This window comes from Mycobacterium sp. 852002-51961_SCH5331710 (assembly GCF_001665535.1).
Taxonomy (GTDB): domain Bacteria; phylum Actinomycetota; class Actinomycetes; order Mycobacteriales; family Mycobacteriaceae; genus Mycobacterium.
In genome coordinates, this window is record NZ_LZSQ01000128.1 from 1 (window position 1) to 57508 (window position 57508).

The 57508-nt window shown below is 67.1% G+C and carries 55 protein-coding genes (1 of these 55 cut by a window edge); 22 read left to right on the plus strand and 33 right to left on the minus strand.

Annotated elements, in window-relative coordinates; all coding sequences use genetic code 11:
- Nucleotides 1-5: 5 nt before the first annotated feature.
- The 6 genes from A5752_RS25165 to thiO are packed head-to-tail and all read right to left on the minus strand — an operon-like array spanning nt 6 to nt 5602.
- Nucleotides 6-1295: a M28 family peptidase gene (locus A5752_RS25165; RefSeq protein ID WP_082964062.1), complete on the minus strand. Its 1290-nt coding sequence runs from the start codon at nt 1293-1295 to the stop codon at nt 6-8.
- The gene (locus A5752_RS25170; RefSeq protein ID WP_067091764.1) at nt 1292-2827 is read right to left on the minus strand and encodes a M28 family metallopeptidase; all 1536 of its coding nucleotides are present in this window, start codon (nt 2825-2827) and stop codon (nt 1292-1294) included. The genes A5752_RS25165 and A5752_RS25170 overlap by 4 nt, the downstream gene beginning before the upstream one ends.
- Nucleotides 2828-2855: 28 nt before the next feature.
- Nucleotides 2856-3629, minus strand: a complete 774-nt coding sequence (locus tag A5752_RS25175; protein WP_067091766.1) for an SGNH/GDSL hydrolase family protein — start codon at nt 3627-3629, stop codon at nt 2856-2858.
- Entirely contained in the window at nt 3626-4384 is a 759-nt protein-coding gene (locus A5752_RS25180; RefSeq protein WP_067091768.1) for a thiazole synthase, read from the minus strand. The genes A5752_RS25175 and A5752_RS25180 overlap by 4 nt, the downstream gene beginning before the upstream one ends.
- Complete coding sequence (thiS, locus tag A5752_RS25185; RefSeq protein WP_067091770.1) at nt 4377-4574, minus strand: sulfur carrier protein ThiS; 198 nt, start codon at nt 4572-4574, stop codon at nt 4377-4379. The genes A5752_RS25180 and thiS overlap by 8 nt, the downstream gene beginning before the upstream one ends.
- Nucleotides 4571-5602: a glycine oxidase ThiO gene (gene thiO / locus A5752_RS25190; protein WP_197500731.1), complete on the minus strand. Its 1032-nt coding sequence runs from the start codon at nt 5600-5602 to the stop codon at nt 4571-4573. The genes thiS and thiO overlap by 4 nt, the downstream gene beginning before the upstream one ends.
- Nucleotides 5603-5735: 133 nt before the next feature.
- Here thiO and thiE point away from each other — a divergent pair, with 133 nt between their 5' ends.
- A complete protein-coding gene (gene thiE, locus A5752_RS25195) occupies nt 5736-6407 on the plus strand; it encodes a thiamine phosphate synthase (protein ID WP_067091772.1) in 672 nt (223 codons plus the stop codon).
- Here thiE and A5752_RS25200 read toward each other — a convergent pair.
- Nucleotides 6391-6891, minus strand: coding sequence for an NUDIX hydrolase (locus A5752_RS25200; RefSeq protein WP_067091774.1), 501 nt, complete (start codon nt 6889-6891; stop codon nt 6391-6393). The genes thiE and A5752_RS25200 overlap by 17 nt on opposite strands.
- Nucleotides 6892-7002: 111 nt before the next feature.
- Here A5752_RS25200 and glnX point away from each other — a divergent pair, with 111 nt between their 5' ends.
- The 3 genes from glnX to A5752_RS25215 all read left to right on the plus strand — a co-directional run bounded on the left by glnX (nt 7003) and on the right by A5752_RS25215 (nt 11611).
- Nucleotides 7003-8322, plus strand: a complete 1320-nt coding sequence (gene glnX, locus A5752_RS25205) for a protein kinase G-activating protein GlnX (RefSeq protein WP_067091776.1) — start codon at nt 7003-7005, stop codon at nt 8320-8322.
- 62 nt (nt 8323-8384) lie between these two features.
- Entirely contained in the window at nt 8385-9347 is a 963-nt protein-coding gene (locus A5752_RS25210; protein WP_067091778.1) for a glutamate ABC transporter substrate-binding protein, read from the plus strand.
- A complete protein-coding gene (locus A5752_RS25215) occupies nt 9347-11611 on the plus strand; it encodes a serine/threonine-protein kinase PknG (protein ID WP_067091780.1) in 2265 nt (754 codons plus the stop codon). The genes A5752_RS25210 and A5752_RS25215 overlap by 1 nt, the downstream gene beginning before the upstream one ends.
- A gap of 3 nt (nt 11612-11614) precedes the next feature.
- On the opposite strand, the gene A5752_RS25220 is transcribed toward A5752_RS25215, so the two are convergent.
- On the minus strand, nt 11615-11980 hold the full coding sequence (locus tag A5752_RS25220) for a group I truncated hemoglobin (RefSeq protein ID WP_067091782.1): 366 nt from the start codon (nt 11978-11980) through the stop codon (nt 11615-11617).
- Nucleotides 11981-12342: 362 nt separating this feature from the next.
- On the opposite strand from A5752_RS25220, the gene A5752_RS25225 reads away from it, so the two are divergent.
- Nucleotides 12343-12789: an STAS domain-containing protein gene (locus tag A5752_RS25225; protein ID WP_067091784.1), complete on the plus strand. Its 447-nt coding sequence runs from the start codon at nt 12343-12345 to the stop codon at nt 12787-12789.
- Here A5752_RS25225 and A5752_RS25230 read toward each other — a convergent pair.
- The 5 genes from A5752_RS25230 to galE form a co-directional block, all read right to left on the minus strand.
- The gene (locus tag A5752_RS25230) at nt 12724-13866 is read right to left on the minus strand and encodes an acetate kinase (protein WP_067091787.1); all 1143 of its coding nucleotides are present in this window, start codon (nt 13864-13866) and stop codon (nt 12724-12726) included. The two genes, A5752_RS25225 and A5752_RS25230, sit on opposite strands and share 66 nt — an antisense overlap.
- Nucleotides 13866-15974 carry a phosphate acetyltransferase gene (gene pta / locus A5752_RS25235; protein WP_067091951.1) on the minus strand — a complete coding sequence of 703 codons (2109 nt, stop codon included), beginning with the start codon at nt 15972-15974 and terminating at the stop codon, nt 13866-13868. The genes A5752_RS25230 and pta overlap by 1 nt, the downstream gene beginning before the upstream one ends.
- 145 nt (nt 15975-16119) lie before the next feature.
- Nucleotides 16120-17475: a hypothetical protein gene (locus tag A5752_RS25240; RefSeq protein WP_067091788.1), complete on the minus strand. Its 1356-nt coding sequence runs from the start codon at nt 17473-17475 to the stop codon at nt 16120-16122.
- An 81-nt stretch (nt 17476-17556) separates the two neighbouring features.
- A complete protein-coding gene (locus A5752_RS25245; RefSeq protein ID WP_156614164.1) occupies nt 17557-19560 on the minus strand; it encodes a hypothetical protein in 2004 nt (667 codons plus the stop codon).
- Nucleotides 19561-19780: 220 nt separating this feature from the next.
- Nucleotides 19781-20737, minus strand: coding sequence for a UDP-glucose 4-epimerase GalE (gene galE / locus A5752_RS25250; RefSeq protein WP_067091953.1), 957 nt, complete (start codon nt 20735-20737; stop codon nt 19781-19783).
- A gap of 179 nt (nt 20738-20916) precedes the next feature.
- Between galE and A5752_RS25255 the strand changes: the two genes are divergently transcribed.
- The 7 genes from A5752_RS25255 (at nt 20917) to A5752_RS25285 (ending at nt 30772) form a co-directional block, all read left to right on the plus strand.
- Nucleotides 20917-21735 (plus strand): FkbM family methyltransferase, encoded by an 819-nt coding sequence (locus A5752_RS25255; RefSeq protein WP_067091792.1) that lies wholly within the window; start codon nt 20917-20919, stop codon nt 21733-21735.
- Between the two features lie 71 nt (nt 21736-21806).
- Nucleotides 21807-23375 (plus strand): lipopolysaccharide biosynthesis protein, encoded by a 1569-nt coding sequence (locus A5752_RS25260; protein ID WP_082964064.1) that lies wholly within the window; start codon nt 21807-21809, stop codon nt 23373-23375.
- 60 nt (nt 23376-23435) lie between these two features.
- Nucleotides 23436-24062 carry a YveK family protein gene (locus tag A5752_RS25265; RefSeq protein ID WP_067091794.1) on the plus strand — a complete coding sequence of 209 codons (627 nt, stop codon included), beginning with the start codon at nt 23436-23438 and terminating at the stop codon, nt 24060-24062.
- Nucleotides 24062-26089 (plus strand): O-antigen ligase family protein, encoded by a 2028-nt coding sequence (locus A5752_RS25270; RefSeq protein WP_067091956.1) that lies wholly within the window; start codon nt 24062-24064, stop codon nt 26087-26089. Before A5752_RS25265 ends, A5752_RS25270 begins: the two co-directional genes overlap by 1 nt.
- Nucleotides 26090-26158: 69 nt before the next feature.
- The gene (locus tag A5752_RS25275; RefSeq protein WP_231983512.1) at nt 26159-27118 is read left to right on the plus strand and encodes a hypothetical protein; all 960 of its coding nucleotides are present in this window, start codon (nt 26159-26161) and stop codon (nt 27116-27118) included.
- Between the two features lie 227 nt (nt 27119-27345).
- Nucleotides 27346-28434 carry a glycosyltransferase gene (locus tag A5752_RS25280; RefSeq protein WP_231983518.1) on the plus strand — a complete coding sequence of 363 codons (1089 nt, stop codon included), beginning with the start codon at nt 27346-27348 and terminating at the stop codon, nt 28432-28434.
- The gene (locus tag A5752_RS25285; RefSeq protein WP_286159399.1) at nt 28427-30772 is read left to right on the plus strand and encodes a glycosyltransferase; all 2346 of its coding nucleotides are present in this window, start codon (nt 28427-28429) and stop codon (nt 30770-30772) included. The genes A5752_RS25280 and A5752_RS25285 overlap by 8 nt, the downstream gene beginning before the upstream one ends.
- A 9-nt stretch (nt 30773-30781) precedes the next feature.
- Here the strand turns inward: A5752_RS25285 and A5752_RS25290 are convergent, their stop codons facing one another.
- The 3 genes from A5752_RS25290 to fgd all read right to left on the minus strand — a co-directional run bounded on the left by A5752_RS25290 (nt 30782) and on the right by fgd (nt 34190).
- Nucleotides 30782-32047, minus strand: a complete 1266-nt coding sequence (locus A5752_RS25290) for a glycosyltransferase (protein WP_067091799.1) — start codon at nt 32045-32047, stop codon at nt 30782-30784.
- 138 nt (nt 32048-32185) lie between these two features.
- On the minus strand, nt 32186-33157 hold the full coding sequence (locus A5752_RS25295) for an endonuclease/exonuclease/phosphatase family protein (RefSeq protein WP_067091801.1): 972 nt from the start codon (nt 33155-33157) through the stop codon (nt 32186-32188).
- 22 nt (nt 33158-33179) lie between these two features.
- A complete protein-coding gene (gene fgd, locus A5752_RS25300) occupies nt 33180-34190 on the minus strand; it encodes a glucose-6-phosphate dehydrogenase (coenzyme-F420) (RefSeq protein WP_067091803.1) in 1011 nt (336 codons plus the stop codon).
- 35 nt (nt 34191-34225) lie between these two features.
- On the opposite strand from fgd, the gene A5752_RS25305 reads away from it, so the two are divergent.
- A complete protein-coding gene (locus A5752_RS25305; RefSeq protein WP_067091805.1) occupies nt 34226-34960 on the plus strand; it encodes an MBL fold metallo-hydrolase in 735 nt (244 codons plus the stop codon).
- On the opposite strand, the gene A5752_RS25310 is transcribed toward A5752_RS25305, so the two are convergent.
- From A5752_RS25310 to A5752_RS25330, 5 genes are read right to left on the minus strand one after another with little or no spacing between them, the layout of a single operon-like run.
- On the minus strand, nt 34957-35280 hold the full coding sequence (locus A5752_RS25310) for a hypothetical protein (protein ID WP_231983513.1): 324 nt from the start codon (nt 35278-35280) through the stop codon (nt 34957-34959). The genes A5752_RS25305 and A5752_RS25310 overlap by 4 nt on opposite strands.
- A gap of 27 nt (nt 35281-35307) precedes the next feature.
- The gene (locus A5752_RS25315; RefSeq protein ID WP_067091810.1) at nt 35308-36660 is read right to left on the minus strand and encodes an NtaA/DmoA family FMN-dependent monooxygenase; all 1353 of its coding nucleotides are present in this window, start codon (nt 36658-36660) and stop codon (nt 35308-35310) included.
- Nucleotides 36657-37769, minus strand: coding sequence for an LLM class flavin-dependent oxidoreductase (locus A5752_RS25320; RefSeq protein ID WP_067091812.1), 1113 nt, complete (start codon nt 37767-37769; stop codon nt 36657-36659). Before A5752_RS25320 ends, A5752_RS25315 begins: the two co-directional genes overlap by 4 nt.
- Nucleotides 37766-38845 (minus strand): LLM class flavin-dependent oxidoreductase, encoded by a 1080-nt coding sequence (locus A5752_RS25325; protein ID WP_067091814.1) that lies wholly within the window; start codon nt 38843-38845, stop codon nt 37766-37768. Before A5752_RS25325 ends, A5752_RS25320 begins: the two co-directional genes overlap by 4 nt.
- Nucleotides 38842-39330 (minus strand): GNAT family N-acetyltransferase, encoded by a 489-nt coding sequence (locus A5752_RS25330; protein WP_067091960.1) that lies wholly within the window; start codon nt 39328-39330, stop codon nt 38842-38844. Before A5752_RS25330 ends, A5752_RS25325 begins: the two co-directional genes overlap by 4 nt.
- 116 nt (nt 39331-39446) lie before the next feature.
- Between A5752_RS25330 and A5752_RS25335 the strand changes: the two genes are divergently transcribed.
- Nucleotides 39447-40298: an SDR family oxidoreductase gene (locus A5752_RS25335; RefSeq protein ID WP_067091816.1), complete on the plus strand. Its 852-nt coding sequence runs from the start codon at nt 39447-39449 to the stop codon at nt 40296-40298.
- A 3-nt stretch (nt 40299-40301) separates the two neighbouring features.
- Here the strand turns inward: A5752_RS25335 and A5752_RS25340 are convergent, their stop codons facing one another.
- From A5752_RS25340 to purT, 5 genes are read right to left on the minus strand one after another with little or no spacing between them, the layout of a single operon-like run.
- Nucleotides 40302-40718, minus strand: a complete 417-nt coding sequence (locus A5752_RS25340) for a hypothetical protein (protein ID WP_067091818.1) — start codon at nt 40716-40718, stop codon at nt 40302-40304.
- Nucleotides 40719-41945, minus strand: a complete 1227-nt coding sequence (locus A5752_RS25345; RefSeq protein ID WP_067091820.1) for an O-succinylhomoserine sulfhydrylase — start codon at nt 41943-41945, stop codon at nt 40719-40721.
- A complete protein-coding gene (locus tag A5752_RS25350; protein WP_067091822.1) occupies nt 41942-42355 on the minus strand; it encodes a rhodanese-like domain-containing protein in 414 nt (137 codons plus the stop codon). Before A5752_RS25350 ends, A5752_RS25345 begins: the two co-directional genes overlap by 4 nt.
- A gap of 20 nt (nt 42356-42375) precedes the next feature.
- Entirely contained in the window at nt 42376-42831 is a 456-nt protein-coding gene (locus A5752_RS25355; protein WP_067091824.1) for an Rv0361 family membrane protein, read from the minus strand.
- On the minus strand, nt 42825-44078 hold the full coding sequence (gene purT / locus A5752_RS25360) for a formate-dependent phosphoribosylglycinamide formyltransferase (RefSeq protein WP_067091827.1): 1254 nt from the start codon (nt 44076-44078) through the stop codon (nt 42825-42827). Before purT ends, A5752_RS25355 begins: the two co-directional genes overlap by 7 nt.
- Nucleotides 44079-44201: 123 nt before the next feature.
- Between purT and A5752_RS25365 the strand changes: the two genes are divergently transcribed.
- Nucleotides 44202-45803 carry a Na+/H+ antiporter gene (locus A5752_RS25365; RefSeq protein ID WP_067091829.1) on the plus strand — a complete coding sequence of 534 codons (1602 nt, stop codon included), beginning with the start codon at nt 44202-44204 and terminating at the stop codon, nt 45801-45803.
- Here A5752_RS25365 and A5752_RS25370 read toward each other — a convergent pair.
- Complete coding sequence (locus A5752_RS25370; RefSeq protein ID WP_067091962.1) at nt 45790-46221, minus strand: MarR family winged helix-turn-helix transcriptional regulator; 432 nt, start codon at nt 46219-46221, stop codon at nt 45790-45792. The two genes, A5752_RS25365 and A5752_RS25370, sit on opposite strands and share 14 nt — an antisense overlap.
- A 123-nt stretch (nt 46222-46344) precedes the next feature.
- Here A5752_RS25370 and A5752_RS25375 point away from each other — a divergent pair, with 123 nt between their 5' ends.
- From A5752_RS25375 to A5752_RS25385, 3 genes are read left to right on the plus strand one after another with little or no spacing between them, the layout of a single operon-like run.
- Nucleotides 46345-48336 carry an MMPL family transporter gene (locus A5752_RS25375; protein ID WP_067091831.1) on the plus strand — a complete coding sequence of 664 codons (1992 nt, stop codon included), beginning with the start codon at nt 46345-46347 and terminating at the stop codon, nt 48334-48336.
- Between the two features lie 16 nt (nt 48337-48352).
- Nucleotides 48353-49561 (plus strand): cytochrome P450, encoded by a 1209-nt coding sequence (locus A5752_RS25380; RefSeq protein ID WP_067091833.1) that lies wholly within the window; start codon nt 48353-48355, stop codon nt 49559-49561.
- A 6-nt stretch (nt 49562-49567) separates the two neighbouring features.
- The gene (locus tag A5752_RS25385) at nt 49568-49759 is read left to right on the plus strand and encodes a ferredoxin (protein WP_067091834.1); all 192 of its coding nucleotides are present in this window, start codon (nt 49568-49570) and stop codon (nt 49757-49759) included.
- Here the strand turns inward: A5752_RS25385 and A5752_RS25390 are convergent.
- The 3 genes from A5752_RS25390 to A5752_RS25400 form a co-directional block, all read right to left on the minus strand.
- Nucleotides 49756-50352, minus strand: coding sequence for a hypothetical protein (locus A5752_RS25390; protein ID WP_231983515.1), 597 nt, complete (start codon nt 50350-50352; stop codon nt 49756-49758). The genes A5752_RS25385 and A5752_RS25390 overlap by 4 nt on opposite strands.
- 82 nt (nt 50353-50434) lie before the next feature.
- Nucleotides 50435-51082, minus strand: coding sequence for a PaaI family thioesterase (locus A5752_RS25395; protein WP_067091836.1), 648 nt, complete (start codon nt 51080-51082; stop codon nt 50435-50437).
- Complete coding sequence (locus A5752_RS25400) at nt 51079-52377, minus strand: adenylosuccinate synthase (RefSeq protein ID WP_067091838.1); 1299 nt, start codon at nt 52375-52377, stop codon at nt 51079-51081. Before A5752_RS25400 ends, A5752_RS25395 begins: the two co-directional genes overlap by 4 nt.
- Before the next feature lie 92 nt (nt 52378-52469).
- Between A5752_RS25400 and A5752_RS25405 the strand changes: the two genes are divergently transcribed.
- From A5752_RS25405 to A5752_RS25415, 3 genes are all read left to right on the plus strand, one after another.
- On the plus strand, nt 52470-53072 hold the full coding sequence (locus A5752_RS25405) for a peptidase M50 (protein WP_067091840.1): 603 nt from the start codon (nt 52470-52472) through the stop codon (nt 53070-53072).
- 19 nt (nt 53073-53091) lie between these two features.
- Entirely contained in the window at nt 53092-53874 is a 783-nt protein-coding gene (locus A5752_RS25410; RefSeq protein ID WP_067091842.1) for a site-2 protease family protein, read from the plus strand.
- Between the two features lie 62 nt (nt 53875-53936).
- Nucleotides 53937-54827, plus strand: coding sequence for a cation diffusion facilitator family transporter (locus A5752_RS25415; RefSeq protein ID WP_067091843.1), 891 nt, complete (start codon nt 53937-53939; stop codon nt 54825-54827).
- Here A5752_RS25415 and A5752_RS25420 read toward each other — a convergent pair whose 3' ends face one another.
- Nucleotides 54828-55244: a DUF3151 domain-containing protein gene (locus A5752_RS25420; protein WP_067091845.1), complete on the minus strand. Its 417-nt coding sequence runs from the start codon at nt 55242-55244 to the stop codon at nt 54828-54830.
- Nucleotides 55245-55360: 116 nt separating this feature from the next.
- Here A5752_RS25420 and A5752_RS25425 point away from each other — a divergent pair, with 116 nt between their 5' ends.
- Nucleotides 55361-56200 carry an Rv0361 family membrane protein gene (locus A5752_RS25425; protein ID WP_067091847.1) on the plus strand — a complete coding sequence of 280 codons (840 nt, stop codon included), beginning with the start codon at nt 55361-55363 and terminating at the stop codon, nt 56198-56200.
- On the opposite strand, the gene fbaA is transcribed toward A5752_RS25425, so the two are convergent.
- Nucleotides 56201-57241 carry a class II fructose-bisphosphate aldolase gene (gene fbaA / locus A5752_RS25430; protein ID WP_067091849.1) on the minus strand — a complete coding sequence of 347 codons (1041 nt, stop codon included), beginning with the start codon at nt 57239-57241 and terminating at the stop codon, nt 56201-56203. It lies immediately after the preceding gene.
- Nucleotides 57242-57290: 49 nt separating this feature from the next.
- Nucleotides 57291-57508, minus strand: partial view of an alcohol dehydrogenase catalytic domain-containing protein gene (locus tag A5752_RS25435; RefSeq protein WP_067091851.1) — the final stretch only. 796 nt of this gene lie beyond the right edge of the window; the window shows 218 of its 1014 coding nt (coding positions 797-1014); the start codon falls outside the window, past its right edge — the gene reads right to left on this strand; the stop codon is at nt 57291-57293.

The window sequence follows — 57508 nt, forward strand, 5'->3', positions numbered from 1 at the left end:
TGTTTTCAATAGTCTCCGGGTTGCGGCTTGGGCGCCGTCCCCCCCCGCGCCGCGCGCCCGCCGACCGGCACCCCCGCGGTGAGAAACGGGTAGTAGTCGGTGAATTCGCTCAGCGGCATATCCGCCGGCCGGACCCCCGCCAGGTTGAGGAAGCCGGCCAGCGTCCGCTCGACACCGGCCGACCCCTCGGGAACCGACTGCGCGGGGATCGCGGGGTTGGGTTGGGCCGACTGGTCGCCGTCGTAGGTGAAGTAGCCTGCGTTGGGCGAGCCGAGCATGTCGAAGCCCAGATACAGTGCGATGTCGCGGAGTTCGTCCGGGGACAGTCCCTGGACGTACTTCGTCGGCCCGGCCAGCCCATTCTCCTCCGACGCCCAGAACGCGAAGCGCACGGCGTTGGCGATCGGCGGCCCGGATCCGAGCGCCGCCGCGGTCTCGAGCAACGCCGCGATGCCGGTTCCGTCGTCGTTGATCCCCGGGCTCACCGCCGAGCTGTCGAGATGCGCGCCCGCCACCACGACATTGCGGGCATCGCCGGTCTTGGTCTGCGCCACGACGTTTCGGGTCTTCTTCATCACCGGTTTGCGGTCGAGTACCAGTCGCACCGGTGCCATGGTGCGCCGCAACGCGGCGTCGGCCTCGCGACCGATGACCCCGACCGGGACCGTCAGGTCCTGGTAGTAGCCGGGGGTGAACAGGCCGGCGGGGCTGCCGCTGCTGCCCGGCGAGCTGACGACGAGGAGGCCTACAGCACCCTCAGACACCGCCGCGTTCTGTTTGGCGACGACCGAACAGCCGGTGTCGTCGACGATCGCGATCGCACCGCGTACCGACGTTCCGTCGTAGTCGGCGGCGCGGCAGCCCGCGGCCCGCGTCGGCCGCAGCGTGACGGCGTTGAGCCCGCCGGGCGGCGTGGTGATCAGCAGGGACGCCTGGTCGACAGGATATTCGCGCCCGCTGACCCGCATCGACGGGTTGCCGCCCTGGCTGCGGTCCAGCAGTTCGAACTCGGGGGTCTCGACGTCGAAGCCCTTGTCGCGCAGGAACTGTGCGACGTAATCGACTGTCGCGTCGTAACCGGGCGTGCCGTCGGCACGGTTACCACCGTTGGTGTCGGCGATCTCCTGCAGCTTGTGCAGGTGGGTGTACATGCCGTCCGCGGTGACCTTGTCGGCCACCTCCTGCGGCGACGGCGGCGCTGGCTCCGGCGACGAGCAGGACGTCAGGGCCGCGACGACTCCGACCACGACTCCCGCCACACCGACAAAGCGGAAAGATGCCGCCCCCGTTCTCATGAGGCGAGCGGGTGCCGGACACGGAGGTCACGCGTGGGAATTCCGTTCGGGCCGCCCTGGTCTTGGGCGTAGATGCCGACGGCGTAGGCCACCCCGGCGCCGTGGATGCCGAGGGCGGTGCGGTCGATGTGCTCGAGGTTGTCCGACGCCTTGTGGTAGTTGGGGTCGAACGCCTGATCCGCTTCGCCGCCCCACAATTTGGCTTGTTCGGGTGTCATCTTCTCCTCGGCGCCCGAGAAGGTGCCACCGGAGGGGATGCCGGCGAGGGTGAACCCGTCATAGTCGGAGCGGCCGTCGAAGCTGGTGTCCTCCGCCGGTTTCCCCGCTGCGTCGAGGTAGTCCACCAGCGTGCGTTCCAGACCCGCCGACCCCTCGGGCACTCGGCTGATCGCGCCTTCCTCGTCGGGCGGGATCGACTGGTTGCCGTCGTAGGTGAAGTAGCCCGGGTTGGGTGACCCCACCATGTCGAAGTTCAGGTAGAGCGAGATGTCCTTGAGGGCATCGACATCCAGCGACTCCAGATAGTTGTTCGATCCGAACAACCCGACCTCCTCAGCGCCCCAGAACCCGAACCGTACCGCGTTCTGGACGTCGGGGGAACTGCCCAGTTGCAACGCGGACTCCAGAACCGCGGCCACGCCGGATCCGTTGTCGTTGATACCCGGCCCCTCGGGGACGCTGTCCAGATGGGCTCCGGCCATCACGACGTTGTGGGTGTCGCCCGTCTTGGTCTGGGCGATGACGTTGCGCGTGCGTTCCTCGCGCACACCCGCGTTGAGCTTCAGCGATACGTCGCCCGGCTCGGCCCGGAGCCGATCACCCTCGGCCTTGGTGATGCTGACGACCGGGATGGTCACGTCGGTCTCTTCGCCGAGGGTGCCGCCCATCTCGTCGTTGTTCTCGTTGTTGGCGACGATCAGCGCCAACGCGCCGCGTTCGGCGGCCGCCTTCTCCTTCTCCGAGAACTGGCACTTGCCACGGTCGACGAGAACCACCGCACCCTTGACCGGCAGACCGTCGTAGTCCGAGGCCGTGCAGCCCGGCGAGTCTTCGACGCGGGCGAGCACCAGCGGGCCCGACACGCCGCCCGGCGGCGTGCCGATGGTGAAGTTCAGCGGTTTGGCCTTGACCCCGTTGCCGCCGACGGTCAGTGCGGGTTCGTCGGCGAACGGCAGCCGCACTTCGAACTCGGGTGTCTCGACATCGAACCCCTTGTCCCGCAATGCATTCGCAACGTAGTCGACGCTGGCGTCGTAACCCGGTGTGCCGAGCGCGCGGTTGCCGTCGTTGTCGTCGGCGATCTGCTGCAGCCGGACCAGATGCTGGTAGATGGCGTCGGCGGACGTGCGCTGCGCGAGACCTCTGGCGAAGTCCACGGCGGCCGGTGACACCCCCGCCTGCGTCGTGGGCGGTTGCACTGTCGGCTGCGGTTCACTGTCCCTGCCGCAGCCCCCGAGCACGACGACGGCAGCCGAGATCAGGGCGATCGTTTTCGAGGTTCTGGAGGTTTTCGAAACCTTTGATTGGCTCATTGCCCACTACGTTAGCGTCGCCGCACGGCTAGCCCGTCAGCCGCGCGACGATGAGGTCGGCTACGGCCCGCATACCCGCGGCGTTGGGGTGCAGGGGCGCGGGCTTGCCCGGCCTCAGGAAGTCGGTCAGTCCGAAGCGCGTCGTCCACGGTTCGGCGGACCACGCGTGGTGTGCGCGGCTGTGCTCGGCAGCCCGTACCAGCCCGCAACCGGTCGCGGCGGCCGCCTCCGCGGTCAGCCGCTCCAAGGTGTCGGCGATACGGCGTCCGGTTGCGACCTCGGTGTCGGGCAACGGTGGTGCGGGCACACCGGGCGGCGGCAGCAGCGTGAGGTAGTCGACGAACAGCACGGTCGCGTGCGGTGCGCGGGACCGCACGGTTCGGCCGACCTCGACGAGCGACGCGCCGACCTCGGCCAGCGCGTCGTCGCGCGCCCGCGGGTCGAGCTGAGCGCGCAGCACACCGCCCAGCAGCGGCAGGTGGCGCACGATGCGCGGCAGGCCCGCGGCGAACAACATCGGCACATAGCCGACGTCGTTGCCGCCGATGGTCACGGTCACCAGCTCCTCGGAGCCGTCCAGGGCCGAAATCTGCGGCGGCGTGCCGTGTTGCGGTTCGTGCAGCACGTTGGCGGTGGTGGCCCCGGAGTACGTCGCGTCGACGAGGTCGAAGCCCAGCGTCGCAGCGACGAGATGCGCATAGTTGCGCGCCGAGCGGCCGGCGGCCCACGGCGCGCCGTCGGCGCGGGGACCGATTCCCGGTCCCGCCGCCATCGAACTTCCCAGCGCTACATAACGACTCATCGAGTAGGGCTGGACGCCTGCGCCCAGAACCGCTTCGGGATTCGGCCGGCCTGGCGCGCCAGGTGGCCCGCGGTGACGGCGGCCGCCATCGCCGCGGCCATGGTCGGCGGGTCGGCGGCCCGTGTCACGGCGCTGGCCAGAAGAACGGCGTCACAACCCAATTCCATTGCCAGCGAAGCGTCGCTCGCGGTGCCGATACCCGCGTCGAGCACCACGGGAACCGAGGCGGCCTCGACGATCATCTCGATGTTGTGCGGATTGGCGATGCCCAGACCCGTTCCGATCGGCGAGCCCAAGGGCATCACCGCCGCGCACCCCACGTCCTCGAGCCGGCGGGCGAGCACAGGATCGTCGTTGGTGTAGGGCAACACGGTGAAACCGTCGTCGACCAATTGCTCGGCCGCCCTGACCAGTTCGACGGCGTCGGGCAGCAGCGTGCGTTCGTCGGCGATGACCTCCAGCTTCACCCAGTCGGTGTTGAGCGCCTCGCGGGCGAGCTGCGCGGTGAGCACCGCCTCGGCCGCGCCGCGGCAGCCCGCGGTGTTCGGCAGCGGCGTGATGCCCAATCGGTTGAGCAGTTCGAGCACGCCCGTACCGCCGTCGGCGTCGACGCGCCGCATCGCCACGGTCGTCAGCTCGGTGCCCGAGGCGACGAGCGCTTCCTCCAGCACCGCGAGGTTCGCCGCCCCGCCGGTGCCGAGGATGAGCCGGGATCCGAATTCGCGACCGGCGATGGTCAGCTTCGTATCAGCCACCCTGCACCGCCGTCACCACCTCGACGCGGGCGCCGTCGGACAACGCGGTGTCCCACTCCGACTTCGGCAGCACCGACCAGTCCACCGCGACCGCGATGCCCTTCTCCGGAAAGCCGAGACGCTCGAGCAGGGCCGAGACCGTCGTCGCCGCATCCACTTCCACCGCTTCGTCGTTGACGAGAACCTTCACCTGCTTGCTCCAACCGTTACCTCGAGTTCGGCCGCGATCCGTTCGGCCGTCCAGGGCGCGAGGAGAAACCCGTTGCGCCCATGGCCCGCCGCGACCAGTGTGCGCTCGTCGAGGCGTTCGACGAGCGGTAATCCGTCCGGGGTCATCGGTCGCAAGCCCGCGGCGCATTCGGCGAGTTCGTACTCGCCCAGCGCGGGCATCACCGCGCAGGCGTCGTCGAGCAGTTCCCGGACCCCGGTCACCGCGGGTGCGGTGTCGCGGCCGTGCTCGTACTGCGTGGCACCGACGACGACGCCGTCGGCCCGCGGCACGAGGTAGACCTGCCGCCCGTGCACCCGCGCCCGAATGACCCGTTGGGGCACCGGCATGCAGCCGCGACGCCAGCGCAACCGCAGCACCTCACCCTTGACCGGCCGGATCGGCAAATCCGGCCACAGCTTCGGCGCGTCGATGCCGTTGGCGATCACGACGGCGTCCGCCTGCACCGCGGCGAGGTCGGCAACCGGCGGCGCCCACTGCACCCCGAGCCGCTCACACAGTGCGGCCAGCGCCTGCACCACCAGCCGATTGTCAACGGCCAGTTCGGTTTCGGCGCGGAAGCCATGCCGAATGCCCTGGGCGAGCAGCGGTTCGATATCGCGCGCGGACGTCGTCGCCGTCACCGGATGCCCCTGGGCGGCAAGCCACTCCCCGACCGTCTTGAGGTCCGCGGCATCGGCACGGTCGACGGCGACCACCAACGACTCGCGTGCGGTGACAACGTCGTCGGGCAGCCCGTCGAGGAATCCGCCGTGCCACAGGTGCAGTGACTCCAGCCCGAGCTGCAGGAGCTTCTCCTCGCCGGGCCAGCCCTCACTGTGGGGGGCGAGCATGCCGCCGGCGACCCACGACGCGCCGCGGTCGTCGGTGCGGTGCACGCGGACGTCCCAGCCGGCGGTCAGCGCACGCCGCGCGACGGCCAACCCGATGACGCCGCCGCCGATCACGGCCAGGCTTGCTTTGGTCAACTTCCCTCCCTTCGCCGGCATGACCCGGATCAGGTGCGACGGTAAGGGCAGGTGCGCATGCCCACTCTCAGTCCCCGCTCCCGGGACTCCCGCGTTCGTCCACCCACCCTACCCGCCGGGCATCCTGCGAACGACGAGTCGCTAGCGTCGCGGTGTGCACGAACCTCGGGAACGGCTGGCCGGCGCGTCGCTGTACCTGTGCACCGACGCCCGCCGCGAGCGGGGCGACCTCGCGGAGTTCGCCGACGCGGCGCTGGCCGGCGGCGTCGACCTCATCCAGTTGCGGGACAAGGGCTCGCCCGGCGAACAGCGGTTCGGTCCATTGGAGGCGCGTCAGGAGCTCGAGGCGCTCGAGGTGCTCGCCGATGCGGCCCGGCGACACGGGGCGCTGCTGGCCGTGAACGACCGCGCCGATATCGCACTGGCCGCCGGCGCCGACGTGCTCCACCTCGGCCAGGACGACCTTCCGCTGAGGGTGGCGCGCGGCATCGTCGGTGATCGACCGGTGATCGGCCGGTCCACCCACGATGCCGATCAGGTCGCCGCGGCGGTCGACGAGGCCGTCGACTACTTCTGCGTCGGCCCCTGTTGGCCCACGCCCACCAAACCCGGCCGCCCGGCACCGGGCCTCGACCTGGTCCGCCACGCCGCCCAGCTCGGCACGGACAAGCCGTGGTTCGCGATCGGCGGGATCGACGCCGACCGGCTACCTCACGTCGCGGCCGCCGGCGCGCGCCGCATCGTCGTGGTCCGCGCGATCACCGCCGCCGAGGATCCGCAGGCGGCAGCAGCAGCGCTGAAGGCGGCGCTCAGAGCTGCCGGTTGACCAGCAGGGGAATCGAGGCGATCTCGTCGCGCAACTGCTCCCAGCTGGCGGCGAACCCGGGATGCAGGGGCAGCGCCGCGACCTCGTCGACGGCCACCCAGCGCAGCTCGGCGCTCTCGCGATTCGGGACGGTGTTCAGCATCGCGGGGGCATCGGCGATGACCGTGCTGTAGGTCCAGCTGACCCCGTCGCCCGCGACGAGCTTGGTCTGGACCACTTTGCGCACCGTCAGCTGCTCGGCGGGCAGCCCCGCCTCCTCGTGGGCCTCGCGGATTGCGGCCTGCTCGGCCGACTCGTGGCTGTCGCGGGCGCCGCCGGGCAGCCCCCAGGTGTCGCCCTGGTGGCTCCACGCCGCCCGGTGCTGGAGCAGCACGACCGCGGTCCCGTTGTGGCCGGGGGCCCGCAGCAGCAGTCCGGCCGCGCCGTATCTGCCCCAGTAGGCCTGGCCTTGGGAAACCACCCATCCGTCACCGTCGCCATGCACGCCTCAACAATAGGGCCGCCCGGCCTGCCGGAAACTCTTAGACTTCTTTCATACAGTGGGAGCGGTCGTAACGACGAGCCGGAAAGCGATGCTGATGAGGTCCGCGCGCACGTGACTGTGGAGTTGGCGCACCCGTCGACGGAGCCGCTCGCGTCGCGGGCCCCGTCGACACCGGCACACCAGCGCTGGTGGTTTCTGTGGACGACGCCCGGGCGGATCCTGACCATCGGAATCGTGTTGTCGGCGCTCGTCATCGCGAGCGCCTTCGCCACGTCGACCACGATCAACGACCGACAGCAGGCGCTCATGACGGTGCTCAACCACACCGAGCCGCTGTCGTTCGCGGCCGGGCAGCTCTACACGACGTTGTCCGTGGCGGACGCCGCCGCGGCCACGGCGTTCATCGCGGGCGCGGAACCGCGCGACGTCCGGCAGCGCTACGAGCAGGCGATCACGGACGCCTCGGTCGCCGTGACGCGGGCGTCGAGCGGACTCACCGACGAGGATCTGGTGCAGCTGCTCGGGCGGATCAACGCCGAGTTGTCGGTGTACACGGGACTGGTCGAGACCGCCCGCACCAACAACCGCTCGGGCAACCCGGTCGGGTCTTCCTACCTGTCTGAGGCGTCGGCGCTGATGCAGACGCAGATCCTGCCGGGGGCGCAACGGCTCTACGAGGAGACTTCGGCGCGGGTGGACGCCGAGACCAGCGCGTCGACCCGGATTCCCGGACCGGTCATCCTGGTGGTGCTGGCGACGCTGCTGTTCGGGGTGTTCGCCAACCGGTGGCTGGCCCGGCGCACGCGCAGGCGGATCAACGTCGGGTTCGTCGCGGGCGGCCTTGCGGTGCTGACCATGTTGATCTGGGTGGGCACCGCGTTGGTCATCTCGACGTCGGACAGCCGCAGCGCCAAGGACACCGCGGCCGAATCGCTGAAAACCGTGACCAACCTGGCCATCACCGCGCAGCAGGCCCGCGCCGACGAGACGCTGTCGCTGATCCGCCGCGGCGACGAGACCGTGCGCAAGCAGTCGTACTACCAGCGCATCGACATGATGCAACAACAGCTTTCGGACTACCTGGCGCGTGATGACGCCATCGACAAGACCGACCTCGGCGAGGCCGAACAGTTGTTGAAGCGCTGGCGCGCCGCCGACGACCGGATCAACGCCTACATCAGCGTGGGCAATTACCAGGCCGCCACGCAGGTCGCGCTGGGGACCGGGGAGGACGACTCGACGCCGGCGTTCAACAAGCTCGACGAGGCGCTGAGCCAGGGCATCGAAGAGAGCCGCGGTCAACTGCGCAACGACATCGTCAACGCGCATCGGGTGCTGTCGGGCGCGACCGTCGGCGCCGCGGTGCTCAGTGTCGTCGCCGCGATCGCGGTGGCGCTGGGGTTGTGGCCGAGGTTGAGTGAGTACCGGTGATGAGCGCTTGCGCGAAGAACAGAGAGCCTCTGATGAGCGCTTGCGCGAAGAACAGACGGCAGATGAGGAAGCTTCTCGTCACCCTCGCTCTCACCGCGCTCGTGCTTACCGGGTGCGGGCAGGCGGCGTCGGTGACCTCGACGCCCAACGTCACTCTCCCCCCGCCCACCCCTGCCGGTATGGAGGAGGTGCCGCCGCAGCCGGTGCGGCCCCCCGACGACGACACCGAGGACTGCAACCGCACGGCGAGCCTGCGACCGTTCGGCAACCGGGCCCAGGCAGAGGAGGCCGTCGCGAACATCCGCGCGCGCGGGCGCCTGATCGTCGGCCTGGACATCGGCAGCAACCTGTTCTCGTTCCGGGACCCGATCACCGGACAGATCACCGGATTCGATGTCGACATCGCCGGTGAGATCGCCCGCGACATCTTCGGAACGCCGTCGCAGGTGGAGTACCGCATCCTGTCGTCGGCCGACCGCATCGCGGCACTGCAGAACAATCAGGTCGATGTCGTCGTCAAGACGATGACCATCACCTGTGAACGCAAGAAGATGATCGGGTTCTCGACCGCGTATCTGACCGCCAACCAACGCATCCTCGCGCCGCGCGATTCAACGATCCGGCAGGCGTCGGATCTGTCCGGCCGCCGCGTGTGCGTCGCGAAGGGCACGACGTCGCTGGAGCGGATCCGCCAAATCACACCGCCACCGATCATCGTGGGCGTGGTGGCGTGGGCGGACTGCCTGGTGGCGTTGCAGCAGCGTCAGGTCGACGCGGTCAGTACCGACGACTCGATTCTGGCCGGCCTGGTGTCGCAGGATCCGTATCTGCACATCGTCGGCCCGAGCCTGAACGAGGAGCCCTACGGCATCGGGGTCAACCGGCAGAACACCGGCCTGGTGCGGTTCGTCAATGGCACGCTCGAACGGATCCGCCGCGACGGGACCTGGAACACGTTGTACCGCAAGTGGCTCACTGTGCTCGGCCCGGCGCCCGCACCTCCGGTCGCGAGGTATTCCGACTGATGTCTGAGACCACGCTGGACGATTACGACGACGAGGGCCCCGGCACCCAGCCCGCGAGCTTCGACGACATGGGCATGGACTCGGGCTCGACCGTCCGCCCGATGGCCACCGAGGCGGTCTTCCGTCCGCACTTCGACGACGATGACGACGGTTCGGTGGGCACCGGGGACACCGAGCCCCAGGAGCACGCCACCACCACGACGACGAGGGCGCTGTCGCGCACCCGACGCCTCGGCGGCGGCCTGGTCGAGATCCCACGGGTGCGAGCCAAAGATCCGCTCGAAGCGCTGATGACGAATCCCGTTGTCGCGGAGAAGAAGCGGTTCTGCTGGAACTGCGGACGTCCGGTTGGCCGATCGAGCAGCGACAAGCCGGCCCAGTCCGAAGGCTGGTGTCCGCACTGCGGCAGCCCGTATTCGTTCCTGCCCCAACTGAATCCGGGCGACATGGTCGCCGACCAGTACGAGATCAAGGGCTGCATCGCGCACGGCGGGCTCGGCTGGGTTTATCTGGCCTTCGACCACAACGTCAACGAACGACCGGTCGTCCTCAAGGGATTGGTGCATTCCGGCGACGCCGAAGCACAGAAGATCGCGATGGCCGAGCGGCAGTTCCTCGCCGAGGTCACCCATCCCGGGATCGTGAAGATCTACAACTTCGTCGAGCACGCCGACCAACACGGCAACCCGGTCGGCTACATCGTGATGGAGTACGTCGGGGGTACCTCGCTCAAACAGGCCAAGGGCGAGAAGCTGCCGGTGGCCCAGGCCATCGGGTACATGCTCGAAATCCTGCCCGCCCTCGGCTATCTGCACTCGATCGGGTTGACCTACAACGACCTCAAGCCCGAGAACATCATGATCACCGAGGAGCAGCTCAAGCTCATCGACCTCGGCGCGGTGTCGACCATCAACTCGTTCGGGTACCTCTACGGCACTCCCGGATATCAGGCGCCCGAGATCGTGCGCACCGGGCCGACGGTGGCCACCGACATCTACACCGTCGGCCGCACGCTTGCGGCGTTGACGCTCAAACTGCGCACACGCAAGGGCCGGTACGTCGACGGATTGCCCGAAGACGATCCGGTGCTGGCCGAGTACGACTCGTTCGCCCGGGCGTTGCGTCGGGCGATCGATCCGGATCCGCGGCGGCGGTTCGGCAGCGCCGACGAGATGTCGGGACAGCTGCTCGGCGTGTTGCGCGAGGTGGTGGCCAAGGACACCGGTTCGCCCAAACCCGGTCTGTCGACCGTCTTTTCACCGACCCGGTCCACATTCGGCATCGATCTGCTGGTCGCACACACCGACGTCTATCTGGACGGGCAGGTGCACTCCGAGCGCCTGACCGCGCAGGAGATCGTCAGGGCGCTGCCCGTCCCGCTGGTGGACCCGACCGACGTCGGCGCGACGGTGTTGTCTGCCAGCGTGGTGAGCCAGCCCGTGCAGACGCTCGACCAGTTGCGTGCGGCCAGGCACGGCGCGTTGGACTCCGAGGGCATCGACCTGTCGGACTCGGTCGAACTTCCGTTGATGGAGGTGCGCGCGCTGCTGGACCTCGGCGACGTCGCCAAGGCCACCCGCAAACTCGACGACCTCGCCGAGCGGGTGGGCTGGCCGTGGCGGCTGGTCTGGTTCAAGGCCGTCGCCGAGCTGTTGACTGCCGACTATGACTCCGCGACAAAGCATTTCACCGAGGTGCTGGACACCCTGCCGGGCGAACTGGCGCCGAAGCTGGCCCTGGCGGCCACCGCCGAGCTGGCCGGAACCCAGGACGCGGGCAAGTTCTACAACACCGTGTGGTCCACCGACAACGGTGTGATCTCCGCGGGGTTCGGGCTGGCGCGCGCGCAGTCGGCCGCCGGTGAACGCAACGAAGCGGTGAAGACGCTCGACAAGGTGCCTGCGATGTCGCGTCATTTCACCACGGCGAGGTTGACCAGCGCCGTCACGCTGCTGTCCGGCCGCTCGTCGAGCGAGATCACCGAACAGCAGATCCGGGACGCCGCGCGGCGCGTCGAGGCGCTGCCCGATACCGAGCCGCGGGTGTTGCAGATCCGCGCGCTGGTGCTGGGAACCGCGATGGACTGGCTGGCCGACAACACCGCGAGCACCAACCACATCCTCGGCTTCCCATTCACCGAGCACGGGTTGCAGCTGGGCGTGGAGGCCTCGCTGCGCGCCCTAGCGCGGGTGGCGCCGACGCAGGCCCACCGTTACGCGCTCGTCGACCTCGCCAACAGCGTCCGCCCGACGAGCACGTTCTGACGGTCAGGCGACGCTCGCGCTCGCGATCTCGTCGCTCAGCGGGGCGATGGCGGCGAGAATCTCGCCTACCGTGCCCGAGGGCACCCCGGCCGCGGCGAGGCTGTCCGCCAGGTGGCCGGCGACGAGGTTGAAGTGATGCATGGTGATCCCGCGGCCCTGATGAACCTGGCGCATCGGGGCGCCCGTGTAGGGGTCGGGCCCTCCCAGGGCGGCGGCGAAGAACTCGACCTGCCGACCCTTGAGCCGCGACATGTTCGTGCCCGTGAAGAATCCGGCCAGCTCGTCGTCGGCCAGCACGCGGCCGTAGAAGTCCTCGACGACCACTTCGAGTGCTTCACGACCGCCGATCTGTTCGTAGATGCTCGGCATGGGTGTCCCTTCGTCACACGGATAAGCACACTCAAGACGACGGGCATTGCATCCTGATTTCGGCCGGTTGCCGGCCGGGCAAATTCCTCCTCACAGCCGCCACCCGGGGGGCGTATGAACCTACGAAATCAGTCGCGGTGTCAGCAAACTACCTAGCTCGGCAGGGGCTTTTTACAGGATCTGCCCATGTCGTAAGACTCAATGGTCAAGGCGCGGATTTCGTAGTAATCTGCATCACAGGTTGAGGTCACAGCCAACTGCAGAGGTCATCGGGGAAGCATTCCCGAGTGCGGCTGAGGTTTGGTTAGGCGCCGCTGACGGCATCCGCGGTTTCAATTGCATCTCGACAACAGGAGTGCACCGTGTCCGCTGTAGGAACCTGTCGGGTCTTCCGACCCGACCCCCGGTCCTTCGATCAGTGTGAACACCACCACCGCGCCAGCTTCACCGCGTCCCACCGGCATGGTTCGACGGTCCTCGTGACCGTCGATGGCGAGATCGATGCCACCAACAGCCGGGCGTTGGCGACCTACGTGGAGGGTCAGGTCGCGGGCACGCGGCGGCTGGTGATCGATCTGCGGCTCGTCGATTTCTTCGGCACCGCGGGCTTCGCCGCGTTGCACTACATCAACGTCATCTGTGGCCGCAACGGCATCGACTGGCAAGTGCGCTGCGGCAGGCAGGTGCGCCGGCTGCTGGCGATCTGTGATTCGGCCGAGGAGTTGCCGCTCGAGAATCCGCGCTCAGTGCTCGACGAGGTGCGTGCAGGCGCGGGCGATCGCGAGCTCCTCATCAGTGGGAACAACTAGCACCGTCGTCCGCGAGCTGTCGGTCGATATCCGCCGGGCCGTCTTCTCGGGGCTGGCGTTGCGGGCCTCGTCGAGCTCTATCCCCAGCGGCGCCATTCCACTCAGTGCGTCGCGCCGCACCGCGGCGTCGTTCTCCCCCACCCCGGCGGTGAAGGTGATGACGTCGGTGGTGCCGAGCAGCGCCAGGTAGGCGCCGACGTACTTGCGCAGCCGGTGGATGTAGACGTCGTAGGCCAGTTGCGCAGAAGCGTCCCCGTCGTCGATGCACTGGTGGAGCACCCGGAAGTCGACCTCGCCGCCGAGCCCACGGACCCCGGAGCGGCGGTTGAGCATCTCCTCGATGTCCTCGACGCTCATGTCGGCCGTGCGCCAGAGGTAGAACAGCACCCCGGGATCGATGTCGCCGGAACGGGTTCCCATCACCAGGCCCTCCATCGGCGTCAGGCCCATGGAGGTGTCTACCGGGCGGCCACCGACGATGGCCGAGGCGGACGCACCGTTGCCCAGGTGCAGCACGATTTGGCGCAGCGACTCGAGGGGCGCCCCGACGAACTCGGCGGCCTGTTGGCTGACGTACTCGTGCGAGGTGCCGTGGAAGCCGTAGCGGCGGATATGCCACTGCTCGGCGATGTCGTGGTCGATCGCGTAGGTCGATGCGGCCGCGGGCAGGTCGTGAAAGAACGCGGTGTCGAAGACCGCGACGTGGGGCAGGTCGGGCAGCGCCTTGCAGGCCTCCTCGATTCCGAGCAGCGCTGGCGGATTGTGCAGCGGCGCAAGGGGTGAGAGCTCGTCAATCCGGGCGACCAGGGCGTCGTCGACGAGAGTCGGCTCGTAGATGTCCGGGCCGCCGTGCACGACGCGGTGCCCGACGGCGATGAGGTCGAGTTCGTCGAGACGCTTGCCCGCCTCGGCCATCTGGTCGAACGCCGACTGCAGGGCCTCCGCGTGATCGCGTACCTGCCCCTCGCCGATGCGTTCGACGATGCCGTCCACCACCATCGTCTCCGAATCCGGTTCGATGACAGCGAATTTCAGCGACGAAGAGCCTGAGTTGAGGACCAGGACGCTGCGGGCCATCAGAGGGTCTGCGCCTGGATCGCGGTGATCGCCACCGTGTTGACGATGTCCTCGACCAGCGCCCCGCGGGAGAGGTCGTTGACGGGTTTCTTCAGGCCTTGCAGTACCGGTCCGATCGCGATGGCACCCGCGCTGCGCTGCACGGCCTTGTATGTGTTGTTCCCGGTGTTGAGGTCGGGAAAGATCAGCACCGTGGCGCGACCGGCCACCTTCGAGTCGGGCCGTTTCGACTTGGCGACGGACGGATCAACTGCGGCGTCGTACTGGATGGGCCCGTCGACCAGCAGGTCGGGCTCGCGTTGCGTGACCAATTCCGTTGCCTCCCGGACCTTCTCGACGTCGGCACCCGTTCCGCTGGTGCCCGTCGAATAGGAGAGCATCGCGACGCGGGGTTCGATGTCGAAGCTGGCGGCGGTACGCGCCGAGGAGATCGCGATGTCCGCCAGTTGTTCGGCGGTGGGATCTGGCACGATCGCGCAGTCGCCGTAGGCCAGCACCCGGTCGGCGAGGCACATCAGGAAGATGCTGGACACTGTGGAGACGTCCGGCAGCGTCCTTATGATCTCGAAGGCGGGCCGAACAGTGTGCGCGGTGGTGTGTCGGGCGCCGGAGACCATGCCGTCGACGAGGTCATTGTGCACGAGCATGGTGCCGAAGTAGGAGACGTCGTGGATGATCTCGCGGGCCTGATCGACGGTGACGCTCTTGTGCTTGCGCATCTCGGCGTACTGTTCGGCGAACTTGTCGCACAGGTCGCTGGTCTGCGGGTCCAGGACGGTCGCATCGGAGATATCGACGCCCAATTCCGCTGCGCGCGCGCGGATCGCGGGCTCCTCGCCGAGGATGGTCAGCTCGGCGACGCCTCGGTACAGTAGCCGACCGGCCGCGGTCAGGATGCGGTCGTCGTCGCCCTCGGGCAGCACGATGTGCTTGCGGTCCGAGCGCGCCCAGTCCAGCAGCTTGTAGGTGAACATCTGGGGTGTGACGACCTCGGGGATCGGGATCGCCAGCTGCGCAAGCAGATCGGCAACGTCGACATGGGCTTCCATGAGGGCGATGGCGGCGTCGATCTTGCGAACGGAGGTCGCCGTCACGCGGCCGCGCGCGGACGCCACCCGGCTGGCCGTTTCGAATGTGCGGAATCTGGTGGCGATGATCGGCAGCCGCAGCCCGAGGCCGGCCACCAGCGCAGCGATCGAGGGGTGCAGTTCGAGTCCGCCGTTGAGGATGATGCACGACAGCGACGGAAAGCCCTCGGCGGCATGGGCGCTCGCCAGCGCGAGCACGACGTCGGATCGGTCGCCTGCTGCGATGACGGCTACGCCCTCGCTGAGCCGTTCGAGTACGCGTTCGGCCGTCATACCCGCGACCATGAGGTCCATGGCCTCGCGGGACAGCAGCGCCGGGTCACCGCTGATCAACGTGCCCTCGACGGCGTCCTGCAGTTCGGCGACCGACGCGGCGACCAGCAGCGGTTCCTCGGGCAGGGCGTAACACTTCGGTTCAAAACCTTTCAGCGCGTCGAGCACCGCGGAGAGTTGGGCGGGGTCGCAGCGGTTGGCGACGACCGCCGCGGTGTACGCGTGCTGGGCGGCGATCTCGCTGAGGCAGATGTCGACGATCTGCGCGACGTGCTCGGGGCTGCGGTCTTTGGCCTTGATCGCCAACACGACGGGGGCGCCGAGGTTGGCCGCGATCCGGGCGTTTGTCGACAGCTCGCTGGGCGCGGCGACATCGGTGTAGTCGCTGCCGACGATCAGCACCGCATCGCACTGATCGGCCACCCGGTGGTAGCGGTCGACGATCTCGGCCAGGGCGCCGTCGGGGTCCTCGTGCAATTGTTCGTAGCCGACGCCGACGCACTCGTCGTAGGACAGGCCGGCCGTCGTGTGGGTCAGCAGCAGCTCGAGGATGTAGTCACTGTCCTCGCCGAGCCGGGTGATCGGCCGGAAAACGCCGACCTTGGCCACGGTAGCCGTCAATCGGTGCAGGATGCCCAGCGCGATCGTGGACTTGCCGGTGTCCCCTTCGGGGGAGGCGACGTAGATGGCGGATGAGCGCTCGCGCGAAGACCCTGAGTTTGATGAGCGCTCGCGGCCGGAAGAAATGTTCACTCGCTTGCGACTCCCTAGGTGCTGAATGACGCGTTCCCGACGTCAGTGCCTTACTGGTTCACGCCGAAACCTGCCCACGCGACGTTAGCGGAACTTCTTCCGTGGGCGCGCCGCGATAGGAGTAGACGATCTCGATCACTCACTCAGAAGCGAGCTCGACCGCCGGATCTTTCATGTAAGTGGGAGGGTCGACGCCGAAGAGTCGAAGAACCGTGGGTGCCACGGCCGTGAGCGGTATCTTTTCCCCGCGCTTGTGAGGTGTGGAGCATTGCACCCAGAAGCAGCCATCAGGATGGTGGCGGCCACTACGGATGGTGTGTATTCGATAAAACAGGTCGTCGAATGGCACGTGCTCACCGTTCGGCAGAGTAATCACCCGTAGGTCGGGGGACCATTCGTTGATCGCACATCCAACCTTGACTCTCAACGGGTCAGCCTGCTCGAACCGGAACAGCGGTTGTTCGCCCACCCGAGAGCCCGCCAACCGGGTCATGCCCTCGTCGGCCGCTGCCTGATCGGAGAACGACAGCAAGAACTCCTCGGCCATCACGGGCGCGATCGAGGCGCGGGACGGATCCAAGTCCATGACTCTGAGCAGCCGGTCGAAATCCTTCGGCCGGTAGGTGCATTTGGTTGTGTCCCATGGCTTCTGGCTCAGTGCGGTGGCGAAGATCAACCGGTCGTTCGGGAAGTCGACCAGGAAGCGTCCGATGAGCTGGTCGTAATTGCGGTAGCCGGCGAGCACGGCATCGGCCAGGGAAGGGTGGTCCTCGGGCGGTGGCGGCGCCGAAAAACTCCCGGGCCGGAAATTCCGCCAGAAATAGTGCTGGAAGTGGGCGGTCGAATTGGAGAAGAACGTCGCGTAGGCAACCTCGTGGGTGCGCACGAGATTGCGAAATACGTCGTACGAAATAGCGTCCAGGACAATGGATCGCCGCCACTTGAGCCCTGGGTCTCGGCGCTCGGCGACGAGCTGTCGCACCGTCGAGACGCCGGTGGCCGGCGTCAGACCGTGGGTGGCCAAGTAGCCCAGGAATGGCACCGCCGCCCGCTTGTCCAATCTGTTCGCGGAGTTCTCCTGCACAGCCGAAACCACGAAATCGGTGAACGCCTTCAATCGGGCGGGATGGGGAGTCGCACCCGGGTTCCAAGGGTCAGGAACCACAAAACCGTCCAAAGGCCCGTAGTCCATATTCATGGAGCCGAACACACCGACTTTGAATCCGGCATCAGCCAGCTCACGCGCGATTCCTCGACCGTTGAGTCGATGAGCCTCTCCGAGATGCTGGATACCGTGGTCCCGGTCTGCGATGCCGCTGTGCAGGGTGGGCCATTGTGTCCACGGCTCGAGGTTGATCTCGTCAGAGGCATCGGTGATGAAAACCGCGGACGAATCGCGCAGCCGCCGAAAGTTCGGCAACTCTCCCGCACTGATGAACTCGTCTATCAGCATCGGACTCAACTCGTTGAATTCGATCTGAATCGTCCGACGCATCGGCAGTCCCCCGCTCCACCAAAATCGCCGTCAAGATATCACGAGATCGCGACCTTCTGGCAAATTACAGCGTCGGGTCGGTCACCGAGGCTGAGCTGGCGGTGCGGAGGATTCCGGTGGTTCTGGCGAAGAACCGGCCGTTGCATCGGCCCGCGGGCGTCTCCTCAGCAGTGCGACTAACGCGCCCGCTATGAGGGCGAGAATCACAAGCACGCCGGCGCCCAGCACCGCCCACTCGTACCAGTCACGTGTGTTCGATTGCTGGGTGGCCGAATCCGAGTCCACCGCTCCGGCCCCCTCCATCACCGGCCCGTCGGCACGTACGGTCAGCTCGCGGGGAACCAGTTGCTGACCGACCACCAGCACGTCGCCGCTCAGATCTCTCCAACCTCTGGGCAGGCCTGCGAGGTAGTCGAAGAGCGGGTTGGCCAGAGTCCACGGACCCGACGCGGTGAGCAGCACGATCGTTCGATTGTTTTGGGCATAAGTCTGAAGGGCCGCCAGCCCGGTAGGTATGTCGATGACGGCTGAAGAGGGCATATCCACAACGGACATACCGCCCCGAGGGGCTATCGGCGGATCGAGATCGTTCTCCTCCACCGTCTGTGCACTGCCGATGATCAGCGCGCTGGTATCGCTCGATGCGGCGTCCTCGATGCTGACCACCTCGGGTCTCAACGCCGTCGAAGTGAGTCGCTGGATGAGCCCGATGATCCGTGCCGCGTGGGCAAGTTGGTCGGGATCGCTGTCATCGAGTGCTACCTGGAACCGAGGGACGAATCCCTGTGGGAGCGCCGCGAATCCACCCATCGCCACGGTGCCACCGGGCCGGACAGTTGCGGTTGACTTCGGATCTATCTCGAAGTTCATCGGCAAGGTGAACGGATTGCAACCAGGGCCCGGCTCGTATCGGACCGTCACCGTCAGGTCCTGGTCCCGGGCTGCGACGTCGGCGGGGATCGAGAAGCGGCTGTCCACTCGTCCGGAAGAGTCGAGACGAGCGGTGACCAGCACGAGGTCGCCGGCGGTGACGACCATCGTCCCCTTTTCCTTCTCGTCGACCGGCGTGTAGTTCGCCAACAGGCGGACATCGACCGCGCCCAATCGGTTGGCTCTGGACAGTGCGGGGCTGATGTTCATGAAGATGTAGGACTCGCCCAGCACCGCCGTGTTGCCACCGATGCGAAGCTGCTCGAATGTCGATGTCCTGGGCGCTTGCCCGTCCGTTGCGATATCAGTGGATTCGATCGTGGCAACGTCGGTCTGGGCCAACTTCTGGAGTCCGTCCCGGAACAGGCCGGCCTGCTGCACGAGGTTCTCACCCTGCCCGGAGATCAGAAGATAGGGCGCACCGGCGTCCGTGATCAGCCTTACGCTTGGCTTCGGCTCGTCGACGTCCCGGATGACGATTGATCGCACCGACGGATCTCGTTCCGGTGGCGGTCCCGCCTCCGTCCGGGGCAGGGGGCGTACGTTCACCGGTACGGTCGCGGGCTGGTAGTACCTGGACACTGCGGCGACGAGGTTCAGCGTCGCGGACTTCTCGGCGTCCGTCGGTGCGGGATCGACGTAGAGGTCGACAACCGGCGCGATGACCGGGAGGAACTCCTCGATCGTCGTGGGAGGTTGCTGCGCGCCGGCGAAAGCTGCGCTCAAGTCGCTCATGACCAGCGTGGGCAGCGGATCGCATACCTCGTCGTCGTTCACGCGTAAGACCAGGTTCAATTGGATCTCGCCGTGGATGACAGGAACCGCACCGATGTCGAAGCTGAACGGCACCGGCGGCTGGCCGGGAGGCACGAGCGGTATCGGAACCGAGCCTACAAACCGTCCGTCTTGTGTCTGGGCTTCGATAACGCCTGAGGGAACGTTGTTGACGGCCCCGATGACACCCGAAAGCGCGGTCGGCACAAGGCCCTGCGGTACTGGTATCGACAGTTTCTGCGTCATGTCGTGGCCGACGAAGGACAACTGCTGGTTGATGCCGAGTTGCTGCCAGCCGAACGTGGTGACCACCGGCGCCGAAGCGTCGTCAGCAGGTTGACCAGTCGCGACGCCCGTGCCCAGCATCTGCATGGCAGCCACGCATCCGATCGCGACGAGCGATGACGCTATACGCCGTATCAAGACGTACCTTCCTACGCAGACCGGGCGAACGCCACATGCTCGACGAATGGCACCCCCGCACACCTTTGAGTCGACTGATAGTAGCGCTAACGACAATTACGGGCAGCAGATCGAAGCTGTATCGAAGTCGATCTTCGGGCCAATCGCATTAGTGCCGTCATGTCGTGCCGCAAGCCGGTCAACCATCGTTGGTGATCCACGCCCGCCATGCGCTGCCGACAGCGCTGGCAAGGTCATGGCGGGACTGCCATCCGAGCTCGGAACGGATCTTCGCGGGGTCGGCCACCACGTCCGGTGGATCGCCAGGTCGACGCTCGATGACGTCGCACTCGAAGTCGATCCCGGTAGCCTGCCGCACCGCAGCCATGATCTCGAAGACGCTTGTGCCTCTGCCGGTACCGATGTTGTAGACGGCGGACAAATCGCCGACGGTCATTCGGTTCAGCACCGCGGCATGAGCCTCTGCGACGTCGTCGACATGAACGTAGTCGCGAACGCACGAGCCGTCCGGCGTTGGATAGTCGGCGCCGTATACCTTGGGATTGACGCCCGAACTGATCGCCCGAAAGACCCTCGGTATCAGGTTGTTCTCCCCGCGGTCGGCCAGCTCTGGCGCGGCGGAACCGGCGACGTTGAAGTAGCGCAGCGCCGACCAGCTGATTCCGTGCGCGGCTGCAACATCGGAGAGCATCTGTTCACCGATCAGTTTCGTCCACCCATAGGGCGATGAAGGAACAGTCGGAGTGGCCTCGTTGACCGGACTCCTGGCCTGCTCTCCGTAGACCGCCGCGCTTGACGAGAACAAGAAGCAGCGTGTCCCCGCGCTGACCATCGCCTCGAGCAGATTCTGCATCCCGGTGACGTTCTGGCGGTAATAGAAGAGCGGGTCGGCGACCGACTCGTCTACAGCCTTCTTCGCTGCAATGTGTACGACCGCCTCCGCGCGAAAGGCGCGCAGCGACGACTCGACGAACGCAGTGTCGAGCACGGAGCCTTCGTAAAGAGGCGTGTCGGGCGCCAGACGACCACGACTCCCAGTGGAGAGGTCGTCGATCACCCCGACGTCGTGACCACTCAACGCCCTGACGACGTGCGCTCCGATGTAACCTGCCCCGCCCGTGACGAGCACTCTCACCGCATACTCCAAAATCGTGTTCCGTGCTCGGACGAACGTCGGCGACGATCGAGCGAGGCCGCGAGGGCACCGGTACCGAACCCGTGCAGATCCAATCAATTGGACTGAATCGCTGCTGCCATTCTGGCGGAATAAGCAATGGGCATGGTGCCTGTCAACAGCGATGTTAATGTCGCGAGGTGACGCTCAAGCACGTGATTTATCGCGCGCTCGATCGTGGACCCGGCCGATCACTGATTGGGGTCGTGGCCAACCGACGGGCAAAACTCGCCGGCCAACAGGCACGGTTCGTCTATGACCGCCCCTCTGGCCTCTGGTCCAAGTACACGCCGGGTGGCGTCATGCCACTACCCGAGCGGCTCCAGGGGATGGGTATCGAAGAGTGCGAGGCCTTCACCAAGGATGTCTTCCTGCCTCACTACACCGTGAAGCCCGGCGACGTTGTACTCGACATCGGGGCGGGCATCGGGTCAGAGTCGCTGCCCTTCTCGCGGTGGGTCGGACCAGCGGGCAAAGTCATTGCCATCGAGGCGCATCCCGCCACGTTCGCGACTCTGAAACGCGCGTGTCTGTTGAACGGAGCAGACAATGTGGCGCTACTCAACGTCGCAGTGATGGATTCCGCCACACCTGTCATGATCAGCAACCTCCCAACCGAACTCAGCTATGAGAACAGGATCGGGTCGGAGGGACTTCAAATCGCTGCGATGACGCTTACCGAAGTGATCCGCAAATACGACCTGGACCGGATCGACTTCCTCAAAATGAACATCGAAGGTGCGGAATTACCTGCGCTGCAGGGCGCTTCGGAGGTTCTACCGCTGGTTCGCAACGCAGCGATCGGCTGCCACGATTTTCTGGCACAGGAAACCGGCGACGACGCGTACCGGACGAAGGCAGCTGTGTACGAATTGTTGGTGGATGCGGGATTCACTGTACGAAGGCGGGAGAATGACCCCCGGCCGTGGGCAAGGGATTACTTGTTTGCTTACCGCTGATCAGCAACTCGCGGAACGACTTCCGCGATGATCATCATCGGACATTCGAGTGCTGTGACGTCTGACGTCATATGAGATCTCGGAAGAGACGGTCCGGGCGGGTCGGAATCGTCAGTACGGGCGACAAAGTCACCTCTGAAGTCACCGAGCCGGCAGTCCCCCAGGTGCCCCCGACCGGGCGCCAAGCCGCGTGGAACTATCTCGTCTTCGGGCTGAGTAAAAGCTCAGCGCTCATCACCACAGTCATCGTGGCCCGGCTACTCGACCCTGCCGACTTCGGCCTCTTCGCCCTCGCACTGCTTATCATCAACTTCTTCGATTACCTCAAAGACCTAGGTGTCGGCGCGGCACTTGTGCAGAGCCCTGCTTCGTGGAAGCGATTCGCGCCGACCGCGTTGACCCTGGTCACTGCAACCGGATTGATCGCGGGTGTAGCACTGGCGGTCGCGGCGCCGCTGGCGGCAACATTGCTCGGGCAGCCCGAACTCACATCCATGGTGCGGGTTCTCAGCATCGCCGTCACCATCTCCGCCGTCGGTGTCCTTCCGGCCGCCTTGCTGCGCCGACGGCTGGATTTCAAGAGCAGGCTCTGGCCCGAGTTCATCGCCGCCGTCGTCAAGGCCGCGGTGACGATTACGTTGGCCGCCACCGGCTTCGGCGTTTGGAGCCTGGTCTACGGACAACTCATCGGAGCTGTCGCACTTACCGTCCTGTATTGGTGGGTCGCCCGCAACCCCATCAATTACGGTTTCGATACCCACGAGGCTCGGCAACTCGTGGGATACGGCCTCTCCGTCACCGGTGTCACACTTCTTGCCTTCGGCATCGCGAACGTCGACTACGCCGTTGTCGGTTTACGACTCGGCGACACCGCGCTCGGGTTGTACACCTTGGCATTTCGGATACCTGATCTACTCGTGTTGAGCCTGTGCATTGTCATAAGCGAAGTCCTGTTCAGTTCCCTCTCCCGCCTCCAACACGACCGTCAGCAAGTTGGCGAGCATTATTTGCAGGTAGTGACAATCGTCGTGCCTCTGACTGCACCGATATGCGTCGGGCTCGCCGCGGCCGCACCTGCGGTCATCGGCACCCTTTACGGACCGGAGTACGCAGATGCGGCACCGGTGTTGGCGGTCTTGGCGATGTACGGGCTCATCCATTCGGCCTCCTACCACGCCGGCGACGTGTTCAAGGCCATTGGGCGCCCCGGGCTTTTGACAGCCACTGGTGCGGCAAAGCTCGCCCTGCTCATCGGCCCGATCTGGTGGGCAGCCGGCAAAAGCATCGTCATGGTGGCCGTGGTGCTGTTGCTCGTCGAACTGGTGCCGCTGGTGGCCAACATGATTCTTGTGCGTGCCGTGACCGGGCTACCGATGGGACGGCTCATCCTCGCGACTCTCCGCCCGATGCCCGCGGCGGCGGTCATGGCGTTCGCGATGGTGGGCATCGTGTACGCAACCGGCCAGTGGCCAGCGCCCATTCAGCTGACTCTGGCCATGCCGATCGGGCTAGTCTGCTACCTGTTGATGCTGCGGCTCAGCGCACGCGGGCTCTACGAGCAGGGAATATCGGCCGTTCGCTCGCTACGTCAGCGAACGGCTGCTCCCCTGAGCGAGCCCGAACCGGGGAAGGACACATAAGTGGTCAGGAAGTTTTCGGGCCGGCGATGGACGGTTGCGGCCGTATGCGGCGTCTTGGGGATGATGGCCGGAGTCTTGATCGGCTACGTGGTACTCGGCGAATCCAAGAGATTCGCCGCGCAAGCCACGCTCGCCATGCTGCCGGCCTCTTACATTCCGACCAGCGAGGCCGCCCAGTACTGGGATGTTCTCAATCAAGGCCAGGCGACGCGTTCTGCAGCCATCGTCTTCGGTCAGAGCGCTTGGCTGCAGAGCGCTGCAGCCGCAGCGAGCGTGCCCGCTTCCGAACTGAGTCTGTCGGCGGGCGCAGTGCGTGACACCACCCTGATCGACGTTTCGGTCGAGGCCGACTCGCCCGAGGTCGCCGAGTCAGCATTGAGCTCGGTCCTCAGTGACGCGAGCGGACCTGCGACCACAGTCGCAGGTCCATTCCGTCTCGAGGTGGTCAAGCCCCCGGCCGGCAGCGCTCAATCGATGGGCCCGAGCGGCGTACAAGTCTACGGCGCAGCGGGACTCGCCGGATTGGCGTTCGGTGTGGGAGTTGGATTGCTCGCCGGCCGACGGGCCGAACGCAGGCATTCGGAAGATACGGATCACGCCCGTCATTCCGCCGGATCGCACCACACAGACAGCGCTCAACAGACTGCCCACACCGAACCCATTTCATCCGACATACCAACGCGGTGATGCCGACCGTGCCCGACAAGATCGCCGGGTTGGCGGGGCGGAGTGCAGTTGTCGGCGGCGCGGCGGTCTGCGCGGCCGTGGTGATCGCGGCGTCGGCGATCATCGGCATCGCCCCGATTCTCATCGTCATAGGCGTGCCGGGCACGTTGGCTGCCGCGGTCTACCTCGTGCGGCGACCGCAGTGGGCCGCGGTGGCGATGGTCGTGATCGAGGTGACCAACATCAGTGGCGTGGTCGGTCCCCGGGGGCCGGTCTCGCTTTTCCGCATCTCCCTCTTGATCGGCCTGATCACCCTGGGCCGCGCGCTGTTGGATCCGGCCTCCCGCAGTCGTCTCAATCGCTGGACACTGGTGTTCATCGCGCTCGTCGGGTTCTTCTTGACGACTCGATTCTTGGCATCGGTTGGCGCTCAGGACGTCGCCGCTGCATTCGGCCTATTGAAGAACGAAGTCGCTGACCTCGTCTTCGTCGTGGTCGTCATGATGCTGATCCAGATGACCGAGCGGCAGTGGGCTGTCGCCGCTGCGGTGGTGATCTCACTCGCCGCGATCAGTGCGCTGACCGTGTTGAACGAGGTCTTCTTCAGCGGGGCCATGTCCTTCGGTGGATTCGCTACGGTCACCGAGGCAAGCGGGGAGCTGGTCACCACCCAGCGATACGGGGGGCCCCTTCCCGACTCCAACTTCTGGGGTCGACACCTCATCATGGGGCTGCCCTTGGCGGGCGCGCTCGTCGTACGCGCTCAGCGCGACGGCCAGCGGCGGGTCGTGATGGGTTGGGCAGTGGCGATACTCAGTCTGTTGGCCGGCGTGTACCTCACTCAGTCCCGCGGCACGTTCATCGCTACGTTCGTCGTCCTCGCCATCTGGACCCTACTCAGCGGGCCGGCGGCGCGGCGCGCAGCGATCAAGGGGTTACCCGTGGCCGTGCTCCTCCTGCTCGTACCCGGCGTCGGTAACCGACTCCTAGCCCTGCTGGCCGACGTCTATGGGTCGCAGCCGAGCTATTCCATCGATCCGTCTGTCGCGAGTCGGATGGCTGCCGGTGAGGTCGCTTGGGCGATGTTCGACGACCGCCCCGTATTCGGTTTCGGTCCCGGCGGTTTCCAACTACAGGTCGAGCGCTATTCGGGGCTCGTGCCGACGGCCGTGACGAATCCACCGACGGCTGCAGCGCACGACTTGTATGCACAGATGGCCAGCGAAAGCGGCGTGGTTGGCCTGATCGGGTGGGCGATCCTGGTCCTTGGGGTCGTCCTGAGTATCGGGATCCGGGTGGCACAACTCGCGCTGCAGTCCGAAAGCGCCGAACGTTCGCTGGCGGCCGCGGCGCTGGCCGCCATCGTCGGTTGGTCGGTTGCGAGCATCTTCATCCACCTGTCATATCTGCGGACCTTCGGCATCCTCCTCGCGTTGGCCGGTGCCATGGCCGCGCAAACGGGGAGCCAGTGGCGGGAACCCCTAAGGGATTGCGTCAGAACCGTCGCAGCAGCCGGTGCCGCATCTTTGCTCGGGATGGTGGTCGCAGCCATCTGCCTCACGGCGACAGCCACGCGAACGCACACCGCAAGTCAACGGGTGACGCTGCAACCCGGGAGCGATATCGACTACGGCTACGCGTATGTGCTCGACGTCCGCAGCCGCGAGGTCGTGCTACCGAGCTACGCCGCTCTGATGGTCGCCGATACCCCCCAAACCTCGGCGGTCGCCGACACCGTACGAGGAATCATCACGATTACCGTGACCGCGTCTGGTCCAACCGCCGCGCGCGAGGAGTTGGACCTCGCGCTAGCCCACGCACGGGCCAGCCTCGCGAGGTTCAACGCCGACTCCTTGTACGTCGTGGAGCCAGTGGGCGAGACCATCCAACGTGAGGAAGACGAGCACTCGCTACTCGCAAGCACTTCAGCACTTGCGGCCGGCTCGTTTGTGGGGTTGGGCGCGTTTCTCATGCTGCAGCGCCGGGCGCGAAGGTCGCACATCGCGAGTCAAGCCAAGTCTTCGCCATCTCCACTTCCGACTCGCTGATCGATACCGACACGACGGCCTGAGTATCGTGGCTTCGAGACAGTAGTGCGGATGAGGAGTACCCCCCCAATGCAGGTGATGGGTCGGTCCAGTTCCGCGCTGCCCATCGCCATGGGGCTCTGCTTGATTCTCGTTCTGTCGATCAGCACATTCATCGCATTCGACCCGACAACGCAGCCGAAACAGCCGTTCGCAGACGACAGTCCATTCCGAACAACGGTCCCGTACGACGCTCGAGTCGACCCGAACAGCGCCGCGATGGTGGCGCGGCTTTCCAGAGATGGTGCGATCTACGCCAACCTCGTCGAATTCGGCATTCCCATCTATTCAGCAGACGACGAGACCCCGCGTTGGCGCGTGGCATGCAGGATCAAAGGTTGGGGTCCGTGCCCATTCGATGGCCATACCGTGCCGATCCCCGACGATGCCTCCCCGTCCCCCGGGTCCGATGGGGCGATGGTCGTGATCGACCACGACAGGCGCCTTCTCTTCGAGTTTTGGCAGGCGCGTCGCCAGGGAGACCGATGGTCGGCGAGCTTCGGCGCGGTCAACGAACTCGATGGCTCCGGCTGGGGGACGTATGACAACGGTTTCAGCACCGCCTCCGGCGCATCCCGCCTGGGGGGCGTGATCCGCGTTGACGAGATGCGTCGCGGCGTCATTCCGCACGCGCTGGCGTTGCAGAGCGACAGTGTTTGCGCAGACGTGTTCCGCGCGCCTGCCGTCAAGACCGACGGAACGTATCGCGGCTTCGACTGCATACCGGAGGGAGCTCGCATTCGTCTCAGCCCGGACGTCGACATTGACGATCTCGACCTGACACCCGCGGGACGGGCGGTCGCTCAGGCACTGCAGGTCTACGGAGGCTACGTCGTGGATTACGGCGGGGCTCCACTCAGCGTGTCGTTCGAGCGCGACCCAGCGGCGCCACACCATTCGCCAGGTGAGACGTACACACGGCAGGGGATGCCATGGGACTACAGCCGCATCGAAGGAATCCCCTGGCAACAACTCGAGGTTTTGGCCTGACGACGCGTTCGAACAACCGCGAGTTGGTCCGCCGAACGGCCCGTGCTGACTAACATTTCGCCAGCGGGGGGATTCTTTCCACCCTGGGAACCTCACTCCTATGCCCGGGTGCGTTCCCGAAGCGCCACTCGGCGGGACAGCCGCCGGCCATGCCCAGGAGGTTGACTTTGTCGGAGCCGGTACCAGCCGTCGGCGCTGCGCGATCGCCGAGCCCGATACGGGTGTTGATGGTGCTGGATTCGTTCAGCTTCGGCGGGGCCGAGAATCTCGTTGCCGAGCTGGGGTTGCACGCTCCTGCTTCGATGACGATCTCCGCCGCCAGCCTTGCGCCTCCCGTGGGTCCGCGAACCGCCCTTTTCGATCGCATCGCAGAGGCTGGTCTCGAACCGATCTATCTCGGGGTGAAGAGACTTGCAGACATCGCCGGCTTCCTACGCCTGGTTCGCACATTGAGAAAGGCGCCGGTCGACGTCGTGCACGCCCACCTCGGATATTCGGCCATTCTCGTGACGCTCGCCGGCTACTTGGCACGCAAACCGGTCGTCGCCACCCTGCACCTCATCCCACAGAAGCACTCCAGTCGGAAAGAGTGGCTCAAAGAAAGGCTCTCCGTGCGCCTCCCCGGCCGGCTGGGCCGATTGGTCTTGGTGTCGCAGTACGCCTTCGACGAGTACGCCAGGCTGCACGGACCGGCCCGAAAGACCTGGCGGATGATCCCGAACGGCGTGGACACCGAGCGCTTCAGCGTCGCGCGGTCTGAGGGCGAGCACGACGGCCCCGTCTGGGCGTGCGTCGCGGCTCTGAGGCCGGACAAGAACCACGCCGATCTTCTCAGTGCGTGGCACCAAGTCGTCGCCGCCCATCCAAGGGCCCGACTGCTGATCGTCGGCGACGGCCCCGCTCGACCATCCATCGAACGCACCATTTCCGAACTCGGGCTGAGCGATTCGGTCGACCTCTTGGGTCGCCGAGAGGACGTCGACACCATTCTCGCCAGGGTCGATGGAGTTGTCTCCGCATCAGTTGAGGAAGCCCTTCCGACCGCGCTCCTCGAAGCCGCCGCCTGCGGGCTGCCGGTCGTAGCCGCCGATGCGGGCGGCACCCGCGAGATCGTCATCGACGACGTCACCGGTCGACTCGTTCCCATACGTGATGTCGCTGCTCTCGTCGAGGCGTTGCTCAGCACTATCGGAGATCCCTTGCGAGCCAACGAATACGGACGCGCAGGCCGGGAGTTGGTCGAACGCAAGTACTCGATGACCAGTTGGATCGCCAACCTGAACCGCCTCTACGACGAGGTGACCCGTGGTGTCTGACACCAGCTCTGCGCCATTGACGGTCGCCCATGTCATCCACTCCCTGGGTGCCGGCGGAGCTGAAGCGGTGCTCGTGGAACTGGCGCGCGTTGCTGCAACGGCGGGTCTGCGAACGGTCGTGATCGGTCTCTCGGACGCGCAAGCTCCCGATGGCATCGACAACCGGGTCGTACCCCTGCTGCGCGAGCAAGGTGTGGTCGTCCACGAGTTGCATACTTCGCGGTACGACCCGTTCTCCGCCTTACGCATCGCGCGGATCTTGCGCGCGGAACGGGTGAGTATCGTGCACACCCACCTCAAGCACGCCGACGTGGTCGGCGGCCTCGGTGCGCGGCTGGCCGGCGTGCCGTCGGTCTCGACCCTGCACGTGATCGACAAGGCGACCTCCCGCGCACACCGGCTCCGGGTCCGGGCCGCCTTGAGCGCCAGGCGGCGGTTGGCACGCACCGTCATCGCGCTATCGGAGGCTCAGCGGCATTGGTACCAAGAGTTGGCAGGAGAACACGCGCCGATCGCCGTGCTCCCCAACGGAGTGAACGAACCGATGACGACGCGCGAAAGATCGGCCGTGCGAGCCGACATCGGTGTACCAGAGGACGCAGTCCTGGCACTCTGCGTCAGCCTCCTACGTCCCGAGAAGGGGCACACGGATCTACTGGAAGCCATGCGGGTCGTACCCACCGAACTGCCACTTGAACTCGCACTCGCCGGCGACGGCCCTCTGCTGGATCAGATCAGCGCCACGGTTGATGCGGATCCGGCGCTGCGCAGCCGGGTGCACATACTCGGATTCCGTAGCGACGTCACTGATTTGATCGCCGCCAGTGATTTCGTCGTTCATCCCAGCCGGGAAGACGCACTTCCCACCGCGCTGATCTCCGCCTTGGCCGCGGCGCGGCCGATCGTCGCGACCACCGCGGGGGGCATCACTGACATCGTCTCGCCCGACTGCGGGATTCTTGTCGAGCCTCGCGCTCCTGACGCGCTCGGTGCAGCGATCGTCGAGATGAGCCAGATCGTCAGCGACGATGAACCGACCCTGCGCCGTCTGCGCAGTTCGGCCCGACAGAGGTACGACGTAAAATTCAGCGCCGAACGATGGGCACGCGGTCTGCGCGCACTCTACGAACAGGTCATCGAAAACCAAAGCTACACCGAGGATCCACCGCGTATCGCGCTTGTGCAGTTTCAGCCCTCCGGTGGTCTCTTCCATTTCGCGCTACAGCTCGGTGAAGGTCTGGGTCGCGCCGGCGCGAGTGTCGAGATGATCACCGGACCGCGGCCGGAATTCTCGTCTCGAGAGCCAGCCTGCAGTATCCGGAGCATCTTGCCCACGTGGCATCCCAACGCCGGTGAGGATGTGCCGGATTGGTGGCGCCGGGCGCGTCGCGGTGTGCGAGGCGGTCAACACACGATTGCTTGGATCGTCCTGATCGGCTACTTGATCGTCAAGCGGCCCAACGTCATCGTCTGGTCGTATTGGCAGTTTCCGCTGGATGGCCTCGGCGTGCAGATCATCCGGCGCCTACTTCCGCGGGCCGTCCTGGCCTTGATCTCGCACGAGCCCCGACCTCTGGTTCGGCGGCGCGACCAGGAAGGCATGTACCACACCGCCACAATGACTCGAAGGGCGCTCGCGGGAGCATACGCTGATCTCGACGTGGCGTTCGTGCTGGGCGAGACGGCGCGCGAGGCCCTAGCGGAGACGTGGCCAGTGAGTGCGCCTGTATACGTCATCCCACACGGTGACGAAGGACTGTTTCGCGCATCAGTCCCCCCTGTTGATGCGACCGCGCCGGTGGTATTGGCGTTCGGAACGATCACCCGATACAAGGGCACCGACACCCTATGCGAGGCATGGCCACTCGTCTTGCGAAAGCTCCCCCAAGCGGAACTGGTCATCGCCGGGGCCGTCGACAGCGATATCGACAAACCCGAACTACAGGAGCGTCTTTCGAAACTGAAGAAGGTCCGCGTAGCTCTGGGCTATGTCGCCAGCTCCGACGTTTCGTCTTATTTCGCCCAAGCCCGTTGCGTTGTGTTGCCCTACAAACGCAGCAGCCAGTCCGGCGTCGCTCATTTGGCGCACACATTCGCCCGTCCGGTGGTGGCGTCGCGCGTGGGCGACATCCCGTCGGCAGTCGAGGACGGTGTGTCGGGTCTCCTTGTGCCGCCGGAGGATCCTGAGGCGCTCTCCGAGGCATTGATTCGATTACTTTCCGACCCCGACGAGGCACGGCGAATGGGGGATGCGGGGGCGAAGGCGCTTTCGAAGCGTGCCTCCTGGGACGAAGTTGCCATCCAGTTCCTTCGCGGCCTACCGAACGAACGACGGTGACGGGAGGAATCAGCTGTCGCCGAGACCGAACGCTCTGTCGTATTGCGCGAACACCGCCTTTCGCGAATATTCACCGGAGAAATGCTCGAGCGCGGCCGTGGACAACTCAGCATTGCGGCGAACGTCGGTGGTATCGAGCATTTTTCGGGAGAAATCGGCCGCATCGTCAGTCACAAGAAGTCCGTGTTCGGCTCCTGCCGCCACGCCTTCCGCACCGACCGAAGTCGAAACGATCGGCACGCCTGCGCCAAGCGCTTCGATGATCTTCAGCTTGACGCCTGAGCCGAATCGGAGCGGATTGACCAGCGCGGCGGTGCGCGACAAGAGATCCGTCAGCTGCGGCACGTAACCGGTGAGGGTCACGCTGTTCGCATACCGAGACGCCAACGCAGCCAAACCGGGCCGCGGGTCACGGCCGATGACAATCAGTTTCGCGTCAGGGCGCCTGGCGAGCACGAGAGGCCAGATCTCCGCGAGGAAATGTTTGAGCCCGTCATCGTTGTGGGTCAACGAAAGTTGGCCCAAAAAGGCGAAGGTCGGTGCACCGCGATAATCGCGCACGGGTGGCGGGCGGACTCCGAGCAGCGGAGGTATCGCCCGGACCCGGGTGTCGTCGATACCACTGCGTTCACGGAGCATTTCCGCCTCTTGGGCGTTGATCAGAAGCGTGGTATTGAAACGGCGGGCGACGCGGTCTTCACTTCGTCTCACGAGGTGCTGTTCGAGGTGTAGGAGTGCGCGCTGGGACGGCTGCCAAGTGGCCAGTGGTTGGAACGCCTCGGGAACGTGATCTCCGAAGTTACCCAGCGCCTGGAGTTCAATGCCGGGGTAACGCTTGGCCGCTTCAAGCATCCTGCGGTAGCGCTCTGAGAACAGATCGTCCAGATAGCAGACCGAGCGCACATCATCATCGGGCGCATGTTGAGCCATTCGGACCGTGTCGTAGACGACCAAGTCGGGTTCGATCTCTTCCAAAGTTCGGCGGATGGCGTCTCGGAGATGACGCGTATGCAAGAGCGCCTCCTGCATACTGGACCGCCCGGCCAGGGTCCTCGTGCAGAGGCTCACGATCGCCGCACGACCGCTCGGCTTCTCGACGCGCCGAAGTTCTACCGGAAACTCGCGGCTGTTCTCTCCGCCCACGATGACGTAGTACGTCTGCTCAGCACCGAATCGTTCGGCGAGATAGTCGACGAATCCAGCAAGAACGACCTTCTTGCCAGCATCGGTGGGATAGGGGTCGACAGCGCTGATCAGTGCGACGGACGCCGCCATTCAGTTCCCCCGTCACTCGCAAGACAATCAGCACAGCGGGCTCGCCGGCCCCACGACTCTGTGCGCACCATAGCCGAAAGTCATCTGGATCCCCGTGGGATCCGGCGCGCATCGGATCTGCCACGGCGTCCTGAGGCATCAGCTCGCAGTCGGATCCACCGGGATCTCGACGGTGGCCACCAGCCCTCGGTGATCGGACCCGCGCACGGCCACGGTGTACGCGGACGTCGCCGCGCAGTTGTGCAGCAGCACATGGTCGATGCCGACCACAGGCGGAACCCACGGTCTGCCCGGGTAGCTGCGGGTCAGGCCGGCGCCGGTCTGCTCGGCGGCGTCACGGTAACCCTCGTCCAGCAACAGCCGGAACGGACGCATGTCGTAGGTCGCGTTGAAATCGCCGGCCACGACGACGGCGCCGGACCCCCCGTCGCCCGCTAGGGCCGCAAGCGTCTCGCGCAACCGGGCGATGTCGTCGGAGAACCAGGTCAGCGGCTGCACCAACGGGGCGGCCAGGTGCACGGCGAGCACGGCGACGTCGAACGTGACGCCGGGGATCCGGATCTGAGTGTGCAGCATCGGCATCCGGTAGCCCTCGATACTGCCTGCCCCAACGATCGGATGGCGACTCCACACCCCGATCCCATCGGCCATGGGCCGCGGGTCGATCACCCGGTGACCGAAGACCCGGTCGAGCCCGGCCGCCGACATGGCCTCGGCCGCTTGCGGAGTCAGCTCCTGGACGACGAGCACGTCGGCCGCCGCGGACGCCATGTCCACCAACGCCCGCGCGTCCGCACGACCCATACCGAGGTTGGCGGTCAGCACCCGCAGCGCGGTCGAGGGAACGTCGGTCTTCTCCGGTCCGAGATAGCGGGGTGCGAGAACCGCGATCATCACCACGCACAGCGTCGCAGTCACGATCGTCGCCGCCCAGCGCCGAGCCACCGCGAACAGCAGCATCGAGGCGACGCCGGCGACGGTCAGGTACGGCGACGCCGCGGCGAACGCCAGCACGACCTCGTTGTCGACGGGCAGATAGCGCGACACCAGCCCGGCGAGCGCCAGCGCGAACGCGAGCGCACCGAGCACCGTCGCCGGTACTCGAATCATGTTGTGTCGGAGCGGAGCCCGATCAGCCCAAGCGACGCAGACGCGGCTCGAGATCGCGCTTGAACAGTTCGAGGAACCGGCGCTGGTCGTGGCCGGGGGCGTGGAAGACCAGGTGGTTGAGCCCCCAGTCGACGTAGTCCTTCACCTTCTCGACGGCCTCGTCCGGATCCGACGCAACGATCCAGCGCTTGGCGACCTGCTCGATGGGCAACTCGTCGGCCGCCTTCTCCATCTCGATCGGGTCGTCGATGGAGTGCTTCTGCTCGGCGGTCAGCGACAGCGGCGCCCAGAACCGGGTGTTCTCCAGCGCCAGCTCCGGATCGGTGTCGTAGGAGATCTTGATTTCGATCATCCGGTCGATCTCATCGGCATTGCGCCCGGCGGCCTCTGCACCCTCTTTCACGGCAGGGATGAGCTTGTCCTTGTACAGCTCCTCGCCCTTGCCGCTCGTGCAGATGAAACCGTCACCCGCGCGGCCTGCGTACTTGGCCACCACCGGACCACCCGCTGCGATATACACCGGGATTCCGCCTTCGGGCACGTCGTAGATCGAGGCGCCCTTCGTGCGGTAGTACTCGCCGTCGAAGTCGACCCGGTCGCCCAGCCACAACTCGCGCATCAGCTTGACCGACTCCCGCAACCGCGCGAAGCGCTCCTTGAACTCCGGCCAGTCACCTTCGTACCCGGTGGCGATTTCGTTGAGCGCCTCGCCGGTGCCCACCCCGAGGAAGATCCGGTTCGGATACAGACACCCCATGGTCGCGAACGCCTGCGCGATCACCGCGGGGTTGTACCGGAACGTCGGGGTCAACACCGACGTCCCGAGGATGAGGTCCTTGGTCCGCTCACCGACCGCCGTCATCCACGCCAGCGAGAACGGCGCATGGCCGCCCTCATGGCGCCACGGCTGGAAGTGGTCACTGACCGTCGCGCTGTCCATCCCGTGCTCTTCGGCCGCCACGGCCAGCTCGACCAGTTCCCGCGGCGCGAACTGCTCCGCCGACGCCTTGTATCCGAGTTTGAGTTCAGCCACGGGTTCGTTTCTACTCCCTTGCCTAGGCTCGCGGCATGGCAGCAGCCTTGAGCGCCATCACCGACACCGTCCATTTCGCCTACACGGACCTCGTCAACTGGACGCTCGTGACCGACGAGACCGGCGTGATGCTCATCGACACCGGCTTCCCCGGCAACCGCGACGACGTCCTGCAGTCGCTGCGTGAGCTCGGTTTCGGCATCGACGATCTGCGCGCAATCCTGTTGACCCACGCGCACATCGACCATTTCGGCTCGGCGATCTGGTTCGCCGAGACGCACGGCACGCCGGTCTACTGCCACGCGGCCGAGGTGGGCCACGCCAAGCGGGAGTACCTCGAGCAGGCCTCTCCGGTCGACATCGCCAAGCACATCTGGCGGCCCCGCTACCTCACGTGGTCGGTGGCGATCACCCGCAAGGGCGGCATGTTGCGCGACGGCATCCCCACCGCGCAGGCCCTGACCGAGGACGTCGCGGCGACGCTTCCGGGCACCCCGATGGCGATCCCGACGCCCGGACACACCGGTGGGCACTGCTCGTTCCTCGTCGACGGCGTCCTGGTGAGCGGCGACGCCCTGGTCACCGGGCACCCGCTCTCGACGCGCGGCGGCCCGCAGCTACTGCCCGGACTGTTCAACCACGACCAGGACGGTTGCGTGCGCAGCCTGTCGGCCCTCGGACTGCTCGACACCGAGGTGCTGCTGCCGGGGCACGGGCCGGTGTGGCGCGGTTCGATCCGCGACGCGGCCGAAGCGGCGGCGCGCGCCTAGACCAGCTTCTGGTATCCGAGCAGGAACACCGCGGTCAGGCACAGCCCGCAGGCGATCACGATGGTCGGCATCAGGATCATGGCGTCGAGTTCGTCGTCGTCGAGCACATCGCTCTCGAACCGGCCGAACAGCACGCGCGCCAGGCCGGTCCGGCGAAAGGTGTGCACCATGATCCGGACGGCCTTCGTCTCGCGGCGCCGCCCGATGAACACCCGCGAGGCCACCCCGAACAGGAACGTCAGCAGCCCGGCCGCAACCAGCAGCCAGCCGACCATCGTCTGCGATACCGCCACCATCACCCCCGGCGCCGCGCGGCTCATCGTGCTTCGCCGACGCCGGGGCCCAGCCTATAGGCCTGTCTGAAGGCCCAGGTGATCTCTGAGCGTGGAACCGGTGTACTCGGTGCGGAAGCTGCCCCGCTCCTGCAGCAGCGGCACCACCTTGTCGACGAACTCGTCGAGTCCGCGCGGGGTCAGGTGCGGCACCAAAATCAGCCCGTCACAGGCATCGGACTGCACGTGCAGGTCGATCTCGTCGGCGACCTCGGCGGGCGTGCCGACGAACTGCTGCCTGCTGGTCACCGCGATGACGAGTTCTCGGATCGAGAGGTGCTCGGCCTGCGCCCGTTCCCGCCACGCATTCGCGAGGGCCTTGGGGTCACCGTGACGGACGCGCCCCTGGGTCACGGTCGGATCGTCGGCGGGTTCGACGTCAGGCAGCGGGCCGTCGGGATCGTATGCGGACAGATCGCGTTGCCAGACCTGCTCGAGCATGGTGATCGCGGTCGGGCCGGTGACCTGTTGCCGCCGGATGTGACGCGCCTTCTCGACGGCTTCTTCGTGGCTGTCCCCCAGCACGAAGGTCGCCGCCGGAAAGACCTTCAACTGGTCGGGGTCACGGCCGAACGACTTCGCGCGGTCCTTGACGTCGGTGTAGTACTTCTGGCCGGCCTCCAACGCCGAATGCAACGTGAACAACGCGTCGGCGTGCTGTGCGCCGAACGTGCGCCCGTCGGCGGAGTCACCGGCCTGCAGGAGCACCGGGTGTCCCTGCGGCGGTGGCGGCAATGTCGCCACGCCCCGCACGTCGAACTGCGCGCCGGTGTGTTCGACTCGGCGGATCCGGTCCGGCTCCACGTAGACGCCGCGGGCCGCGTCGGCGACCACCGCGTCGGACGCCCAACTGTCCCAGAACTTCCGCGCGACGGTGATGAACTCCGCGGCACGCTCGTAGCGGTGTGCATGGTCGAGGAAGCCGCCGCGCCGGAAGTTCTCGCCGGTGAACGCGTCTGACGACGTCACCATGTTCCACCCGGCACGGCCGTCGGAGAGATGGTCGAGGGTGGCGAATTGTCGTGCCACCTCGAAGGGTTCGTTGAAAGTGGTGTTGATGGTGCCGACCAGTCCCAGCCGTTCGGTGACCGCGGACAGCGCCGCAAGTACCGTGAACGTGTCGGGCCTGCCGACGACGTCGAGGTCATGGATGCGTCCCAGATGCTCGCGCAGCCGAAGCCCCTCGGCGAGGAAGAAAAAGTCGAACAGCCCCCGCTCCGCCGTCCGCGCCAAGTGCACGAACGAGTCGAACTCGACCTGACTTCCCGAGTCGGGGTCGGACCACACCGTGGTGTTGTTGACACCGGGGAAGTGAGCGGCGAGACGAATGGGCTTGCGGTCCTTGCCTTCCCGCGTGCGTACGGTCACAGACCCCACCTCTTGGCGATCAATTCGTGTGAGCGCAGCCGGTCGCTGTGCCGGTGGCACACCGAGGTGACCACCAACTCGTCGGCAGCGGTTACCCGCTGCAGCCTCTCCAACTTTTCGGCGACTTCCTCTGCGTCACCGACGAATTGGGTCTCGGTGCGGTCTCGCACAACGTCGAGCTGCGCCTCGGTCAGGGGCGTCACCGTGTCGGGATCGGGATACGGGACGGCACCGTCGCCGGCGCGGATCGAGTACACCCAGTGGCCGTAGCTCGACGCCAGATGGTGCGCAGTGGCGCTGTCGTCGGCAACCACGATGTCCGCCGAGACCACCACGTACGGTTCAGCCAGTACCGGCGACGGCCGGAACGCGGCGCGGTAGGCGTCGACGGCGTCCACCGCCGTGGCGGGGGTGATGTGATAGCTGGCCACGAACGGCAATCCCCGCTCCCCGGCCACGCGCGCGCTCTGCCCAGCACTGCTGCCGAAGATCCACGGCGTCAGGCCGGTGCCCTCGCCGGGCACCGCTCGAGCGGCGACGCCGTCGACGCAATACCGGCCGCGAACCAGGTTCAGGATGTCGTCGACCTGGCGGTCGAAGTCGGGCGCGACTGCCTCGGGCTGCTGGAGTATCGACATCCGCGCCCGCAACCGCGGATTGCGCATCCGCGCGGCGACGTCGAACCCCGGCGGGATGACGACGCCGTCGCGCTCGCGCCACTCCTGTTCACGCGTGGGCTGCTGTGGCGCATGGTCTTTCAGAGCGTCGCGCCGGCGCTGACCGGACCGCCCTACCCCGAGGTCGATGCGGCCGGGGTGCAACGCCTCGAGCGTGCCGAAGGACTCGGCCACCGCTACCGCGGTGGTGTAACCGAGTTGTACCGCGGCGGCGCCCACCCGGATGCGTTCGGTGGTCGCGGCGATCTGCCCGACGAGCACTGCCGGTTGCGAGCTCGCGACGGCGACGAAGTGGTGTTCGGCCAGCCAGTAGCGCTTGTACCCCCACTGTTCGGCATGCTGCGCGAGGTCGATGGTGTTGCGCAAAGCCGTTGTGGCATCGGCGCCTTCGCTGATCGGCGACAGATCGAGGATCGACAACGGGATCGTCATGACCGCCGCGCTTTCGCATAGCGATTCACCGCGACCGGGAGACCGAGCCGGGAACGCAGCGTCTCGCCGTCGCGGTAGGCGGTGCGAAACACGCCCTTGCCCTGCAGTATCGGCACCACCTCGTCGACGATGACCGGCAGGTCGAGCGCGTGGACCGCGGGACGCAGTCGCACACCGGCGAGCCCGCGGTCGTGCCAGCGCAAGATCTGGTCGACCAGTTCGGTCGGTGTTCCGTCGAACGTCGCCGCGTCCGAGCGGGCGTCGACGACCCTGGAGAACGAGGCGTATACGTCGGCGTACACCTTCAAATCGCTCCCTGCCACTCGTTCGAGCAGGCCGGACAGATCGGCGTCGTCTCGCGGCGTGATGAACACCAGATCGGCGCTGTGCGCGGCGAATTCGTAGGCTTCGGGCGTGTGCGCGAGCGCGGTGACGACGGGCTGGCCCTGCGGTGGGCGCGGAGTGATGGACGGCCCCTTGACCGAGAAGTGCTCGCCGACGAAGTCGATGTAGTGCAGCTTGTCCCGGTCGACGTACCGACCGGACGTCACGTCGCGGATCACCGCGTCGTCTTCCCAGCTGTCCCAGAGCCGGCGGGTGACCTCGACGAAGTCGGCGGCCTCTCCGAACAAGTCGGCGTCGCGCACGTCGCGACGGCCGAACAGCTGCGCCTCGTGGTCCGTGCCGCTGGCACGAACCTGCCAGCCCGCCCGGCCGTGGGAGACGAAGTCCAGCGTCGCAATGGCTTTGGACACGTGAAACGGTTCGGTGTGAGTGACGGTCGCGACGGGCACGAGGCCGACATGCCGCGTCGCCGGCGCGATCCGGGCGGCGACCATGATGGCGTCGGGGCGCCCGGCCAGCCACCGCGGTTCGATGTCGGGACGGCGGCGCCGCTGCGGGGTCAGCGCGTCGTCGAAGGTCACGAAGTCGAGCAGTCCACGTTCGGCGGTGAGCGCCGCGTCGGCCCAGTGTCGTCCACTGATCACCGGCGACCGATCCCGCGTGTGCCGCCACGCCTCCGGGTGCCACCCGTAACCGTCGAGTGCGACGGCAAGGTGGACGTCCTCGCTCATCGCAGCACCTTGACGAACGCCACCGGGAAGACGTCGCCCTCGGCGGGCAGCGGATCGGCCAGCCGCTCGTAGCCGGCCGATTCGTACAGCGCCTCCGCCTCGGGTTGGCGGTCGCCGGTCGTCAGGTAGACCCGCCGATATCCGCGGGCGACGATCCGGGCCTCGAGCTCGGCGAGCAGCGCCTTGGCCAGACCTTGTTGGCGGTGGCGGCTGTCGGTCCAGATCCGCTTGAGTTCGGCGGTGGTGTCGTCGAACCGGCAGAACGCCCCGCCGGTGACGGCCCGGGCGTCGAGCAGCCCGACCACCAGGTCGCCGTGCGGCGGGGCGAACTCATCGGCCGGATGCCCGCGCAGCCACCTGCTCACGGTGTCCTCGGGCGGGCCGTAGCGTTTGGAGTACTCGACGGTCAACTCGGCCATCAGCGGCTCCACCAAGGGGTCGTCCTGGCGGACTGCGACGAACTTCAGCTGGGTCGACACGGGCATCACCTAACTGTCCAACGCGAACCTGGCGCATGCATTCCGGTGCGGCACATCTGCTCATCCTGATCCAAAAAACGCCCACTTCCCCCCAAAACTTGACACGTGTAAAGTTTGGCCGCATGGACAACATCAGGGGCAAGACCATCGCGATCACCGGTGCTGCCCGCGGCATCGGCTACGCGACCGCGAAAGCGCTGTTGGCCCGCGGTGCCCGCGTCGTCATCGGCGACCGCGACGTGGCGCTGCAGGAGTCGGCCGTCGCACAGCTGACCAAGCTCGGTCCGGTGTCGGGTTACCCGCTCGACGTCACCGACCGCGAGTCGTTCTCCGCCTTCCTCGACAAGGCCCGCACCGACGGCGGCGGACGCATCGACGTGCTGATCAACAACGCCGGTGTCATGCCAATCGGCCCGTTCGTCGACGAGACCGAACAGTCGATCCGCTCGACCCTTGAGGTCAACCTGTACGGCGTGATCGCCGGGTGTCAGCTCGTGCTGCCCGACATGATCGCGCGACGCAGCGGCCACATCATCAACATCGCCTCGCTGTCGGGGCTTATCCCGGTGCCGGGACAGGTCGTCTACGTCGGCGCGAAGTTCGGTGTGGTCGGGTTGACGGCCGCGCTGGCCGACGAGGTCGCGCAGCACAACGTCGACGTCTCGGTGATCATGCCGCCGTTCACCAACACCGAGCTGATCTCCGGCACCAAGAGCGGCGGGGCGATCAAGCCGGTGGAGCCCGAGGAAATCGCCGCGGCGATCGTCAAGACCTTGGACAAGCCGAAAACCCATGTCTCCGTGCCGACTCCGCTGCGCTTCACCGCCCAGGCCGCACAGATGCTCGGCCCGCGCGGGCGTCGCTGGCTCAACAACAAGCTGGGGCTGGACCGGGTGTTCCTCGACTTCGACACGTCCGCACGCAAGAAGTACGAGGATCGGGCGCGCGCCGCGCAGGGCGTCGTCGAGGACTGAGCGCTAGACGGGGAACGTCGGCGCCGGGTCGCCCAGCCGGTAAGCCTCGACGATGCCGACGCACTCGAATAGCTCCTCGAAGTTGAACTGGTAGTCGTCGGCCGTGCCGACGAACACCACGTGCGCGACGTCGGCAGCATCGTCAGCGGTCAGCACCACGGTCGTGACGGAGACCAGGTCCTCGTCCGGCACGTCGGCCTCTGACGGCGGGTAGAACCACAGCGCGGATTCCTCGTCGGAGAGCTCGTCGTCGAACACCCAGCCCCGCTCGGTGATTCGGGCATCGAAGGCCTCCAGCACCGCCGCGGTCGTGGTCTCCTCGGCCAGCGAGTCCATCACGTTGTCGGGGACCCAGCGCTCGTTGCGGGCGGCCTGCCGCTTACGGCGGCGGGCCTTCTTCGCATCGCTGCGCTTCGACACTTAACGCAGCGCCTGGTCGAGATCGGCCAGCAGGTCGTCCGTTCCCTCCAGGCCCACCGAGATTCGCACCACGCCGTCGCCGAGCCCGATCGCGGCGCGGCCCTCCGGGCCCATCGCGCGGTGCGTGGTGGTCGCCGGATGGGTGATCAACGACTTGGCGTCGCCCAGGTTGTTCGATATGTCGACGATGCGCAGCTTGTCGAGCACCTCAAAGGCCCGCTCCTTCGTTCCGCCCTTGACCTCGAATGTGACAACCGTTCCGCCGCCGGTCATCTGGCGCTTGGCCAGGTCGTACTGCGGATGCGACTCCAGGAACGGGTAACGCACCCAGCTCACGGCGGGATGGTCCTCGAGGAACTGCGCGATCCGCTGCGCCGACGTGTTCTGGTAGTCCACCCGAACCGCAAGCGTCTCCAGTCCTTTGAGCAGTGTCCACGCGTTGAACGGGCTCAGCGCGGGCCCGGTGTGGCGCATCAACTTCTGCACCGGCTCGTCGATGTACTGCTTGTCGCCGAGGATCGCACCGCCGAGCACGCGCCCCTGCCCGTCGAGGTGCTTGGTCCCCGAGTAGACGACGACGTCGGCCCCCAGCGGGAAACCCTGCTGCAGGATCGGCGTGGCGAACACGTTGTCCAGCACCACTTTTGCACCCGCGGCGTGGGCGAGCTCAGAAACAGCGGCGATGTCCACCAGCGACTGCATCGGATTGGACGGGGTCTCGAAGAACACGGCCTGTGTGGGAACCGAGAGGGCCTCCTCCCACTGCGACAGGTCGTCACCGTCGACGAACACCGTCTCCACGCCCCAGCGCGGCAGGATTTCGTTGCACACCACGAAGCACGAGCCGAACAGGCTGCGCGCGGCGACCAGCCGATCACCGGCCCCCAGCAACGCACCGAGCGAGGTGAACACCGCCGCCATCCCCGTCGCGGTCGCGAAACAGGCGGGCGCTCCCTCGATCAGGCGCAGCCGCTCCTCGAACATCGAGATGGTCGGGTTGCCGTAGCGCGAATACACATAGCGATCGATCTCACCGGTGAACGCCTTTTCGGCATCGGCGGCGGAGGCATAGACATAGCCCGACGTGAGGAACAGCCCCTCGGCGGTCTCCTCGAATTCCGACCGCAACAGTCCACCGCGCACGCCGATGGTCGCCTGACTGACCCCCTCGGGCAGCTCGGCGGGTGTCCGGACGGACGGAACCGAATCTTCAGGATGGGAACTCATGACTGCTTCCAGGGCAGTCCGACGGCCTTCCATCCGGTCCCGCCGCGGTGCCCCTCCTCGTCGAGGTGGCCCTCGAAGCCGTCGAGGACGTTGTACGACGGCGCGATTCCGGCCTCGGTGGCGGCCTCGGCCGCGCCGATCGACCGGTTGCCCGAGCGACACAGGAAGACCACCGGGCCAACCTCGGGACCGGTCATCTCGCGGCGCAACTCGTCGACGAACGCGTCGTTGTGCGTGCCGTCGGTGCGGTTCCACTCGATGAACACGACCTCGCGCTGCAGCGACGACAGGTCGGGGACACCGACGAAGCGCCACTCGGCGTCGGTGCGGCAGTCCACCAGCACCGCGTTGGGGGTGCCGGTCAGCAGCTTCCAAGCCTCTTCGGGCGTGATGTCTCCGGCGTAACTCACGGTCGTTGAGTGTCCCACAGCTACCTGGGACCGGGGGAACAGACCTTCCACGCATCGCCGTCGCGGATGAAGGTCATGTCGACGATTTTCTTGTCGTCGGGCGACTTGTCGAAGTGGTAGGTCACCTTGGCGGTCGCGCGGTCACCGTCGATCGCGACGTCGGTGACGTCGTCGACGAACCGCTCACCGCGCTGGGCGACCGAATCACGTTGGGCGGTAAGCACTTCGGTTTCGTCGTGGGCGTGCGCCGCACAGGTGTAGCCGCGGAAGTCGGAGTAGTTCTGTCGCTGTAGTGCATCGTTCTGCCCGACCGCGGCGCGGGCCACCTGCTGGTCGGCGGGCTCGCCTCGGTCGTCGAACAGGTTCAGCAGCCATATTGCGATCACCACGAGCACAAAGATTGTGAGGGCGATCAGGAACGGCGCCGCGGTCTGCCGGTCGCCGGGGGTGGCCTCCGAATCCGACACCGCTACCAGAGCCTGCGCAGCGCGGCCGTGACGCGTCGGGCGCGGTCACGGGCGACTATCGGGTCGGGTGCGGTGGCCAGCGCCACCGCCAGCCGCCGCTTCTCCTCGGTCTCGTCGGGACGATTGAACAGCGCGACGTCGCTCTCGGCGACCGCGAGCGCCTCGGCCAGCACCGCCTGCGGATCCCGGCCGTTCGCCGGCGTCGCCTCCGCACCCGCGTAAACGACCTCCGCGGCGGCGGGCGAGATCATGATCGTGTCGACCGGCAGCCCGAGGATCGCGCGGGCATGCAACTCGAACTCCGAGAGCCGCTGCGAGCGCAGCGTGACCAGCCCGCTGTCGTGCGGGCGCGGACGCACGGTGTCGAAGTAGACCTCGTCCCCGCGCACCAGCAACTCGACACCGAACACCCCGCGCCCGCCCAGCGAGTTCACGATCCGCGCGGCGATCGACTTCGCGGAGTCCAGTGCGGCGGGCGTCAACCGCTGCGGCTGCCACGACTCGAGCACATCGCCGTCGGCCTGGCGGTGCCCTATCGGCTCACAGAAGTGCACCGCGGGTCCGGTCGCTCCGACCGTGCGGATGGTCAGCAGTGTGACCTCGAAATCGATCTCGACCACCGACTCGACCATCACGCGGCCGTGCGGGATCCGGCCGGCGGCGACCGCGCGCTGCCAGGCGGGCTCGACGTCCTCGGCGCGCACCAGCACCGACTCACCTTCGCCGGCGGCCGAAGCGATCGGCTTGACCACCAACGGGAAACCGGCGTGCTGTGCGACCGCGCTCAGCTCCTCGGCCGATCCCGCGAACCAGAACGGAGCGGTCGGCAGGCCAAGCTCGTCGGAGGCCAACCGGCGCAGGCCTTCCCGATCCAGCGACAGCCGGGTGCTGCGTGGGGTGGGAAACACCTCCGCGGCGCCGCGTTCGGCGATCGCGATCAGCGCATCGGCCGCGATGACGCCCGCCTCGGCCACCACGTAGCGCGGGTTCTCCTTTTCGATGAGCGCGGTCAGTTCCTCCGCGTCGTTCATCTTCGCCACGACCGGCCGGTCGGCGACGCCGTGCGCTGGGGCGTCGGCGTACCGGTCCACCGCGATGACCTCGGTGCCCAGCCGCTGAAACGCCAGCGCCAACTCCCGGCTCAGTTCACCGGAGCCGAGCAACATCACCGCCGAGGCGGCGGAGGCGCCGGAGACCGGTTCGGGATCGGTCACCGGATCCCCGGCGTCGGCCGCTGCGTCAGAGGTATCAGTCATCGGGGATCCAGCCTGCCAGACGTCATCGCGTACCCGGTAACGCCGTCGAGCGGACGTCGCGCGGACGTGGTCTGCTCAGCATGCCGACCAACATACGGGCGGCGGAAAGGAGGGTTCGGCATCGTGGCTGCCTCACTGCTCGCGGTTCTCGTGGTGTCGGTGCTGCTGGCGGCGCTGGCGCGCCGATTCGACCTCTCGGCACCACTCGCGCTCGTCGTCGCCGGGCTCGCGGCGGGCCTGATCCCCGGCCTTGGCGACATCGAACTCGACCCGGACCTGGTGCTCTTCGTGATCCTGCCGCCCCTGCTGTGGTCGGCGGGCATCGAGAGCAGCTACCTGGCCCTGCGCCGCAATGTGCGCCCGATCGCGCTGCTGGCGGTCGGCCTGCCGCTGGCGACGACGGTCGCGGTCGGCGTGGTGGCCTTCCACACCGTTCCGGAGTTGACGATCCCCGCCGCGTTGACGCTGGGCGCGATCGTCGCCCCGCCAGACGCGGTGTCGGCCACCGCGATCGGCCGTCGTGTGGGGCTGCCGCGGCGCACGATGACGCTGCTCGGCGGCGAGAGCCTGCTCAACGACGCGACCGCGCTGACCGCGTACAAGGTGGCGCTCGCCGCGGCGGTCGGGGCCGCGACGAGCTGGGGCGACGGCCTGGCCACGTTCGCCCTCGCGGCGGCGGGCGGCGTCGTGGTCGGCGCGGTGCTGGGGGCGCTGCTGTCGTGGATTCGATGGCGCCTCGACGATCCGCTCGCCGAGAGCGCCCTCGGCCTGGTCGCGCCGTTCCTGATCTATTTGGCCGCCGAGGAGATCCGCGGCTCCGGCGTGCTCGCGGTCGTGGTGGCCGCGCTGATCGCCGGGCAGCGCTCGACCCGCGCCAGCTACGCCACCCGGCTGCAGGACTTCGCCGTGTGGAAGGCCGTTCAGCTGGTGCTGGAATCGTTCGCGTTCCTGATGATCGGTTTGCAGCTGCCGAAGGTGGTGAGCGAGCTGGCCGGGATATCGGCGGCGACGATCGCGGTCGCCTCGGCGGCGGTGGTGGCGACCGTCATCGTGGTGCGCATCGTATGGATGTACCTGTTCGCGTATCTGCCGCGGCTGCTCTCACCGCGGATCCGCCGCGACGAACCGGCTCCCACCCCGGCGCAGGTGTTCGTGCTGGGGTGGGCCGGCATGCGCGGCGTGGTGTCGCTGGCCGCCGCCTTCGGTGTTCCGCTCGCGACGCTGTCCGGAACCCCGTTCCCCGGCCGGCCTCAGCTGGTGTTCCTGACGTTCGTCGTGGTGGTTGGCACGCTGCTGCTGCACGGGTTGACGTTGCCGTGGCTGATCCGTCGGCTCGGGGTGACCGGCGGCGAGGCGGCCGCCGACGCCCGTGCCGAAGCGGCGGCGCAGGACAAGGCGTCGCGGGCGGCCGCCGAGCGGCTCGAGGAGCTGCTGACCGACGGCCAGGCCGGCGAGGTGCCCGCCAAAGCCGGCGATGTGCTGCGCGCCTGGAACGCTCAGCGGCGCAAGTCGGCGTTCGAGCGGCTCAGCCGCGGTGCCACCGGCACGGCGGCCGACACCGACGAGAGCCCGTCCGCGGCGTTTCGCCGGCTGCGGCTGGAAATGCTGGCCGCGGAGCGGGCGGCGTTCATCGCCGAGCGCGACGGCGGCCGCATCGACGACGAGGTGCTGCGCTCGGTGTTGCGCAACCTCGACCTGGAAGAGGCGACCCTCAACTCGAGATAGCGGACCGTTCGAGCTCGTTGCGGAACCTGCGCATGGCCTCGATCAGCGCACCGAACGTGCGATGCGCCGCGGTCAGATCCTCATCGGGAAGGCCGGCCAGCGCGTCGCGGGTGCTTTCCCCGAGCGGGGTGAAAAACCCTCGGGCGACGTCCATTCCGTGATCGGCCACCCGCAGGATCACCTTGCGGCGGTCACGGGGATCCGATTCGCGCCGGAAGTGGCCCGAGGTGATCATCCGCTCGACGAGGTAGGTGATGGCCGCGGCCGACATGCCCATCCGCTTGCGCAGGTCCCCCGCCGTCAACGGCGCTCCCTCGGTCTCGGCGACCATCACATGGAGCAGTGCGCGAAAGTCGTTCGCCGCGACCTCATGTCGGCTCGCGAACAGCCGGCCGATCTCATCGGATTCGGCGTTCATCGCCCGCACGTCGGCGGCGATCGCCGCCTCGAGCGCGTCGCGGTCCTCTGGCACGCCGAAAGCATAGGCCGAGTCGGCGAGGCCGGTTTGATTATTAGTTAAGTTTTTGAAATATTTGTAGGCATGTCCCGCCGACTCTCCTGGATCCTCGCGGTGCTCGTGGTGCTCCTGTCCGGCGCGCTGATGGCGTTGGTCGGCAGCGACGACTCGAGCTCGCGGTCGCCCGTGCCCGTCCCCGACGACGCCGAGTCCGCACGCGTTGACGCGCTGCGAGGGCAATTCCCCGGCGGCGAGCAGGTTCCCGCGATCGTCGTGATCACGCGCACCGACGGCGCGCCGCTGAGCCCCGCCGACACCGGTGCCGTCGAGCGGAAATGGCCCGGCGCGCAGGTGTCCGAGGACGGCGCCGCCGCATTGGCGGTGATCCCGATGAGCTCCGAGCTCAGCGGCTTCGAGCTCACCGACGAGGTGAAGAAGGTCCGCGCCCAAGCCGCGGAGGGCCTGCCCGGCGGCTTGCGCACCGAGGTAACCGGCGGTCCGGCCTTCGGCGCCGACATCGCGAACTCGTTCTCCGGCGCCAACTTCACGCTGCTCGCGGTCACCGCGACTGTGGTGGCTCTGCTGCTGATCGTCACCTACCGGTCGCCGGTGTTGTGGCTGGTGCCGTTGGCGGTCATCGGATTCGCCGACCGGGTGGCCGCCGTCTTGGGAACCGCCGTCGCCCAGGCGGTCGGCATGAGCCCGGACGGTTCCACGTCGGGTATCACCAGCGTGCTGGTGTTCGGCGCGGGCACCAACTACGCGCTGCTGCTCATCTCGCGGTACCGAGAAGAGTTGGGCCGCACCGAGAACCACCACGACGCGCTGAACATCGCGGTGCGCCGCGCAGGACCGGCCATCGTCGCCAGCAATGCGACCGTGGTGCTCGCGCTCCTGACGCTGGTGCTCGCGTCGTCGCCGAGCGTGCGCAGCCTCGGCGTGCAGGCCGCCGCCGGCCTCGTCGTCGCCGCGGTGTTCGTGCTGCTGGTGCTGCCACCGCTGCTCGGGCTGTTCGGCAAGCGACTGTTCTGGCCGTTCATCCCGAAGACCGGCGACCGGGTGCTCACCGACAGCGGCCTGTGGCACCGCATCGCGGAATCGGTGGCCCGCAGGCCCGGGCGCGTCGCGACCGTCGCGATCGCCGGTCTCGCGTTGCTGTGCATCGGGTTGACGGCCACCCCGATCGGACTGTCGCAGACCGAACAGTTCCGCGTGCAGGCCGAGTCGGTCAGCGGGTACTCGCGGCTGGCCGAGCACTTCCCCAGCGGCCTGACGGACCCCACCCGCGTCATCGCGTCCACCGACCGCGCCGCCGAGGTGCAACGCGCAATCACTGAGACACCCGGCGTGGTGTCGGCCAATCCCGCCGGCGAAACCCCCGACGGCCTGACGCAGTGGTCGGTCGTGCTCGACGCCGAACCCGCCTCGGACCGCGCCTTCGAAACCGTTGACGCCCTCCGTGATTCGGTGCGAGCAGCCGACCCGGACGCTCTGGTCGGCGGATCCGACGCCACCGCCCGCGACGCCAGCGCCTCCGCCTCCCGCGACCGTGCGGTCGTCATCCCGGCGATCCTGATCGTCGTGCTCGCGGTGCTGTACGTGTTGCTGCGCGCCGCGCTCGCGCCGCTGATCCTCGTTGCGGTCACGGTGCTGAGCGCCCTGGCCGCGCTGGGCTTGGGCGGCTGGGCCAGCGTGCACGTGTTCGGCTTCCCCGCGCTCGACAACACCACGCCGCTGTTCGCGTTCCTGTTCCTCGTCGCCCTCGGCGTCGACTACACGATCTTCCTGGTCACCAGGGCGCGTGAGGAAACTCCTGAGTACGGCACCCGCGGCGGCATCGTGCGGGCGGTATCGGCGACCGGTGCGGTGATCACCAGCGCGGGCATCGTGCTGGCCGCGGTGTTCTGCGTGCTCGGCGTGCTGCCTCTGATCGTGCTGACGCAGATCGGCATCATCGTCGGCCTCGGCATCCTGCTCGACACGTTCGTCGTGCGCACGGTGATCATCCCGGCGCTGTTCACGCTGATCGGGCCGCGCATCTGGTGGCCGGCACTCAAAGCCGCCGATCCGGGCTAGCGGGTAGCGTCGTGTCATGACGCAAGCACCGGAACTGCCGCCGCTGCACATGCGTCGCGACGCGTTCGATCCGACCCCGGCGCTGACCGAGATCCGCGAGACCTCCGGCGTCCGCACGGTCGTCAACTCCTTCGGCATGACCGTGTACCTGGTCACCCGGCACGACGACGTCAAACAGGTGCTGTCCGACCACGAGCGGTTCTCCAACGGCCGCCCGCCGGGCTTCGTCCTCCCGGGTGCGCCGACGCTGTCGGAGGAGGAGCTGGCCAGTTCGCGTGCCGGCAACCTGCTCGGCCTCGACCCGCCGGAACACCAGCGACTGCGCCGCATGCTCACCCCGGAGTTCACGATCCGGCGGATCAAGCGGCTCGAGCCCCGCATCCTCGAGATCGTCTCGACGCACCTGGACATGATGGAAACCGCCGGTGCCCCCGCCGATCTCGTCGAGCACTTCGCATTGCCGATCCCATCGCTGGTCATCTGCGAACTGCTCGGCGTGCCGTACGAGGACCGCGATGATTTCCAGCACCGCAGCGCGCGCCAGCTGGATCTGTCGCTTCCGTTCACCGAGCGCCTCGAACTGCAGCGCGCCGGTCGGGCGTACATGCGGTCGCTGGTCGAGCGCGCCCGGCGCAGGCCCGGCGACGACATCCTCGGCATGCTGGTCCGGGAACACGGCGCCGAGCTCACCGACGACGAACTGGTCGGCATCGCCGGGCTGCTGCTGCTCGCCGGCCACGAAACCACCTCGAACATGCTGGGATTGGGCACGCTTGCCCTGCTCCGGCATCCCGATCAGCTCGCCGCCGTCCGCGACGATCCCGATGCGGTCGGACCCGCGGTCGAAGAGCTGCTGCGGTGGTTGTCGATCGTGCACAGCGCGATCCCACGCATCACGACCACCGACGTCGAGATCGCCGGTGTCGCGATCCCGGCCGGCCAGCTGGTGTTCGCGTCGCTGCCGTCGGCCAATCGCGATCCCGACTTCATCGACGACCCCGACGTTCTCGACATCGGCCGCGGCGCCGCGGGTCACCTCGCATTCGGCCACGGCGTACACCACTGCCTCGGCGCACCGCTGGCCCGAATGGAGATGCGGGTCGCGTTTCCCGCTCTGCTGCAACGCTTCCCGGCGCTGCGACTGGCCGAGGACTTCGGCGATGTGCAGTTCCGGTCGTTCCACTTCATCTACGGTCTGAAGTCGCTGTCAGTCGATTGGAGGTGACGAGAAGTGAAGGTGCACGCCGACCGCGACGTCTGCATCCAGGCTGGCAACTGCGTGATGTCGGCCGATGCCGTTTTCGACCAGGACGACGACGGCATCGTCGTGGTGCTGGTCGATGAGGTGCCCGACGACGAACTCGACCGCGCCCGCGAAGCCGTGAAGCTCTGTCCCTCACAGGCTTTGCGGCTGGTCGACTAACCGGGGCGAGGACGGACGAGAAGCACGACGCTGACCGCCAATACCCACGCCGGGAAGATCAGCGTCAGCCACATGCTGATGTCGGCGGCGAGCAGCACCCCTACCGCCACGACGTATGTGCCGATAGCCAGCCAGCGGGGCATCAACCGGGTGCGCAGCCAGATCGTGGCCAGCGAGATCATGAACACCGCCGCCATGCGGAGCGCATACGTCTTGCTCAAAGACATGACGAGGGTGTGCCCGAACTCCCACACCTCGCCGCTGCTGTGCCCGACGGCGACGCTGACGGCCGACGCCGCGAACATCAGTGCAAGGAACAGTAGTCCGCTCCCGAGGAAAACCGTCGAGAAGAATCTGTCCTCGTAGCCGCCGAAACCGTCACGCACCACGCCGATGAACCACAGGAACGCGATGCCGGCGAACGGCATCAGCACGCCGGCCACCCGCATACGGGCGTCGCCGCTGTCGGGAATCGCGGTGCGGACCAGATAAACGACGGCCCCGAACAACAGCGCGAACGCGACACCGGCCAGCGCGGCCGAGCGCGGTGTGGTCAGGCGTCGGGGCCGCCGGTCGGCCTGCTCGGTCGTCACGCCGTGATCGTGACACCGGGATCACGAAAGTGCGGGCGGATCGCGATTTTCCGTCCGCTACGAATCCGTCAGCGAAGCGGCCTCACGGCTGTCCGGCGAGCAACTGGATCATCAACCCGTTCGCCTCGGCGAGCAGATTTTCCTCGGGGTCACGCAATTCGGCGTTGACGAACGCCTTGCGCCCCTGGGCTTCACGCAGCCATCCGCGCGCGGTGAGCTTGGTGTCGATCGGGGTCACCTTGCGGTAGTCGACGTGCAGGAAGCCGGTGCGGCTGATCGGCCGGCCCACGGCGTGGATCACCATGCCGAACATCGAGTCGAACAGCAGCGGCAGCACGCCGCCGTGCACGGCGGAGTTACCACCCACGTGGTAACGGCTGAACGTGACCTCGAGTTCGACGCCGTCGGCCTCGAACTTGGTGACCATCCACGGCGGCATCAGCAAGCTGCCCGCCCCCGGCAGCGACGGTGTCCGGTTGGCGGGACCGACACCTTCGCGGGCGCGGTAGGGATCGAGCAGCTTGACCAGTTCCTCGACCCGGTCGGCCGCCTCGTCCCAGGTGTCCGGGGCCGGGTCCGCGGAGACGGCGAGGTCCTGCGCCTGGCGCATCGCGGTGAGGAAACGTTCGAAACCGGGTCCGGGTTGGGCCGGCTCGTACACCGGGAACCCGCCGTGGCGGTCGTATTCGGGGTCGACACGCCGCGGGTCGAGCCCGTAGTCGGCGCTCATCGTTCGGTTGCCAGGATGTCGCGGCGCACGATGGTCTGGTCCCGTCCGGGGCCGACGCCGATGCACGAAACATGGGCCCCGGCAAGCTCTTCCACCCGCAGCACGTAGTCACGCGCCTTGGCCGGCAGGTCGTCGAATTCGCGGGCGCCGGAGATGTCCTCCCACCAGCCCGGCAGCTCTTCGTAGATCGGCTCGGCGTGCGCGATGTCGGACTGGGTCATCGGCATGTCGTCCAACCGCTTGCCGTTCACCCGGTAGCCGACGCACACCGGCACGGTCTCGAGGCTGGACAACACGTCGAGCTTGGTGAGGAAGTAGTTGGTGATGCCGTTGACCCTGGTGGCGTATCGGGCGATCACGGCGTCGAACCATCCGCACCGCCGCCGCCGGCCCGTCGTCACGCCGAACTCGCCGCCCGTCTTGGACAGGTATTCGCCCTTCTCGTCGAACAACTCGGTCGGGAACGGCCCCGAGCCCACGCGCGTCGTATAGGCCTTGAGGATGCCGAGCACCGTGGTGATCCGGGTCGGCCCGATACCCGACCCCACGGCGGCACCGCCGGCCGTCGGATTCGATGACGTCACAAAGGGATACGTGCCGTGGTCAACGTCGAGCAGGGTGCCCTGGGAGCCCTCCAGCAGCACCGTCTCGCCCTTCTCCAGCGCCGTGTTGAGCAGGTAGCGGGTGTCGGCGATGCGGTGCTTGAACCCCTCGGCCTGACCGAGCAGGTTGTCGACCACCTCCGCGGCCTCGAGCGCCTTGCGGTTGTAGATCTTCACCAGCACCTGGTTCTTGAACTCCAGTGCGGCCTCGATCTTCTCGGCCAGCAGCACCGGGTCGAGCACGTCGGCCATGCGGATGCCGATGCGGGCGATCTTGTCCTGGTAGCAGGGTCCGATACCGCGTCCGGTCGTGCCGATCTTCTTGCTGCCGGCGTACCGCTCGACGACCTTGTCGATCGCGACGTGATACGGCATCAGCAGGTGGGCGTCGGCGGAGATCAGCAGCCGCTCGGTGTCGACGCCGCGGTCGACGAGGCCCTGCAGTTCGGTCAGCAGCACACCCGGGTCGACCACGACGCCGTTGCCGATGACGTTGGTGACGCCCGGCGTCAGGATTCCCGACGGGATGAGGTGCAGGGCGAAGTTCTCACCGGTCGGCAGAACCACGGTATGGCCGGCGTTGTTGCCGCCCTGATACCGCACGACCCACTGGACGCGGCCACCGAGCAGATCGGTGGCTTTTCCTTTGCCCTCGTCGCCCCACTGCGCACCGATGAGCACGATTGCCGGCATGGCTAGGACCTCGCAATTCCCGGCTACTCTTGCACGAAACCTTGTTGCAGCCGGTGAGCCACCCTATCCCAGCCACTTGCGAGGAGCCGAACTTGAACACCGCTGACGTCGTGGTGTTGCGTTTCGGCAAGCGTCGGCTGCCGCGTGCGCTGCGCGGGATACCGGTCGCCGACACGGCGGATGCCCCCTGTCGGCGCCTGATCGTTCTCGGCTCCGACGCCGACCTGGCGACCGTGCTGACCGGGCTGCTGCGCACCGACCGGCTCGGTGTCGAGGTGGCCCACGTGCGGCGGCCGTGGCACGCACGCCGGGCGCTTCACGGGAACGCCACCCGGGTGCCACTGATCCGCGACGACCGGGGAACCGCCCTGGTGGGGGCCGCCTTCTGGCTCGGGGAGAGCGGGCTGGAGAAGGGTTCGCCGCCGGCCGAGCTGACCGGCGAGGCGGTGGTCGACGACGAGGTGCTGTTCGACGGCGCCGTGACCGGGGTGCGCATCGAGCCGACGACGACGATGCCGGGCCTGCGCGCGAGCGTGCTGTCGCGCCATATGCGGCCGCGCCGGTGGGTCACCGGGCGTGCCGCCCAGCTCGGCAGCACCGGCGCATTCGTGGTCCGCGACGGGGTGATGGCCCCGCGTCCGGTCCGGCGCTCGACGTTCTACCGGCACACCGAAGGCTGGCTGCGGGTCGTCTGACCTCCGGTAGCGTCGACGCGTGAGTGTTCGTCCGCTGCACCAGTCGGTGCGGCCCAGCCCCGTCTTCCTGGCCATCGTGGCGGCCACCGTCGCCGGTGGCGTCGTGGCGTGGACGTGCACGACGGACACCTCGCGGCCGCTCGCCTACGTCGGGGTGTTCACGTTCGTGATCGCGGGCTGGCTGGTGTCGCTGTGCGTACACGAGTTCGCCCACGCGTACACCGCGTGGCGGTTCGGCGATCGGGACGTCGCGACACGCGGCTACCTCACGCTCAACCCGCTCAAGTACTCCCATCCGCTGTTGTCGATCGGGTTGCCGGTGCTGATCATCGCGATCGGCGGGATCGGCCTGCCCGGTGGCGCGGTGTACGTCCGCACCGGCTGGATGACCCCACGGCAGCGCAGCGTGGTCAGCCTCGCCGGGCCGTTCACCAACCTGGCGTTCGCGGCGCTGCTGCTCATCCTGACGAGCGCGCTCTTCGACCCCGCGCACGGCGTCTTCTGGGCCGGCATGGCGTTCCTGGGCTTCCTCCAAGTGACCGCGTTCGTGCTGAACATGCTTCCGGTGCCCGGGCTCGACGGATACGGCGCGCTCGAGCCGCACCTGAGCCCGCAGACGCAACGAGCCGTGGCCCCGGCCAAGCAGTGGGGGCTGCTGGTCCTGCTGTTGCTGCTCTTCAGCCCCGGCCTCAACCGGTGGTTCTGGCAGCTGGTGCTGTGGTTCTTCGACTTCTCCGGCGTGGCGCGCCCGCTGGTGTGGCTGGGCAGCGATCTGACCCGCTTCTGGTCGGCCTGGTTCTAGGCATCCGCGACGCGGGGCGCACACCCTTGCGACATATGCGGACTTGCGCATAGATTGCTGGCATGGGCGCCGGCCACGATCACAGCAGAGGCGACACCCGCGTCAGCCGGATGGTCATCGCCGCGGCGATCCTCACCGCCTTCTTCGTGGTCGAGCTCGTCACGGCGCTGCTCATCGACTCCATCGCGCTGTTGGCCGACGCCGGGCACATGCTGACCGATCTGGTCGCGATGTTCATGGGTCTGACCGCGGTCCTTCTCGCCCGCCGCGGCAGCGCCTCCCCCGCGCGCACATACGGGTGGCACCGCGCCGAGGTGTTCACCGCCGTCGCCAACGCTGTGCTCCTTCTCGGAGTCGCGGGGTTCATCCTCTTCGAGGCGATCGAACGGCTCGGCCACGCGCCCGAGGTGCCCGGTGTGCCGATGATCGTCGTCGCGCTGGCGGGGTTGGCGGCCAACGCCGTCGTGGTGCTGCTGCTGCGCTCGCACTCCGAGGAGAGCCTGGCCGTCAAGGGCGCCTACATGGAGGTCGTCGCCGACACCGTCGGCAGCATCGGGGTGCTGATCGCGGGCATCGTAACGGTCACGACGCACTGGCCGTACGCCGACGTCGTGGTCGCTGTGTTCGTCGCGCTGTGGGTGTTGCCGCGGGCGTTCTCGTTGGCGCGGGCGGCACTGCGGATCCTCTCGGAGTCCTCACCCGCGCACATCGACGTGGAGGAGCTGCGGAGCGCGCTGTGTGCGGTGGAGGGCGTCACCGACGTGCACGACCTGCACGTCTGGACGCTGGTGCCGGGCAAGGACATGGTCACCGCGCATCTGACCAGCGACCGCGATTCGGCGCTGGTGCTCGACGATGCGCGCGCCGTGCTGACCGAACGCGGGCTGGACCATGCGACGGTTCAGGTGGAACCGGGTGACGGTGCCGGTGACTGCAACTGCGAGGCGGAGTAGTCAGGCGAGCCCGAGTTCGGCCCGCGCCGACGGATCGCAGTCGTCGAGCAGATCCAGGCAGCGCTGGTTCTCGTCGGTCTCGCCGATCGCGTCGGCCGCACGGGCCAGGGCGGCGACACAGCGCAGGAAACCACGGTTGGGCTCGTGGCTGTAGGGCACCGGACCGAAGCCCTTCCAGCCGTTGCGGCGCAGCTGATCCAGCCCGCGGTGGTATCCGGTGCGCGCATACGCGTACGCGGTGATCGCCCTGTCGTCCTCGAGCGCCTCCTCGGCCAGCGTCGCCCAAGCGACCGACGCGGACGGATGCGCGGCCGCCACGATCGCGGGCTTCTCGCCCGAGGCGAGTTCGGCTTCCGCCTCGCTGTCGCCGGGCAGCCGTACCGGATCCGGCCCGAGGAGATCACCCATCCCTGTCATGACCCCATTGTGCCCGTGCGAGCCGACGCCGCCGGCACCGCACGGGTCCGAGCGCGCATGCCCGAGCGATGACTAAGCTTCCCGCCGTAGCGTCGTAAGGGAGGACCGCAGCGGGCATGTCGAATCCATCAGGGCCTGACCAGCCGGAAGAACATCCGGAGGGATCGGACGCCTCGGACGTTCACGCCTCCGAGAACCCCCAAAGCGGCGACGCTTCGCCGACGGAGGAGGCCCAAGACGGGGCCGAACCGGCCACCGAGGTGATCGAACCGCACGCCGATCACGAACCCGCGACCGAGGTGATGTCGACCGCCCAACCCGCGACCGAGCCGGCGGTGGCCGTCAACGAGGGCGAGCGCCGGTTCACCGCACCGTCCGGGTTCGACGCGGGCACGACGCAGCGGATCGACACCCCGACCGAACCGGCAACCGAGGTGTTCGCCTCCCCCGGCCAGAAACCCGTTGCCCCGCAGGTCATTCCGCCACGGGGTGAAGCGCCCAGGCCGCCGCAGCAGCGCCGTAGCTGGGGTTGGGTGGTGGCCGTCGTGCTGGTCATCGCCGCGCTCGTGGCGATCGCGGTGCTGGGCACGGTGCTGTTGACCAGGGATTCGACGCCGAAGGCGTCGCAGGAGGAGATGGTCCGCAACACCATCTCCGACTTCGACAGCGCGATCCAGAGCGGCGATCTGGCGAAACTGCGCAGCATCACCTGCGGGAGCAAGCGGGACAGCTACGTCAGGTACGACGACAAGACCTGGGCGGAGATCCATGAACGAGTCGCGGCCGCAAAGCAGTATCCGGTGGTAGCGAGCATCGACCAGGTGGTGATCAACGGCGACCACGCCGAGGCGAACGTCACCGCCTTCATGGCGTACGCCCCGCAGACCCGCTCGACGCGCAGCTTCGATCTGGAGTTCCGCGACGACCAGTGGAAGATCTGCCAGGCGCCTCAGTGATCACCGGTCGGCGGTGACCGAACGGCCGGCGCTGTGCAGATCCCGGCACGCCTCGACGACGCGTTCGGTCATCGACGCCTCGGCCTTCTTCAGATAGCTGCGCGGATCGTAGGCCTTCTTGTCCCCGACCTCACCGTCGATCTTCAGCACGCCGTCGTACTTGGTGAACATGTGCGCCGCGACCGGTCGGGTGAAGGCATATTGGGTGTCGGTGTCGACGTTCATCTTCACCACGCCGTAGCGCAACGCGTCCTCTATCTCGGACTTGAGCGAACCTGAGCCGCCGTGGAAGACGAAATCGAAAGGCTTTGCGTCCGAATCCAATCCGAGCTTGGCTGCGGCGACCTTCTGCCCCTCGTCGAGGATCTCGGGCCGGAGTTTGACGTTGCCCGGTTTGTACACGCCGTGCACGTTGCCAAACGTCGCCGCCAGCAGGTAGCGGCCGTGTTCGCCCGCGCCCAGCACCTCGACGGTCTTCTCGAAATCCTCGGCCGTCGTGTACAGCTTGTCGTTGATCTCGTTGGCGACGCCGTCCTCTTCGCCGCCGACGACGCCGATCTCGATCTCCAGCACGATCTTCGCCGCCGCGGCGTCCTTCAGCAATTCGCGTGCGATCTCGAGGTTTTCGTCGAGCGGGACCGCCGAGCCGTCCCACATGTGCGAGTGGAAAAGCGGCTGCCCACCGCCGGAGACCCGTTGTTGCGAAATCGCGAGCAGGGGGCGCACGTAGGTGTCGAGCTTGTCCTTGGGGCAGTGGTCGGTGTGCAGCGCCACCGTGACCGGATACTTATCGGCGATGACGTGGGCGAACTCGGCCAGAGCGACCGCACCGGTGACCATGTCCTTGACACCGAGACCGGACGCGAATTCCGCTCCGCCCGTGGAGAATTGGATGATCCCGTCGCTGCCGGCGTCGGCGAAGCCCTTGATGGCGGCGTTGATGGTCTCCGATGACGTGCAATTGATCGCGGGAAAGGCGTAACCGTGCTCCTTGGCCCGGTCGAGCATTTCCCCGTACACCTCGGGCGTTGCGATGGGCATGAGCCCTCCTCTTGCCGGTTTCGGTGATTATCCCACCGCGGCGGCCGATTCACATGGTCAAGACCATGCGGTACCGCGCGCGGCCCTCCTCCATCGCGGCGAAGGCCTCGGCGGCCTCGGCCAGCGGTCGCTCCTCGATCCTGGCGCGCACCCCGCTCTGCACGGCGAAGTGCATGGTCTCTTCGACATCGCGCGAGGTGCCCGACGGGTGGCCGCTGACACTCAACCCGTCGTTGATCAACTGGATCGGGGCGATCGGCAGGGGGT

Bases quoted from the DNA above. Each gene is read 5' to 3' on its own strand.
- A5752_RS25330 (WP_067091960.1), bottom strand. From the start codon at position 39,330: ATGCCCGTGTCGACCCAGCTGAAGTTCGTCGCAGTCCGCCAGGACGAC.
- A5752_RS25420 (WP_067091845.1), bottom strand. From the start codon at position 55,244: ATGACAGGGATGGGTGATCTCCTCGGGCCGGATCCGGTACGGCTGCCC.
- A5752_RS25260 (WP_082964064.1), top strand. From the start codon at position 21,807: ATGAGATCTCGGAAGAGACGGTCCGGGCGGGTCGGAATCGTCAGTACG.
- A5752_RS25325 (WP_067091814.1), bottom strand. From the start codon at position 38,845: ATGAGCGAGGACGTCCACCTTGCCGTCGCACTCGACGGTTACGGGTGG.
- A5752_RS25240 (WP_067091788.1), bottom strand. From the start codon at position 17,475: ATGCGTCGGACGATTCAGATCGAATTCAACGAGTTGAGTCCGATGCTG.
- A5752_RS25415 (WP_067091843.1), top strand. From the start codon at position 53,937: ATGGGCGCCGGCCACGATCACAGCAGAGGCGACACCCGCGTCAGCCGG.
- A5752_RS25230 (WP_067091787.1), bottom strand. From the start codon at position 13,866: ATGGCCCGCAGCGTCCTGGTCCTCAACTCAGGCTCTTCGTCGCTGAAA.
- A5752_RS25170 (WP_067091764.1), bottom strand. From the start codon at position 2,827: ATGAGCCAATCAAAGGTTTCGAAAACCTCCAGAACCTCGAAAACGATC.
- A5752_RS25305 (WP_067091805.1), top strand. From the start codon at position 34,226: ATGGCAGCAGCCTTGAGCGCCATCACCGACACCGTCCATTTCGCCTAC.
- A5752_RS25210 (WP_067091778.1), top strand. From the start codon at position 8,385: ATGAGGAAGCTTCTCGTCACCCTCGCTCTCACCGCGCTCGTGCTTACC.
- A5752_RS25370 (WP_067091962.1), bottom strand. From the start codon at position 46,221: ATGAACGCCGAATCCGATGAGATCGGCCGGCTGTTCGCGAGCCGACAT.
- A5752_RS25320 (WP_067091812.1), bottom strand. From the start codon at position 37,769: ATGACGATCCCGTTGTCGATCCTCGATCTGTCGCCGATCAGCGAAGGC.
- A5752_RS25295 (WP_067091801.1), bottom strand. From the start codon at position 33,157: ATGATTCGAGTACCGGCGACGGTGCTCGGTGCGCTCGCGTTCGCGCTG.
- A5752_RS25275 (WP_231983512.1), top strand. From the start codon at position 26,159: ATGCAGGTGATGGGTCGGTCCAGTTCCGCGCTGCCCATCGCCATGGGG.
- A5752_RS25310 (WP_231983513.1), bottom strand. From the start codon at position 35,280: ATGAGCCGCGCGGCGCCGGGGGTGATGGTGGCGGTATCGCAGACGATG.
- A5752_RS25375 (WP_067091831.1), top strand. From the start codon at position 46,345: ATGTCCCGCCGACTCTCCTGGATCCTCGCGGTGCTCGTGGTGCTCCTG.
- A5752_RS25265 (WP_067091794.1), top strand. From the start codon at position 23,436: ATGATGGCCGGAGTCTTGATCGGCTACGTGGTACTCGGCGAATCCAAG.
- A5752_RS25335 (WP_067091816.1), top strand. From the start codon at position 39,447: ATGGACAACATCAGGGGCAAGACCATCGCGATCACCGGTGCTGCCCGC.
- A5752_RS25215 (WP_067091780.1), top strand. From the start codon at position 9,347: ATGTCTGAGACCACGCTGGACGATTACGACGACGAGGGCCCCGGCACC.
- purT (WP_067091827.1), bottom strand. From the start codon at position 44,078: ATGACTGATACCTCTGACGCAGCGGCCGACGCCGGGGATCCGGTGACC.
- A5752_RS25220 (WP_067091782.1), bottom strand. From the start codon at position 11,980: ATGCCGAGCATCTACGAACAGATCGGCGGTCGTGAAGCACTCGAAGTG.
- fbaA (WP_067091849.1), bottom strand. From the start codon at position 57,241: ATGCCCATCGCAACGCCCGAGGTGTACGGGGAAATGCTCGACCGGGCC.
- A5752_RS25380 (WP_067091833.1), top strand. From the start codon at position 48,353: ATGACGCAAGCACCGGAACTGCCGCCGCTGCACATGCGTCGCGACGCG.
- A5752_RS25400 (WP_067091838.1), bottom strand. From the start codon at position 52,377: ATGCCGGCAATCGTGCTCATCGGTGCGCAGTGGGGCGACGAGGGCAAA.
- A5752_RS25270 (WP_067091956.1), top strand. From the start codon at position 24,062: ATGCCGACCGTGCCCGACAAGATCGCCGGGTTGGCGGGGCGGAGTGCA.
- A5752_RS25165 (WP_082964062.1), bottom strand. From the start codon at position 1,295: ATGAGAACGGGGGCGGCATCTTTCCGCTTTGTCGGTGTGGCGGGAGTC.
- thiO (WP_197500731.1), bottom strand. From the start codon at position 5,602: ATGCCGGCGAAGGGAGGGAAGTTGACCAAAGCAAGCCTGGCCGTGATC.
- A5752_RS25290 (WP_067091799.1), bottom strand. From the start codon at position 32,047: ATGGCGGCGTCCGTCGCACTGATCAGCGCTGTCGACCCCTATCCCACC.
- A5752_RS25345 (WP_067091820.1), bottom strand. From the start codon at position 41,945: ATGAGTTCCCATCCTGAAGATTCGGTTCCGTCCGTCCGGACACCCGCC.
- A5752_RS25425 (WP_067091847.1), top strand. From the start codon at position 55,361: ATGTCGAATCCATCAGGGCCTGACCAGCCGGAAGAACATCCGGAGGGA.
- A5752_RS25395 (WP_067091836.1), bottom strand. From the start codon at position 51,082: ATGAGCGCCGACTACGGGCTCGACCCGCGGCGTGTCGACCCCGAATAC.
- A5752_RS25175 (WP_067091766.1), bottom strand. From the start codon at position 3,629: ATGAGTCGTTATGTAGCGCTGGGAAGTTCGATGGCGGCGGGACCGGGA.
- A5752_RS25280 (WP_231983518.1), top strand. From the start codon at position 27,346: ATGGTGCTGGATTCGTTCAGCTTCGGCGGGGCCGAGAATCTCGTTGCC.